This window comes from uncultured Halomonas sp., assembly GCF_947501415.1.
Lineage (GTDB): Bacteria > Pseudomonadota > Gammaproteobacteria > Pseudomonadales > Halomonadaceae > Halomonas.
On record NZ_CANMVL010000002.1, the window covers coordinates 115,343 to 173,013 of the forward strand.

50 protein-coding genes, 1 tRNA gene and 1 riboswitch (2 of these 52 running past the window's edge) are annotated in these 57,671 nt (G+C 61.9%); of the genes, 24 read left to right on the plus strand and 27 right to left on the minus strand.

Annotated features, from left to right (window positions below):
- The 7 genes from dsbD to purH all read left to right on the plus strand — a co-directional run.
- Positions 1-1,528, plus strand: the 3' portion of a protein-coding gene (dsbD, locus tag Q0894_RS01290; protein WP_299230805.1) for a protein-disulfide reductase DsbD. 338 nt of this gene lie to the left of the window's left edge; 1,528 of the gene's 1,866 nt are visible here — the last part of the coding sequence; its start codon lies beyond the left edge, outside the window; its stop codon occupies positions 1,526-1,528.
- Positions 1,529-1,767: 239 nt separating this feature from the next.
- Positions 1,768-2,235: an acetyl-CoA carboxylase biotin carboxyl carrier protein gene (gene accB / locus Q0894_RS01295; protein WP_299230807.1), complete on the plus strand. Its 468-nt coding sequence runs from the start codon at positions 1,768-1,770 to the stop codon at positions 2,233-2,235.
- 59 nt (positions 2,236-2,294) lie between these two features.
- Positions 2,295-3,638: an acetyl-CoA carboxylase biotin carboxylase subunit gene (gene accC, locus Q0894_RS01300; RefSeq protein ID WP_299230808.1), complete on the plus strand. Its 1,344-nt coding sequence runs from the start codon at positions 2,295-2,297 to the stop codon at positions 3,636-3,638.
- Positions 3,639-3,713: 75 nt separating this feature from the next.
- Complete coding sequence (gene prmA / locus Q0894_RS01305) at positions 3,714-4,628, plus strand: 50S ribosomal protein L11 methyltransferase (RefSeq protein WP_299230809.1); 915 nt, start codon at positions 3,714-3,716, stop codon at positions 4,626-4,628.
- 78 nt (positions 4,629-4,706) lie between these two features.
- On the plus strand, positions 4,707-5,768 hold the full coding sequence (dusB, locus tag Q0894_RS01310) for a tRNA dihydrouridine synthase DusB (RefSeq protein WP_299230811.1): 1,062 nt from the start codon (positions 4,707-4,709) through the stop codon (positions 5,766-5,768).
- A complete protein-coding gene (fis, locus tag Q0894_RS01315; RefSeq protein ID WP_299230812.1) occupies positions 5,765-6,085 on the plus strand; it encodes a DNA-binding transcriptional regulator Fis in 321 nt (106 codons plus the stop codon). The genes dusB and fis overlap by 4 nt, the downstream gene beginning before the upstream one ends.
- 94 nt (positions 6,086-6,179) lie before the next feature.
- Positions 6,180-7,760 carry a bifunctional phosphoribosylaminoimidazolecarboxamide formyltransferase/IMP cyclohydrolase gene (gene purH / locus Q0894_RS01320; RefSeq protein ID WP_299230813.1) on the plus strand — a complete coding sequence of 527 codons (1,581 nt, stop codon included), beginning with the start codon at positions 6,180-6,182 and terminating at the stop codon, positions 7,758-7,760.
- A gap of 129 nt (positions 7,761-7,889) precedes the next feature.
- Here the strand turns inward: purH and Q0894_RS01325 are convergent, their stop codons facing one another.
- The 3 genes from Q0894_RS01325 to folE form a co-directional block, all read right to left on the minus strand.
- Positions 7,890-9,347, minus strand: coding sequence for an NAD-dependent succinate-semialdehyde dehydrogenase (locus Q0894_RS01325; RefSeq protein ID WP_299230815.1), 1,458 nt, complete (start codon positions 9,345-9,347; stop codon positions 7,890-7,892).
- 288 nt (positions 9,348-9,635) lie between these two features.
- On the minus strand, positions 9,636-10,037 hold the full coding sequence (gene folX, locus Q0894_RS01330; RefSeq protein ID WP_132041493.1) for a dihydroneopterin triphosphate 2'-epimerase: 402 nt from the start codon (positions 10,035-10,037) through the stop codon (positions 9,636-9,638).
- Positions 10,038-10,097: 60 nt separating this feature from the next.
- Positions 10,098-10,655, minus strand: coding sequence for a GTP cyclohydrolase I FolE (gene folE, locus Q0894_RS01335; protein WP_299230817.1), 558 nt, complete (start codon positions 10,653-10,655; stop codon positions 10,098-10,100).
- Positions 10,656-10,927: 272 nt separating this feature from the next.
- Between folE and Q0894_RS01340 the strand changes: the two genes are divergently transcribed.
- Positions 10,928-11,476, plus strand: a complete 549-nt coding sequence (locus Q0894_RS01340) for a hypothetical protein (protein WP_299230818.1) — start codon at positions 10,928-10,930, stop codon at positions 11,474-11,476.
- Between the two features lie 94 nt (positions 11,477-11,570).
- Here Q0894_RS01340 and Q0894_RS01345 read toward each other — a convergent pair whose 3' ends face one another.
- The gene (locus tag Q0894_RS01345) at positions 11,571-12,557 is read right to left on the minus strand and encodes a serine/threonine protein kinase (protein WP_299230819.1); all 987 of its coding nucleotides are present in this window, start codon (positions 12,555-12,557) and stop codon (positions 11,571-11,573) included.
- A gap of 40 nt (positions 12,558-12,597) precedes the next feature.
- Positions 12,598-13,314, minus strand: a complete 717-nt coding sequence (locus Q0894_RS01350) for a ComF family protein (RefSeq protein ID WP_299230820.1) — start codon at positions 13,312-13,314, stop codon at positions 12,598-12,600.
- Positions 13,315-13,385: 71 nt separating this feature from the next.
- On the opposite strand from Q0894_RS01350, the gene bioB reads away from it, so the two are divergent.
- The 8 genes from bioB to Q0894_RS01390 all read left to right on the plus strand — a co-directional run bounded on the left by bioB (position 13,386) and on the right by Q0894_RS01390 (position 21,537).
- Positions 13,386-14,510: a biotin synthase BioB gene (bioB, locus tag Q0894_RS01355; protein WP_299230821.1), complete on the plus strand. Its 1,125-nt coding sequence runs from the start codon at positions 13,386-13,388 to the stop codon at positions 14,508-14,510.
- A complete protein-coding gene (gene bioF / locus Q0894_RS01360) occupies positions 14,507-15,682 on the plus strand; it encodes an 8-amino-7-oxononanoate synthase (RefSeq protein ID WP_299230822.1) in 1,176 nt (391 codons plus the stop codon). The genes bioB and bioF overlap by 4 nt, the downstream gene beginning before the upstream one ends.
- Positions 15,679-16,431 carry an alpha/beta fold hydrolase gene (locus tag Q0894_RS01365; RefSeq protein WP_299230823.1) on the plus strand — a complete coding sequence of 251 codons (753 nt, stop codon included), beginning with the start codon at positions 15,679-15,681 and terminating at the stop codon, positions 16,429-16,431. Before bioF ends, Q0894_RS01365 begins: the two co-directional genes overlap by 4 nt.
- 11 nt (positions 16,432-16,442) lie before the next feature.
- On the plus strand, positions 16,443-17,240 hold the full coding sequence (locus Q0894_RS01370; protein WP_299230824.1) for a malonyl-ACP O-methyltransferase: 798 nt from the start codon (positions 16,443-16,445) through the stop codon (positions 17,238-17,240).
- 1 nt (position 17,241) lies between these two features.
- On the plus strand, positions 17,242-17,943 hold the full coding sequence (bioD, locus tag Q0894_RS01375) for a dethiobiotin synthase (RefSeq protein WP_299230825.1): 702 nt from the start codon (positions 17,242-17,244) through the stop codon (positions 17,941-17,943).
- 43 nt (positions 17,944-17,986) lie between these two features.
- Positions 17,987-18,071 (plus strand) — tRNA-Leu (locus Q0894_RS01380).
- Between the two features lie 97 nt (positions 18,072-18,168).
- On the plus strand, positions 18,169-19,956 hold the full coding sequence (locus tag Q0894_RS01385) for a site-specific integrase (RefSeq protein WP_366130954.1): 1,788 nt from the start codon (positions 18,169-18,171) through the stop codon (positions 19,954-19,956).
- Between the two features lie 891 nt (positions 19,957-20,847).
- Positions 20,848-21,537, plus strand: a complete 690-nt coding sequence (locus Q0894_RS01390; RefSeq protein ID WP_299230827.1) for an NYN domain-containing protein — start codon at positions 20,848-20,850, stop codon at positions 21,535-21,537.
- 47 nt (positions 21,538-21,584) lie between these two features.
- Here the strand turns inward: Q0894_RS01390 and Q0894_RS01395 are convergent, their stop codons facing one another.
- Both Q0894_RS01395 and Q0894_RS01400 read right to left on the minus strand, forming a co-directional pair.
- Positions 21,585-21,986 carry a hypothetical protein gene (locus tag Q0894_RS01395; protein ID WP_299230828.1) on the minus strand — a complete coding sequence of 134 codons (402 nt, stop codon included), beginning with the start codon at positions 21,984-21,986 and terminating at the stop codon, positions 21,585-21,587.
- A gap of 2,522 nt (positions 21,987-24,508) precedes the next feature.
- On the minus strand, positions 24,509-25,111 hold the full coding sequence (locus Q0894_RS01400) for a recombinase family protein (protein ID WP_299230829.1): 603 nt from the start codon (positions 25,109-25,111) through the stop codon (positions 24,509-24,511).
- A gap of 495 nt (positions 25,112-25,606) precedes the next feature.
- Here Q0894_RS01400 and Q0894_RS01405 point away from each other — a divergent pair, with 495 nt between their 5' ends.
- The gene (locus Q0894_RS01405; protein ID WP_299230830.1) at positions 25,607-27,145 is read left to right on the plus strand and encodes a hypothetical protein; all 1,539 of its coding nucleotides are present in this window, start codon (positions 25,607-25,609) and stop codon (positions 27,143-27,145) included.
- A 45-nt stretch (positions 27,146-27,190) separates the two neighbouring features.
- On the opposite strand, the gene Q0894_RS01410 is transcribed toward Q0894_RS01405, so the two are convergent.
- Together Q0894_RS01410 and Q0894_RS01415 are read right to left on the minus strand one after the other, a co-directional pair.
- Positions 27,191-27,322 (minus strand): hypothetical protein, encoded by a 132-nt coding sequence (locus Q0894_RS01410; RefSeq protein WP_299230831.1) that lies wholly within the window; start codon positions 27,320-27,322, stop codon positions 27,191-27,193.
- A 471-nt stretch (positions 27,323-27,793) separates the two neighbouring features.
- A complete protein-coding gene (locus Q0894_RS01415) occupies positions 27,794-28,351 on the minus strand; it encodes a hypothetical protein (protein ID WP_299230832.1) in 558 nt (185 codons plus the stop codon).
- A 193-nt stretch (positions 28,352-28,544) separates the two neighbouring features.
- Between Q0894_RS01415 and Q0894_RS01420 the strand changes: the two genes are divergently transcribed.
- The 3 genes from Q0894_RS01420 to rmuC all read left to right on the plus strand — a co-directional run bounded on the left by Q0894_RS01420 (position 28,545) and on the right by rmuC (position 31,813).
- Entirely contained in the window at positions 28,545-28,673 is a 129-nt protein-coding gene (locus tag Q0894_RS01420) for a hypothetical protein (protein ID WP_299230833.1), read from the plus strand.
- A 238-nt stretch (positions 28,674-28,911) separates the two neighbouring features.
- Entirely contained in the window at positions 28,912-29,781 is an 870-nt protein-coding gene (locus Q0894_RS01425) for a hypothetical protein (protein ID WP_299230834.1), read from the plus strand.
- Between the two features lie 130 nt (positions 29,782-29,911).
- Positions 29,912-31,813, plus strand: coding sequence for a DNA recombination protein RmuC (rmuC, locus tag Q0894_RS01430; RefSeq protein WP_299230835.1), 1,902 nt, complete (start codon positions 29,912-29,914; stop codon positions 31,811-31,813).
- 70 nt (positions 31,814-31,883) lie between these two features.
- Here rmuC and Q0894_RS01435 read toward each other — a convergent pair whose 3' ends face one another.
- The 4 genes from Q0894_RS01435 to Q0894_RS01450 all read right to left on the minus strand — a co-directional run bounded on the left by Q0894_RS01435 (position 31,884) and on the right by Q0894_RS01450 (position 39,530).
- Positions 31,884-32,996 (minus strand): zincin-like metallopeptidase domain-containing protein, encoded by a 1,113-nt coding sequence (locus tag Q0894_RS01435; protein ID WP_299230836.1) that lies wholly within the window; start codon positions 32,994-32,996, stop codon positions 31,884-31,886.
- Between the two features lie 373 nt (positions 32,997-33,369).
- On the minus strand, positions 33,370-34,704 hold the full coding sequence (locus Q0894_RS01440; protein WP_299230837.1) for a GIY-YIG nuclease family protein: 1,335 nt from the start codon (positions 34,702-34,704) through the stop codon (positions 33,370-33,372).
- Positions 34,701-36,782 (minus strand): helicase-related protein, encoded by a 2,082-nt coding sequence (locus Q0894_RS01445; RefSeq protein ID WP_299230838.1) that lies wholly within the window; start codon positions 36,780-36,782, stop codon positions 34,701-34,703. The genes Q0894_RS01440 and Q0894_RS01445 overlap by 4 nt, the downstream gene beginning before the upstream one ends.
- A 3-nt stretch (positions 36,783-36,785) precedes the next feature.
- Positions 36,786-39,530 (minus strand): DNA methyltransferase, encoded by a 2,745-nt coding sequence (locus Q0894_RS01450; RefSeq protein ID WP_299230839.1) that lies wholly within the window; start codon positions 39,528-39,530, stop codon positions 36,786-36,788.
- Positions 39,531-40,025: 495 nt separating this feature from the next.
- Here Q0894_RS01450 and bioA point away from each other — a divergent pair, with 495 nt between their 5' ends.
- Together bioA and Q0894_RS01460 are read left to right on the plus strand one after the other, a co-directional pair.
- Complete coding sequence (gene bioA / locus Q0894_RS01455) at positions 40,026-41,306, plus strand: adenosylmethionine--8-amino-7-oxononanoate transaminase (RefSeq protein WP_299230840.1); 1,281 nt, start codon at positions 40,026-40,028, stop codon at positions 41,304-41,306.
- Between the two features lie 37 nt (positions 41,307-41,343).
- Entirely contained in the window at positions 41,344-42,330 is a 987-nt protein-coding gene (locus Q0894_RS01460) for a hypothetical protein (protein WP_299230841.1), read from the plus strand.
- Between the two features lie 29 nt (positions 42,331-42,359).
- Here Q0894_RS01460 and Q0894_RS01465 read toward each other — a convergent pair whose 3' ends face one another.
- From Q0894_RS01465 to cobT, 12 genes are all read right to left on the minus strand, one after another.
- The gene (locus Q0894_RS01465; RefSeq protein WP_299230842.1) at positions 42,360-43,142 is read right to left on the minus strand and encodes an ABC transporter ATP-binding protein; all 783 of its coding nucleotides are present in this window, start codon (positions 43,140-43,142) and stop codon (positions 42,360-42,362) included.
- Positions 43,142-44,110, minus strand: coding sequence for an iron ABC transporter permease (locus tag Q0894_RS01470; protein ID WP_299230844.1), 969 nt, complete (start codon positions 44,108-44,110; stop codon positions 43,142-43,144). The genes Q0894_RS01465 and Q0894_RS01470 overlap by 1 nt, the downstream gene beginning before the upstream one ends.
- The gene (locus Q0894_RS01475) at positions 44,107-44,985 is read right to left on the minus strand and encodes a cobalamin-binding protein (protein WP_299230846.1); all 879 of its coding nucleotides are present in this window, start codon (positions 44,983-44,985) and stop codon (positions 44,107-44,109) included. Before Q0894_RS01475 ends, Q0894_RS01470 begins: the two co-directional genes overlap by 4 nt.
- Before the next feature lie 41 nt (positions 44,986-45,026).
- Positions 45,027-46,874, minus strand: a complete 1,848-nt coding sequence (locus Q0894_RS01480) for a TonB-dependent receptor (protein WP_299230848.1) — start codon at positions 46,872-46,874, stop codon at positions 45,027-45,029.
- A gap of 133 nt (positions 46,875-47,007) precedes the next feature.
- Positions 47,008-47,239, minus strand: a riboswitch (cobalamin riboswitch).
- Positions 47,240-47,540: 301 nt separating this feature from the next.
- Positions 47,541-47,972: a bifunctional adenosylcobinamide kinase/adenosylcobinamide-phosphate guanylyltransferase gene (locus tag Q0894_RS01485; RefSeq protein WP_299230850.1), complete on the minus strand. Its 432-nt coding sequence runs from the start codon at positions 47,970-47,972 to the stop codon at positions 47,541-47,543.
- Positions 47,927-48,553: a histidine phosphatase family protein gene (locus Q0894_RS01490; RefSeq protein WP_299230851.1), complete on the minus strand. Its 627-nt coding sequence runs from the start codon at positions 48,551-48,553 to the stop codon at positions 47,927-47,929. Before Q0894_RS01490 ends, Q0894_RS01485 begins: the two co-directional genes overlap by 46 nt.
- A complete protein-coding gene (locus Q0894_RS01495) occupies positions 48,505-49,260 on the minus strand; it encodes an adenosylcobinamide-GDP ribazoletransferase (RefSeq protein WP_299230853.1) in 756 nt (251 codons plus the stop codon). The genes Q0894_RS01490 and Q0894_RS01495 overlap by 49 nt, the downstream gene beginning before the upstream one ends.
- Positions 49,257-49,829 carry a bifunctional adenosylcobinamide kinase/adenosylcobinamide-phosphate guanylyltransferase gene (locus Q0894_RS01500; protein ID WP_299230855.1) on the minus strand — a complete coding sequence of 191 codons (573 nt, stop codon included), beginning with the start codon at positions 49,827-49,829 and terminating at the stop codon, positions 49,257-49,259. The genes Q0894_RS01495 and Q0894_RS01500 overlap by 4 nt, the downstream gene beginning before the upstream one ends.
- Complete coding sequence (gene cobD, locus Q0894_RS01505; RefSeq protein WP_299230857.1) at positions 49,826-50,974, minus strand: threonine-phosphate decarboxylase CobD; 1,149 nt, start codon at positions 50,972-50,974, stop codon at positions 49,826-49,828. Before cobD ends, Q0894_RS01500 begins: the two co-directional genes overlap by 4 nt.
- Positions 50,971-51,948 (minus strand): adenosylcobinamide-phosphate synthase CbiB, encoded by a 978-nt coding sequence (cbiB, locus tag Q0894_RS01510; RefSeq protein WP_299230859.1) that lies wholly within the window; start codon positions 51,946-51,948, stop codon positions 50,971-50,973. Before cbiB ends, cobD begins: the two co-directional genes overlap by 4 nt.
- Positions 51,941-52,648, minus strand: a complete 708-nt coding sequence (locus tag Q0894_RS01515; protein WP_299230861.1) for an adenosylcobinamide amidohydrolase — start codon at positions 52,646-52,648, stop codon at positions 51,941-51,943. The genes cbiB and Q0894_RS01515 overlap by 8 nt, the downstream gene beginning before the upstream one ends.
- The gene (gene cobT, locus Q0894_RS01520; RefSeq protein ID WP_299230863.1) at positions 52,645-53,697 is read right to left on the minus strand and encodes a nicotinate-nucleotide--dimethylbenzimidazole phosphoribosyltransferase; all 1,053 of its coding nucleotides are present in this window, start codon (positions 53,695-53,697) and stop codon (positions 52,645-52,647) included. Before cobT ends, Q0894_RS01515 begins: the two co-directional genes overlap by 4 nt.
- A 280-nt stretch (positions 53,698-53,977) precedes the next feature.
- On the opposite strand from cobT, the gene Q0894_RS01525 reads away from it, so the two are divergent.
- The gene (locus Q0894_RS01525; RefSeq protein WP_299230865.1) at positions 53,978-55,624 is read left to right on the plus strand and encodes a hypothetical protein; all 1,647 of its coding nucleotides are present in this window, start codon (positions 53,978-53,980) and stop codon (positions 55,622-55,624) included.
- Positions 55,625-55,704: 80 nt separating this feature from the next.
- Here the strand turns inward: Q0894_RS01525 and Q0894_RS01530 are convergent, their stop codons facing one another.
- On the minus strand, positions 55,705-56,829 hold the full coding sequence (locus Q0894_RS01530) for an RNA-guided endonuclease TnpB family protein (protein WP_299230867.1): 1,125 nt from the start codon (positions 56,827-56,829) through the stop codon (positions 55,705-55,707).
- A gap of 236 nt (positions 56,830-57,065) precedes the next feature.
- Here Q0894_RS01530 and Q0894_RS01535 point away from each other — a divergent pair, with 236 nt between their 5' ends.
- On the plus strand, positions 57,066-57,542 hold the full coding sequence (locus tag Q0894_RS01535) for a nucleoside deaminase (RefSeq protein ID WP_299230868.1): 477 nt from the start codon (positions 57,066-57,068) through the stop codon (positions 57,540-57,542).
- A gap of 6 nt (positions 57,543-57,548) precedes the next feature.
- On the opposite strand, the gene Q0894_RS01540 is transcribed toward Q0894_RS01535, so the two are convergent.
- On the minus strand, positions 57,549-57,671 hold the 3' end of the coding sequence (locus Q0894_RS01540) for a glutathione S-transferase N-terminal domain-containing protein (RefSeq protein WP_299230870.1). 762 nt of this gene lie beyond the right edge of the window; only the last 123 of its 885 coding nucleotides appear in the window; its start codon lies off the right edge, out of view — the gene reads right to left on this strand; it ends in the stop codon at positions 57,549-57,551.

Sequence of the window (57,671 nt, forward strand, 5' to 3'; positions counted from 1 at the left end):
CAGCGGCGTGATCCCCGTCACGGTGACCTTTCAGGGCTGCGCCGATGCCGGCCTCTGCTACCCCCCGGAACATGTTGACCTGGACGCCGCCGAGCAGCAGGCACCCGCCGCCTTTGCCGGCTGGCAAGCATCGAATGCCGGCTCCGGCTCTGCCAAGGATGAAGGTGGCAACGCCTCCTCCACAGCACCCACCGCCCCCCAGAGCGAGGATGGCCGCTTTCAGGCCCTGATGGCCGAGGCCAGCCTGCCGCTGGCACTGGGACTATTCTTCCTCGCCGGCCTGGGGCTGACCTTCACGCCCTGCGTACTGCCCATGGTGCCGATCCTCTCCTCCATCATCGTCGGGCAGAACCCGAGTCGGCCGCGCGCGTTCGCCCTCTCGGCCAGCTATGTCGGGGGCATGGCACTCACCTACGCCCTGGTCGGGGTGCTGATGGGGCTGTTCGGAGCCGGGCTGAATCTCCAGGCGCAACTGCAATCCGCCCCGGTACTGATCACCTTTGCGGTACTCTTCACGATTTTCGCCCTGGCCATGTTCGGCGCCTTCGACCTGCGCCTCTCACCCCGGCTGGCCGGTCGCATCGACGCCTGTCAGGCCCGCGCCCAGCAGAGCGGCCCCGCCGGCCTGGCGCTGACCGGGGCGCTGTCGGTTCTCGTGGTATCCCCCTGTGTCACAGCTCCGCTGGCCGGCGCCCTGGTCTTCATCTCCACCACCGGTGATGCGTTGCTGGGCGGGGCCGCCCTGCTCGCCCTGGGGCTGGGCATGGGCGTTCCCCTGCTGCTGGTGGGCACCTTCGGCACCACCCTGCTGCCCCGTAGCGGTGCCTGGATGAACGGCGTCAAGATAGCCTTCGGCATCCTGCTGCTGGGGGTGGCGATCTGGCTGGTCGAACGCCTGCTGCCGGCCACGCTGGTGTTGCTGCTTTGGGCCGGCCTGGCCGTCGGCACCGCGGTGGCGCTTGGCGCCATGTCCACCAACCTTCCCCAGGGGTGGGCACGAGCACGCCAGGCCCTGGGGCTGTTGATGCTCGCCTGGGGGGTGGTGCTGGTTCTCGGTGCCGCCAGCGGCGCCAGCGACCCGCTGCGCCCCCTGGCGCCACTGACCGGCGGCGTGAACTCGTCGCCCGCTGCAGGCACCTCCGCGCCACAGGAAATCATCACGGTGGAGAGGCTCGATCAGCTACATCAGGCTCTCGCTTCGGTACCGGATGAGCAGGCCGCCTTCGTTCACTTCACTGCCGACTGGTGCATCTCCTGCAAGCAGCTCGAGCGCCGGGTCTACCCGGACCCACGGGTGGCAGAGCCGCTCTCGGAGTTCGCTCGCATCAATGTCGACGTCACCGACAGCGACGCCACCAGTCGCGAACTTCTGGAGCGTTTCGAGCTCTTCGGGCCTCCCAGCCTGCTATTCTTCCGTGCAGGCGAGGAGATCCGCGAGGCTCGCATCCTGGGCGCACCGAATGCCGGGGAGCTCACCAGCCACCTGAACAGTGTGCGTAACTGGCTCGACAGCGAAAGCGACGCCTGAACCGCTGTCTTGACCAGGGAAGCAGCGAGGAAAGGTGCCTTGAAACGCCCGTTCGAACAGCGTTTTCAACGGTACTGGACATCGCTCGGGTTTTTCGGCAAACTCCGCCGCTATCCTCTTTTCATGGTCCGTAGAGGCGGAAGAGTCGCCATCTTGCCGCGATCTAATGAAACTTGGCCCGGGTTGACAGCGCCGGGCCAACGGCCATTCACCGCACCCAACCGATCGGGACGAACGTCATGGATATCCGCAAGGTCAAGAAGCTGATCGAGCTGCTGGAAGAATCGAACATCAGCGAAATCGAGATCCAGGAGGGCGAGGAGTCGGTCCGTATCAGCCGTCATCCCAATGGTGTGAGCTGGCAGCCCAACATGCCTCAAGCCTATGCGCCTGCGGCACAGCCCGCTCCCGCCGCCGCACCGGCACCCGCCGAGAGTGCCGAGCCGGCTGCCGCCGAGGGCCCCAGCTTCCAGGGTCAGGCCATCAACTCGCCCATGGTGGGTACCTTCTACCGCTCACCGGCTCCAGGCGCCAAGGCTTTCGTCGAAGTCGGCTCCCAGGTCAAGAAGGGCGAAACGGTGTGTATCGTCGAGGCCATGAAGATGATGAACCAGATCGAGGCCGAGCGTGACGGCGTGGTCGAGGCCATCCTGGTCGAGGACGGCGAGCCGGTGGAGTATGACCAGCCTCTGGTCGTGATCGCCTGAGCCCCGCTCCCTCTCAAATAACCGATACTGGTCATTCACTCGATACTGGCGGACCCATCATGCTGGACAAGGTTCTTATTGCCAACCGCGGCGAGATCGCCCTGCGCATCCTGCGTGCCTGCAAGGAGCTGGGTATCAGAACGGTGGCGGTCCACTCCAAGGCCGACCGTGAGCTGATGCACGTGCGCCTGGCCGACGAGGTCGTGTGCATAGGGCCGGCCTCCTCGGCCCAGTCCTACCTCAACATTCCGGCACTGATCAGTGCCGCCGAGGTCACCGACAGCAGCGCCATCCACCCCGGCTACGGCTTTCTCGCCGAGAATGCCAACTTCGCCGAACAGGTGGAGCGCTCCGGCTTTACCTTCATCGGTCCCACGGCCGAGACCATCCGCCTGATGGGCGACAAGGTCAGCGCCATCGAGTCGATGAAGAAGGCTGGCGTCCCCACCGTGCCCGGCTCCGATGGCCCCCTGCCCGAGGATGACGATGGCCAGATTCTGGCCACCGCACGCCGCATCGGCTACCCGGTGATCATCAAGGCCGCTGCCGGCGGCGGTGGTCGCGGCATGCGTGTGGTACACACCGAGGCTCACCTGCTCTCGGCCGTCACCGTGACCCGCACCGAGGCCCACTCGGCCTTCGGTGACGGCACCGTCTACATGGAGAAGTTCCTCCAGAACCCGCGCCACGTGGAAGTGCAGGTGCTGGCCGACGGCCAGGGCAACGCCATCCACCTCTACGACCGCGACTGCTCACTACAGCGCCGTCATCAGAAGGTGATCGAGGAAGCGCCGGCCCCCATGCTCGACCCCACGGCCCGCGCGGAAGTGCTCGAGGCATGTCGCCAGGCGTGTATCACCATCGGCTATCGCGGCGCCGGCACCTTCGAGTTTCTCTACGAGGATGGCCAGTTCTTCTTCATCGAGATGAATACCCGCGTTCAGGTAGAGCATCCGATCACCGAGATGGTCACCGGCGTGGATATCATCAGGGAGCAGCTGCGCATCGCTTCCGGTCTGCCGCTCTCAATCCGCCAGGAGGATGTCACTCTCAACGGCCACGCCTTCGAGTGCCGCATCTGCGCCGAGGACCCGCGCACCTTCATCCCCTCCCCCGGCAAGGTGACCCTCTTTCACCCTCCGGGCGGTATCGGCGTGCGCATGGACTCTCATCTCTATACCGGCTACTCGGTGCCACCCCACTACGACTCCCTGATCGGCAAGCTGATCACCTGGGGCAGCGACCGTGAAACCGCACTGACTCGCATGCGGGTTGCCCTGGACGAGCTGCTGGTGGAAGGCATCAAGACCAACACCGATCTGCACAAGGATCTGGTGCGTGATGGCGACTTCCGAAAGGGCGGCGTCAATATCCACTATCTGGAGAAGAAGCTGGGCCTCTAACCTTCCCGGCTTCGGTATTCAGCGGGGCGGCCTCGGCCGCCCCGCTTGCGCTTCCCCCTGCTTATCGGAGATCCCATGCCCTGGCTGCAACTCAAGGCCCACGTCGCCCCGGAACAGGCCGAGACCCTCGAGGAGCTGCTGCTCGCCGAGGGTGCCACCGCCATTACCCTGCAGGACGCCCACGATGACCCCGTCTTCGAGCCCGAGCGAGGCAGCACCCCGCTGTGGCACGAGACGGTGCTTACCGGACTATACGACGACCTCGAGGGCGTCGACGCCATGCTTGAACGGGTCCAGCAGGCCTGGGCCGCCGAGCAGACCGAGGACCCCTGCCCGGAGATCTCCGTGGAGCTGCTCGCCGATCGCGACTGGGAGCGCGAGTGGATGGAGGACTTCGTGCCGCTGCAGATGGGTGAGCGGCTGTGGATCGTGCCCAGCTGGCACACGCCGCCCGAGCCCGGTGCGGTCAACCTGCATCTCGACCCGGGGCTCGCCTTCGGCACCGGCACGCACCCCACGACCGCCCTCTGCCTGGCGTGGCTTGATGCCCTCGCCATCTGCGAGACCCTGGAGGGTCAGACGGTGCTCGATATCGGTACCGGCTCAGGCATCCTGGCCATCGCCGCCCTCAAGCTAGGGGCCAGGCAGGCGGTCGCGACCGACATCGATCCCCAGGCGCTGACGGCGAGTCGCGACAACGCCGAACGTAACGGGGTGCAGGAGCAGGCCCTGCACCTCTGCTACCCCGAACAGCTCGACGACGCAGAGACATTCCCCGTGGTGGTGGCCAATATCCTCGCCGGACCACTGGTCGAGATGGCGCCGATGATTGCAGGGCATGTCGCACCCGGGGGTCGCCTGGCGCTCTCAGGCATCCTCGAGGGCCAGGCCGAACAGGTGCTGCAGGCCTATCACGAGCAGGGCCTGCGAATGGATGAACCGGTCACCCGCGAAGGGTGGGTTCGCCTGACCGGCCGCCGCCCGGCCTAGGCTCGCCTCACCACCACTTCACCCTGCCCGGCGGGGGGCGTATGATATGCCCCCCTCTAGCCTTCACTTCCCCGAGCCATGTTCGACGCCAGTCAGTCACAGCCCCGCATCGCCCACCATACGCTGCCGAATCGAACGATCCTGGCACCGATGGCCGGCGTCACCGACCGCCCGTTCCGGCAGCTGTGTCGGCAGCTGGGCGCCGGCATGGTGGTGGGCGAGATGGTCACCTCGGACCCCAGCCTGTGGCATACCCGCAAGTCACAGCTGCGCATGGACCATCGGGGCGAGCCGGGGCCGCGCAACGTGCAGATCGCCGGCGGCGATGCCGCCATGCTTGCCGAGGCCGCCCGCTTCAATGCCGACCAGGGTGCCGAGATCATCGATATCAACATGGGCTGCCCGGCCAAGAAGGTCTGCAACAAGGCCGCCGGTTCCGCCCTGCTTCGCGACGAGGCGTTGGTGGCCGAGATCCTGACGGCGGTGGTGGGGGCGGTGGATATCCCGGTCACGCTGAAGATCCGTACCGGCTGGTGTGCCGAGACCAACAACGGACTGCGGGTGGCACGCCTGGCCGAAGAGGCCGGCATCCAGGCATTGGCGGTACACGGTCGCCATCGCCAGCAGCGTTACTCCGGTTACGCCGAATACGACACCATCGCGGCCATCAAGGCGGCGGTGAAGATCCCGGTATTCGCCAATGGCGATATTGACTCCCCCGAGAAGGCCGCCGCTGTCCTCGACTATACTGGCGCTGACGCGGTTATGATCGGCCGGGGTGCCCAGGGCAACCCCTGGATCTTCCGCGAGATCGACCACTACCTGCGCCATGGGGTCTGCCTGCCCCCGCCCGGCGATGACGAACGCGCAAGCGTGCTGCGCCACCACCTGAATGCGCTGCATGACTTCTATGGCGACTTCATGGGGGTGCGCATCGCACGCAAGCACGTCGGCTGGTATCTGGCCGGCGATACCCGCCTCAACGAGGGACAGCGACGTGAACTGAAGGGACGCTTCAACCGTCTCGAAAGCCGTGCCGACCAGCATCGTTTTATCGACGACCTCTTTGGTCATGCCCCCTCGCCCGCCACTGCGCCGGACGAGCAGGGCGCGACCGCGAAAGGAATACGAGCCGCATGACCAGTCAAGCCCTTCCCTCCGACCCACAGTTTTCAACCGGTCACCCGTCGCAGGATGCCAGCACCGAGTTGTCCGCACCGGCAGGTGGCCAGCAGCCGCTGCGTGAAGCGGTTGAGCTCTCCATGCGCCGCTATTTCGCTCACCTGGATGGCGGCGAGGTTACCGGGCTCTATGCCATGGTGATGGCCGAGGTCGAGGCCCCGCTGCTCGCCTCGGTGCTTGAGCACACTCAGGGCAACCAGACCCGCGCCGCCGAGATGCTCGGCCTCAATCGCGGCACGCTGCGCAAGAAGCTCAAGCAATATGACCTGATATGACGCAGGGAGCCTCTGGCTCCCTGCGGTGCGTCTCACGACCCGCCCCCCCTTCGCATCCTCCACCCACCGCCCCAGACGTCAAGAGAGTGTCCCCATGGCCCAAGCCTCCTCCCTCCCGGTACGCCGTGCCCTGATCAGCGTTTCCGACAAGACCGGCATCGTCGACTTCGCTCGTGGACTCAGCGAGCACGGCGTCGAACTGCTCTCCACCGGTGGCACCTTCCGCCTGCTCCAGGAGAACGGTATCGCGGTCATCGAGGTGTCCGAACACACCGGCTTCCCCGAGATCATGGACGGTCGCGTCAAGACCCTGCATCCGAAGATCCACGGTGGCATCCTCGGCCGTCGTGGTCAGGACGATGCAGTGATGGCCGAGCATGACATCACGCCTATCGACATGGTGGTGGTCAATCTCTATCCCTTCGCCCAGACGGTGGCCAAGCCTGACTGCACCCTCACGGACGCCATCGAGAACATCGATATCGGCGGCCCCACCATGGTGCGTGCCTGCGCCAAGAACCACGCCCACACCAGCATCGTGGTCGATGCCGCCGACTATGCCCGGGTGCTGGGCGAGATCGCCTCCCAGGATGGCAAGGTATCGGAAGCGACCCGCTTCGACCTGGCCGTCAAGGCCTTCGAGCACACCGCGGGCTACGATGCCGCCATCGCCGACTATCTCGGCCAGCGAGTGCAGGGTGGCGAGGATGGCTTCCCGCGCACCTACAACCTGCAGTTCGAGAAGAAGCAGGCCATGCGCTACGGCGAGAACCCGCACCAGAAGGCGGCCTTCTATGTCGAGAGCGACGCCAGCGAGCCCAGCGTGGCCACCGCCGTACAGCTCAATGGCAAGGCGCTCTCGTTCAACAACGTCGCCGATACCGACGCCGCCTTCGAGTGCGTGAAGGCCTTCACCGATACCGCCTGCGTGATCGTAAAGCATGCCAACCCTTGCGGCGTGGCGGTTGGCGCCAGCGCCCTGGAAGCCTATGACAAGGCATTCGCCACCGACCCCACCAGCGCCTTCGGCGGCATCATCGCCTTCAACGTGCCACTGGACGCCGACACCGCGCGCGCCATCATCGACCGCCAGTTCGTCGAGGTGATCATCGCCCCGGGGGTCGACGACGAGGCCGCCAGCATCGTTGCCGAGAAGCAGAACGTACGTCTACTCGACGTAAGCGCCAGCTGGCCCGGCGAGCGCGGCCATGCCCACGACTTCAAGCGCGTCACGGGCGGCCTGCTGGTCCAGGACCGCGACCTCGGCATGGTCGGGCGCGACGAGCTCACCGTGGTCAGCGAGCGGGTGCCGACCGAGCAGGAACTGCGCGATCTGGCGTTCGCCTGGAAGGTGGCCAAGTACGTCAAGTCCAACGCCATCGTCTATGCCAAGGATGGCCAGACCATCGGCGTGGGAGCCGGCCAGATGAGCCGCGTCTACTCGGCCAGGATCGCCGGCATCAAGGCCGCCGACGAGGGCCTCTCGGTTCCCGGCTCGGTGATGGCCAGCGACGCCTTCTTCCCGTTCCGTGATGGCATCGATGCCGCCGCCGCCGCCGGCATCGCCGCGGTGATCCAGCCCGGCGGCTCCATGCGCGACCAGGAAGTGATCGACGCCGCCAACGAGGCCGGCATCGCCATGGTGTTTACCGGCATGCGCCACTTCAGGCACTAAGCGCCTGCGGCGGCTGTAAGCACAGCGTAAACAGCCGCCATAATCAGAAAACCCCGTCGGCCATGGCCGACGGGGTTTTCGCTTCTTACAGCTTAAGGCGCAAAGCTTACGGCTTCGGGCGAAGCCCGGTCAGCCGAGATCAATACAGAGGTACTTGGTCTCAAGGAACTCTTCCAGCCCCTGGTGGCCACCCTCGCGACCGAGTCCAGACTCCTTGACACCACCGAAGGGCGCGGCGGCGTTGGAAATCAGCCCGGTGTTGATCCCCACCATCCCGTACTCCAGGGCGTCGGCGACACGCCATACGCGACCCAGATCGCGGGAGTAGAAGTAGGCGGCGAGGCCATACTCGGTGTCATTGGCCATCTCCACGGCACTCTCTTCGTCATCGAAGGGGAACACCGCCGCCAGCGGGCCGAAGGTCTCTTCTCGAGCCACCTGCATCTGCTCGGTGGCGAAGCTGATCAGGGTCGGCGTGAAGAAGTTGCCTCCCAGCGGGTGCGGGTGGCCCCCCAGCAACAGCTCTGCCCCCTTGTCCACGGCGTCCTGGACGTGCTCGCTGACCTTGGCAACCGCCTTGTGGTCGATCAAGGGGCCGATATTGATATCGGGCTGGGTCCCATCGCCGACCTTGAGCTCGCTGTTCATGGCCACGGCAAGCTTTTCGCAGAAGGCATTGACCACGCTGGACTGTACCAAGAAGCGGTTGGTGCAGACGCAGGTCTGGCCGGCATTGCGGAACTTGGCCGCCATGGCGCCCTCTACCGCGGCGTCCAGGTCGGCATCCTCGAAGACGATGAAGGGCGCATTACCGCCCAGTTCGAGGGAGATCTTCTGGATATGCTGAGCGGCGTTGGCCATCAGGTCGCGCCCCACCTCGGTAGAGCCGGTGAAGGTGATCTTGCGCACCAGCGGCGACTCGGTCATGGCGGCGGCAATCTCGCTGGCACGGCCCGGCACCACGTTGAACACCCCGCGCGGGACACCGGCGCGCTCGGCCAGCAGGGCCAGAGCGGTGGCAGAGAACGGCGTCTGGCTGGCCGGCTTGCAGACGATGGTGCAGCCTGCGGCCAATGCCGCCCCGGCCTTGCGGGTAATCATGGCCGCCGGGAAGTTCCAGGGGGTGATGGCCCCCACCACTCCGACGGGCTGCTTGGTGACCACGATACGCTGGTTGCCCTTGGCTGGAGGGATGGTTTCGCCATAGACACGCCGGGCCTCCTCGGCGAACCAGCGCAGGAAGCTGGCCGCATAGGCGATCTCACCGGCGGCCTCCTTGAGCGGCTTGCCCTGCTCATGGGTCATGATCATTGCCAGGTCATTCTGATGCTCCAGCATCAGGTCATGCCACTTCATCAGGATATCGGCGCGCTCCAGGGCACTCAGCGCCCTCCAGGCCGGCAGCGCGGCATAAGCGGCATCAATGGCCCGCTCGGTCTCTGCACGCCCCAGGCGCGGCACATCGCCCACGGCCTCACCGGTGGCCGGGTTGATCACCTGAATCTGCTCACCGCTGTCGGCGGCCACCCAACTGCCATCGATATAGGCGAAGGGGCAGTAGAGTTGCGTTTCCTTGAGGGCTTCCATGACGTTCTCCTGCCGCATTGCGGCACTGGTCAGTTTGACCTCATGCTAAGCGCAAAGACCCCGACACTCCAAGTGACGGGGCCACCTTTTCAGGTAATCGTAGTTACCGTCAGACTGATAGTGAAAGGCGCCGGGGACAGGTCGGAGAGGGGGTCCGAGGACCAGGGATGGCCGAGGTAGCCTACAAGGAAGTACTCGTAGCGCCCCCTCGGAGGCCTGTCGCCGGAACAGCCTTGAGCGTTACTGCCATCTACGATAGCCCTGGCCACATCGATTCCCACGGCGAAATCAACGGGGCTTGCGACTCTCGGACAGGGTGATGGAAACCGAGTCGGCGAAGCGCAGGGCATGGGGCTTGTCGATCTCGACCTGGGCCGTCAACACCTGTTCGTGAGACATGATCAGGTCGAGCACCTCGCGGGTCATGCGCTCGAGCAGCAGGAAACGGTTCTCCTCGACATGGGCGATCACCTGCTTGGTGATGGTGCGGTAGTTCAGCGCCTGCTCGATATGATTGAACGCCACCGCCTTGTCGGCGCGATAGCGTATTACCGCGTTGATCACCACATCCTGGCGATTGGCAATCTCCTCCTCCTTGATGCCGATATGGGTGCGCAGGCGGAGGTTCTTGATGCGAATGGTCGCCAGACCATGGTCGAAGTGCTGGTCATCGATGGCGTGCAACGGCATGGCCGGCTCTCCTCAATAGTGCGCCAGGGAAATAGATGCGAGTCGTGGCCCCGAGACGAATCAACGCCCGTTGATCAGGGTCAGAAACTCCTGACGGGTCGCTGGATTCTCGCGGAAGCCACCGAGCATCACCGAAGAGGTCATGCTGGAGTTCTGCTTCTCGACGCCACGCATCATCATGCAGAGGTGACGGGCCTCGACCACCACCGCCACGCCACGAGCGCCGGTCACCTCCTGCACGGCCTCGGCGATCTGGCGGGTGAGGCTCTCCTGGATCTGCATGCGCCGAGCGAACATGTCGACGATACGCGCAAACTTGGAGAGGCCCAGCACCTTGCCATCGGGCAGGTAGGCGATATGGCACTTGCCGATAAAGGGCAGCAGGTGATGCTCGCACATGGAGTAGAGCTCGATGTCCTTGACCAATACCATCTCGTCGGTCTCCGACTCGAAGACGGCGCCATTGACGATCTCCTCCAGCGACTGAAGATAGCCGTGGTTGAGAAACTGCATGGCCTTGGCGGCCCGCTTTGGCGTATCACGCAGCCCTTCCCTTTCGGGGTCCTCGCCCAGTGCAAGGATAATCTGCCGATAGTGGTTGGCGAGCTCTTCTGTCATGGGGGGCTCCGTCAAGTCGTCGCTGGTTGCCGCGTTTCATATGCAATATATATACAGAATCTTTTAGATGTAAAAGATTCTATCATCCCGAGCCTATAGTCTATCAGCCCGCCCTCCCGGTTCGGCACTTCGCCGCCACTTTCTCGCTGTCCCTGCCCCCTGCTCGGCTCGCGACATGCTGCCGCACCCCGACAAGGTCAATGAGTCGATGCATCAGGCTGTGATAGTATGCAGGTTTTCATGCTGTGCAGACCTTTCCGCGAGAGCCCGACATGACCAAGACATCCCTGCTGCTGGGCCTGCTGCTGGCCCCCTCCCTGGCCTTCGCCGCCACCCTGGAACTGCCTGCCGATGCTCGCCTGGAAGTGCAGGTTGTCGAGTCATTGAGCCTCGACCCCGACACACCCCGCCATGACGACGTCCTGCTGCGGCCGGTGGCCAACGGCAGCGGGAGCCATCAGGTGCCCGATTACTGCGTGATGGTCGGCGACGCGCAGCTCGATGGTGAGCGCATCCGCATCACCACCTCCAGCGTCACCTGTATCGATACCGAAGGCAGTGACAGCCATATCTACAGCGGCGAGATCTCCGCGGCGGCCTACGGCAGCGACGGCAAGTTCGGCATTGACGCCTGTCAGGATGGCCGCTGCGAGCTCTCTCCGGAGCACGGCTTCGAACTCCAGCTGGCCAGCGACCTGGCCATCGAGGAGCAGGAGAACCCCTCCGAGCAGATCAATATCGAACGGCGTCAGGCCGAAGGTAACGGTGTCGCCAACCCAATCCCCGCCGATCAACCCGATCCCGACGACTCGCAACCCTGATCTGCACTTCTTTTTGCAAGGGCCTGGTTTTGCAAGGGCCTGGTTTTGAAAGGGCCTGGCCTTGTCGTCCTGCGACAGGACCAGGCCCTTGGCCTTATGCCAGCCAGCGCGGCGCGCTATCCAGCGCCAGGCGCTGCTGCTCCAGCGTTCTGATATGCGACTCCCAGTAGCCATTATCGGCCACCCAGGGGAAGGCGGTCGGAAAGGCCGGATCCTCCCAGCGTGATACCAGCCAGGCACTGTAGCGCAGCAGCCGCAGGGTCCGTAACGGCTCGCTCAGGGCCAGTTCACGGCGGTCGAACTCACGCTGCTGCTCATAGCCTTCGATCACTTCCGAGAGCTGCATATGCCGCTCTTCGGGCGACTGTGCGGTGATCAGCATCCACAGGTCCTGCACTGCCGGGGCCATCAGGCAGTCGTCGAAGTCCACCAGCGCGAAGTGGTCGTCGCGGCCCAGAATATTCCCGATGTGGCAGTCACCATGGACCCGTATCTGCCGCTCCGGGCTCCAGCGATACTCCACCAGCGCCTCGTGCAGTGCCGACGTGACCCGCTCGTAGGCCTGACGCTGTCGTTGGTTCAGCCAGGGGCCGGCGAGCACCCGCTCGCGGGCATCGATCACCATCGCGTCCAGATCCAACACACCTCGCTGCTTGAAGGGGGCACGCTCCCCCACCGAATGCACGCTGCCGATCAGCTCGCCCAGGGCAAACAGATGGTCGGGATTCTCCAGCTCCGGGGCCTGGCCGGGGAGCTGTGGAAAGAGCGCAAAGCGAAACCCTTCGGCATACAGCAGGCTGCGCCCATCCTCATCACGCCACGGTGCGGCCACCGCCACGCCTGCTGACGCGAGTTCGGCGAGGAAGTCGTGCTCTTCCTGAATGCACGCGTCGCTCCAGCGCTCTGGTCGATAGAACTTCGCCACCCAGCGACGACGCTCGTCATCATGAACCAAGTAGACTCGGTTCTCGTAGCTGTTCAGCGCAAAGGGCTCACCGGGCAGCCAGAACCCCAGCGACTCGATGGCCGCCACGACCCGAGCCGGCGACAGCGTGGAGAAGGGGTGATGATCGGCGTCCATGGTCCATCCTCCAGAAAACTCCTACTCTACCAGGCCTGACTCATGTTTCCCCCAGCGGCGTGCGGGCTATCGCCCAGGCCTCGACCTCTTCGGCCCCGGCGGCCAGGCAGGCCAGGGCCAGCGCCTCCAGGGTCGCCCCGGTGGTCATGACATCGTCGAGCAGCACCACTCGAGATGGCAGGGGCCCCTCCACGCGAAATCCGCGCCGCAGGTTGGTCCGGCGCTGTTGGCGATCGAGCCCACGCTGACTGGGCGTATCTCGCAGACGAGTGCCATGACGCAACGGCACCCTCAGTCGCAAGGCCAGACGCTTCGCCAGCCACTCTGCCTGATCGAAACCTCGGCCACGGGCACGGCTGGCATGCAGTGGCACCGGTACCAGTACCTGGGGCCAGGCCCGCGCCTCCTCGGTGAGCGACGCCTCCAGCAACGCCAGCAGCACCATCCCGGCCCTCGGCGAGGCCCGAAACTTGAAGCGCCGTACCAGCCAGGCTACCTCCTCGCTATAGCGCAGTGGTACCCGAGCACGCACGAAGGCAGGAGCGCGTCGCAGGCAAGTACCACAACGGCGCGCCTGGCAGGCCCCGGGCTGTGGCTCGGCGCAGACAGGACAGGCGGGCAGATTCCAGGGCAGTGTCTCGAAGCAGTCGCGACACCAGGGCTGAGCATCGAGAGCCGGTGCTAGGCAGAAGGCACAGCGGCCCGGCAGGGCTCGACGCAGGGCGCTGTCAACCAATGATTTTGCGCGGGTTGACATCTCGAGCCCGGCCCGTAAGCTGTTCGTCAACTTTTCTATACGAACCAAGTTGACCAAAGGCGACTCCCCCCATGTCTCAAGCGTCGCAAGCCTGTACAGCCGATTCCCAGACCCTAGCCGCACCGACCGAGATACGCCACGACTGGCGTCTCGATGAGATCGAGGCCCTGTTCGCACTGCCCTTCAATGACCTGCTCTATCGTGCCCAGCAGGTACATCGCGCCCACTTCGACCCCAACGCCGTTCAGGTCTCCACCCTGCTTTCGATCAAGACCGGCGCCTGCCCCGAGGACTGCAAATACTGTCCTCAGTCCGGCCATTACAACACCGGACTTGGCAAGGAGAAGCTGTTGGAGATCGAGAGGGTCGTGGAGGAGGCCCAGGCGGCAAAGGCCGCCGGGGCCAGCCGCTTCTGCATGGGAGCGGCCTGGAAGAGCCCCCGCGAGAAGGATCTCGAGGTGGTGCTGGAGATGGTCCGCCGGGTCAAGGCGCTGGGGCTCGAGACCTGCATGACCCTGGGAATGATCGATGGCGACCAGGCCGCGCGGCTCGCCCGGGCAGGGCTCGACTACTACAACCATAACCTCGATACCTCTCCCGACTACTACGGGGAGATCATCACCACGCGAACCTACGCCGATCGTCTGGATACGCTCGCTCAGGTCCGTGAGGCAGGCATGAAGGTCTGCTCTGGGGGGATTCTGGGCATGGGTGAGGCTCCCCGCGACCGAGCCGCCCTGCTCCAGCAGCTGGTACGCCTTGAGCCGCATCCGGAGTCGGTGCCAATCAACATGTTGATCAAGGTCCCCGGCACCCCTCTGGAAGATGTCGAGGATCTCGACCCCATCGAGTTCATTCGTGCCATCGCCGTGGCGCGCATCCTGATGCCGCAAAGCCATGTGCGCCTCTCCGCGGGACGCGAGCAGATGGATGACTCGACCCAGGCCCTGGCCTTCCTGGCCGGCGCCAACTCCATCTTCTATGGTGATCGGCTGTTGACTACCGCCAATCCTCAGGCGGAGCGCGACAGGGCCCTGTTCTCCCGGCTCGGCCTGCACCCGGAGCGCAGGGAAACCTGTGCCGACGACGACTGGATTCAGGCAAGCGTGGAGGCCGACCTTGTCCAGCAGTCGGCACACCGGGCCGCCGCTCGGGTCGGCGAGCTGGCCTACGATGCGACAAGCGTTGAGCCATGACCCAGCACGACTGGACAAGCCGCCTTTCCGAACGCGCCCGCGCGTGCCGCGCTAGCGGTCTGTGGCGACACCGCACGACACGTCGGCCGACGAGTCGGCTGCGTGACTTTGCCGGCAATGACTACCTGGGCCTCTCTCGGGACCCGCGCCTGGCCGAGGCCATGGCCGAGGGAGCACGTCATTACGGAGGCGGGGCCCGAGCCTCGCACATGGTCAACGGCCACCTGGCGGTTCACGAGACCCTGGAGTGTCGTCTCGCCGAGCTCACCGGTCGGCCCCGGGCGCTGCTCTTCTCCACCGGCTACATGGCCAACCTGGGTGTGCTCCAGTCGCTCTGTGACCCGCATACCCGGGTCTTTCAGGACCGCCTCAACCACGCCTCACTGCTGGATGGCGCCAGGCTGGCCGGGGCCTGTTCGCGTCGTTTCCACCATGCCGACCTCTCCGACCTCGAGCGACTACTGGCGCGCAGCCAGGCCGACCACCCCAGGCTGGTGGTGAGCGACGGTGTCTTCAGCATGGATGGCGACATTGCCGATATTCCCGGCCTGGCGGCCACCGCTCGTCGCCACGCTGCCTGGCTGATGATCGACGATGCCCACGGCATGGGCGTGCTGGGCGAGCGAGGCGACGGCTGCGTGGGCCGCAACTACGGCGTCGATGAGGTAGCCGTGCTGGTCGGCACCTTGGGCAAGGGGCTTGGCACCGCCGGGGCCTTCGTCGCGGGGAGCGAGGCTCTGATCGAGCACCTGACCCAGTTCGCGCGCCCCTACATCTACACAACGGCTCAACCACCCGGGGTGGCGGCCGCCACCCTGGCAGCCCTGGATATCCTTGCTGAAGAGCCGGAACGGCACGCGCGTCTGCATGCCCTGATTGCCCGCTTCCGCGCGGCAGCAAGCGAGCTCGGGCTACCGCTGATGGCCAGCGCCACACCGATTCAGCCAATCGTGCTCGGCGACAACACAACGACCATGGCCTGGGCCACACGGCTCGCCGAACGTGGCATCAATGTCGGCGCCATTCGCGAGCCTACCGTGCCACGCGGGAAGGCTCGGTTGCGTATTACCCTCTCCGCCGACCACACCGACGATGATATAGACGCCCTGATCGATGCCCTTGCCGAATGCCAGAAGAGGAGTGTCATGGCCAATGGGGAACCCCTGTCATGACCCGCCTGGTGTTACTTTCCGGCTGGGGTATCGATGCGCGAGTCTGGCAGCCCCTGGCAAACCTGTGGCCTGCCGGGATCACCATCGAGACGCCAGACTGGCCGGGCTACGGGGCCCAGCCGGCCCTTGAGCATCCTGCAGACCTGGAGGCCCTTGCCGGGACGTTTATCGACGACCTCCCCCGAGACGCCGTCTGGGTTGGCTGGTCCCTGGGGGGGCTGCTGGCAACCACCCTGCTCGGCCTTGCGTCGACTGCGCTTCCCCCGCCCCGGGGGCTGATCCAGATCGGCATGGGCCCACGCTTTTGCCACCCAGAGGGGGTGACACAGCAGGAGCTTGGCCGCTTCCGCCGTGCCTTCACTCGAGACCCGAACGCGACCCTGGCACATTTTCGACGCTGGATGCTGCGCGGGGAGGCGTCTCCCCGGGACGCTTACCGACACCTTCTCGACCTGCTCGGGGAGGGCCCTCCCCCCGATTTGGCTACCCTTGCCGCCGGGCTGCAATGGCTTGCCGAGCTCGACAACAGTCGCCCCCTGGCCGAGCCACCCTGCCCGATGCGCCTCCTGTCTGGAACCGACGACCCACTGCTGCCCGCGACACGACGGCAAGATGCCGATCGCACCATCGACGGGGCCGGCCACTGCCCCATGCTGTCACGTCCAAACACCCTGGTGACGACTCTGATTGAACTCTCCCGGGAGTGCCTTGGGAGTAGGAGCGCGGCCAATCTCGAGGTGCTGCCATGAATTCACCAGCCATGAATTCACCAGACTTGACTCCCACGGTGGCATCCGGCGGCTGGCAACAGCGGGTATCCCATGCCTTTTCACGCGCCGCCGATGATTACGAGCGTCTGGCGGCGGCACAGCAGGACATGGGCGAAACCCTCTGGGCCAGGCTACCCCGGGGAGCAATGCATATCCTCGATCTCGGGTGCGGCCCGGGTAGCTGGAGCCAGCGACTGGCCGATGATTATGCACCCGACGCCCGCGTCATCGGCCTCGATATCGCCCCGGGAATGCTGGAAGTCGCCCAACGAGAGCGAGGCGACAAGGTGCACTGGGTCTGCGGTGATGCCGGCGCACTACCACTGCCCGATGCCAGCCTGGAGCTGGTGTTCTCCAACCTGGCCGTTCAATGGTGCCCCGACCTCGACGCCGTGATGGTCGAGCTGCATCGCACGCTGCGCCCCGGCGGTCGCGCCCTGATCAACACCCTCGGCCCCGAGACCCTGAGCGAAGTGGGCTACGCCTGGAAGCGGCCCGGTCGTCACGCCGCCCTGCTCGACTTTCGCAGCCCCGAACACTATCGCAAGGCCGCCTGCCTGGCGGGTTTTCGTCGCGTCGCGGTCAAGGTAAGTCGGCCAAGATTCCATTATCCCGACATGACCGCGGTAATGGCCTCCATCAAGGGCATCGGTGCCCAGGCCTCACGCCCCAGGGGCCATCTGACCCGGGCCGACCTTGTTCGCGCCTCACAACGGTTCGAAGCCCTGCGTGAACCCGAGGGGCTGCCCGTCACCTATCACCTACTGACGCTGGAGCTCGAACGCTAATATGGCCGCCTACCTTGTCACCGGCACGGATACCGACGCCGGCAAGACCCTGGTCACGTCTGGCTTGCTGGCCCTGGCACGCCGCAAGGGACTAACGACCCTGGGCCTCAAGCCCGTAGCCTCAGGCAGTGAGCCCACCGATGCGGGCCTGCGCAATACCGACGCCCTGGCATTACAGGCCTGCAGCCACCCCGCGGTGTCCTATGCCACGGTCAATCCCCACGCCTTTTCGCCGGCGATAGCGCCTCACCTCGCCGCTCGAGATGCGGGTGTCACGCTCACGCTCGACGCCTTGAGCGAGAGCATGCGCGAAAGGCTGGGCCTGGGTCGGGACCTCACCCTGCTGGAGGGCGCCGGTGGCTGGCGGGTGCCGCTGAATGCCCGGGAGGACCTCTCCGGCCTGGCAACGCAGCTGGCGCTACCGGTGATTCTGGTGGTTGGCCTCCGGCTCGGCTGCATCAGTCACGCACGATTGACGGCCGAGGCAATACGCGCCGACGGTCTGCGGCTGGCCGGCTGGGCCGGCAGCCTCGTCGATCCCGCATTCGGCAACGACGAAGGTCTTTATCGCGACAACCTGGCAACGCTGGCGAGAACGCTGGACGCCCGCTGCCTGGGTGTCGTTCCGCACCTGCCGGCCTGCGACCCGCCTGCACTGGCCGTGGCGGCTGCCGACCACCTGGAGTTGCCCGATGATCATTGACTTGTCCGTGTGCGTCCGTAAAATACCACGCCAGCCTATCCGTGCGGATGTGGTGGAATTGGTAGACACGCCAGATTTAGGTTCTGGTGCCTCAGGGCGTGGGAGTTCAAGTCTCCCCATCCGCACCAGTCTCAACCCGAGACTGCATGAATCCTAACCCCTTGAGTCAGAAAGGCTTACTGCTGTGGAAGGTGTCACACTTCGGTGCGACATTTGGAGTCTCCCATGGCCTACGGCAGCTACCTGACTCGGAGCCGACACCGGACGACCTTCTACGCCCGGATCGTGATCCCTCTCGACCTACGACACAGACTCGGGGGAAAGCGTGAGGTAAGGCAAAGTCTCGGAACCGCCTGCAAGGCCACAGCCAAGCGCCGTGCAATGAAGACCTGGCTGACCTTCCAGGATTTCTTCGATGCCTTGAGGAACGATCAGTCAGTGGACGAGCTCAAGACCGATCAGGGCGCGCTGGCCGCCCTTAATGCGCTCATACGACGCGCAAACGACCAGAACCATACCGCACCAGCACTCCGCCACACAGCGCCCTCAGAGCGCCCCACAGTCGCAAAGCCGGCTTCATGGCTCGCTCAGCCGTCGCGCGATCCCATCGACATGGCGGAAGAGGGGCTTGTCTTCCACTACATGAAGAGCGTCTACCGCGGTCAGGAGTTCGAATCCGACTCCGGGTGCCCTGAAACCGACCGGGCCGCAGTCAGAGACTTCATGGACGACATCGATCGCCGGTTTGGTCCTCCCGTCACAGAACGCGCAAAGCCGGTGGTAGAGCCCTCCGGCTCAACCACTCCGTCTCGCAAGACGTTTGCCGAGGTTGCTGACGACTACCTAGAGCAATATCGCCGCGATCGGGAATACGACGGAAGGCTAAGTGAAAGCACTCTCGACAAGGAGTCTCGGGACGCCGCTTTCTGGAAGTTCTACTTCGAAGGTCGGGATATCCACGACATCGGCATCCCTGAGTGCCGGGAAGCCGAGCAGCACTGCCGCAACTACCCGAAGAACGTCGATGCCAAGGTCGCTGCCACGATGTGCCGAACAACGCACGGTCGACCAACGACAGGCGTCCAGGCGACCAAGACGCGTCTCCTTGCCCTCAAGAAGGTCCTGGCACATGCGGTCAAATACGGTTGGATCACTTCGAATCCCGCTGACGTCATCGACACCAAGCAACGCCGAGGCGGCAGCGACATCGACAAGGTGCCATTCAGCACCGAGGAGTTACAACGCATATTCCCCGGTGCAAGCTATGGTGAGGGCTTTTTCCCCAAGGCCAACGCCAGAGAGCCCCTCTACGATGCGGCGAAGTTCTGGACACCCTTGATCGCCCTGCTGACGGGCGCACGGCTTGGCGAGATCATTCAGATGGAGCTGGGCGACATCAAGAACGAGGACGGGATCTGGTTCTTCGACATCACCACCGATACCTCCAGTGACGGCAGTGGCAAGAAGCTGAAGACGAAGAGCTCCAGGCGCCGCGTCCCCATCCACTCTATGCTGACCACCATCGGCCTGTTGGGCTACGTCGACGAGCGGAGAAAGCACCCAGCAGCCCCAATCGGGCTCTTCGACCAGTATTGCCGAGGCGCACAGCCCAAGGGCAAGAAGATCACCGAATGGTTCAAGGGTGGGCCGAATGGGGTAGACCGCAATGGCAAGCCACGCTTCAGATATGGCTACCTTGACCGTCGTGGCATCGCCTGTCGACCTGACCAACGGGGTGATCGCACGAGCATCTCGTTCCACTCGTTTCGGCATACCTTTGCCGATGTGGCACGACGCGGGAAGCTACCGGACGGCGAGACCATCCGGGACGACGACATCAGCTGGATTCTGGGTCACGCAAACGGGCCGATGACCTCTCGTTATGGCCGAGGACAGCATCTGGCGTTTCTACGCGACATCGTAGAGGCGGTGACCTACCCCGAGGTAGACCTCGGCTCTATCAGTTGGGAGTCATTCAAGAACAAGTGGGGAATCAAAGCGTGTAGCAAGTGAGAGCCACTCGCTACTCTGGGACAAGCTGATTAAACACTCAGCCGCCCACATGCACACCCAAACTGAGCCCTATACCACAACATATCGTATTTCAAGGGTGACGAACTCTATTTATCAGTTACGATTGGCATTGTAGGTTGCACCTACACAGCGAGGGCCCGGCAGATCAAGAGTGACCCGCAGAGCCCTTCAGTGTCCAACAGCAGCAGCATGCTGATTGGGAGGAGGTATCCCGAACCATGGTCGATGCGGCGTTGCCGCGCCATTGATGCACCTACCCGCTGGTTCAGATTGGCTATCTACCTACGGGGGTAACTGTAGTGCCGAAGGTCGAAACTGTAAACAGTCTCTCGGGGGCGATAGATGGTCTCCGAAGCTGCCTGAGCAGGATCGCCTGGCGCTCCCTCGCCTCCCACTGCATGTGCACTGCAACTCTAGTCGGAGGTGCTGATGCACACGACAAAGTCAGAGCTCATCGAGCTCGAGCGCCGTAAGGCAAGCGAGGCAGGCCGCGTTCTGCGTGAGTGGCAAGAAAAAATTCCGCACCTGCAACGGCAGGCGGACCTAGAAGAGGCAGGGCAGTCAGACCTGGACCTGGGAGAAGACCCCGGATAGCTCCGGACTGACTCACTCAGCTGAGTCACCGAGATCGCCATTCCCGACAGCACTATCCTCTCGGGAGGTTGCTCGCCAATCGGGTTTCGGCCCAGCTGGCGAGCTCTAACCTGCAACGATCAGAGCCGCCGAACGCCTAGGGCGCGGCTCAGGCGATCTTGACACTCACCACCCCCGATCCTATGATTCGGGCATCCACGCCCCTGGCAGTAAGCCATCCCTCCCATCCCGGGATGTGCCGAGCCCTGGGGCGTTTTCGTTTCTGGAGAACGGAACGTGCCAACAGCGATACTCGTAGACGGCGCCTACTTCATCAAGCGCTTCCGCAGGATAGAGCCCGAGAACGCCTACGATGCGAAGCGGGCGGCTGATTGTCTGCACCGCTGGGCTGTCAGTCACCTGCATGACGGCAATGGCGGCAAGGGCAAGCAACCTCGCCGAGACCTCTATCGCATCTTCTTCTACGACTGCCCTCCTCTGACCAAGAAGATGCACAACCCGATTACCAAGATGGCGATCGATTTCTCGAAGACGAATGAAGCAATCTTCCGCTCAGAACTGCACGCCGAACTCCTCGGCAAGCGGAAGCTCGCGGTGCGACTTGGTCACCTATCAGACGATGCCCAATGGACCATCAAGCCACAGGTCATCCGAGAGCTTCTGAAGGGGAAAATCAAGTTTGATGACATCGGCGAGAACGATGTTCAAATCGACATACGGCAGAAAGGTGTTGATATGAGAATCGGTGTCGACGTCACCTCCCTAACCCTGAAGAAACAGGTCGACCAGATCGTGCTGATCGCTGGTGACGCCGACTTTGTCCCCGCAGCCAAGATCGCACGCAGAGAAGGAATCGATTTCGTGCTAGACCCGATGTGGCAAACAATCCCATCGGGATTACATGAGCACATCGATGGCCTACAATCGAGATGCCCCAAGCCCAAGAAGCTCGCCGTGAAAAACTAACCAGAATGCCGGCCGAAGCCTCTCAAAGACTTCGGCCAGGCTTTACATCATGACCTGTCTTGAGCCGTCCCTTTGGCTAATTTGACAACCTCCAACATCCCCCGCTTCACAGGCTCCGAAAGCTCGGGATCTTCCCCATGAGTAGCTTGTCGCCAGCGTTCAAGAAGCTGTAGCTCATTCTTCGTCACCAGCGGCCCGACGATTGACTCAATCGCGGTCAGCTTCCCGGGCGAATACTCGCTCATCGCCACGCGGAGTAACCACACTGGGTCAAGCTGAAGTGCATTGGCGATAAGACCGATCTTCTCCAGTGGGAATTTCGTTCTACCCTTTCGCATCATCGCGATAACATTGAAATTTTCATACCCACAGGCTAATGCCAGCTTCGCATTTGAAACACCGAGCTCGCTCTGACGGCTTATGATGATTTCAGCTACACGACTTACCATGTGACACTCCATTCAGATCATGTGGAGCTCACATCGTCCATCACAACTCAGTGGCAGAACACTCAAAAAAAGTCACATTTTCGCTAATATAAGGACCCAAATGACCAACAAAAAAAGGCCAAGAGCTTCAGCAGACCGGCATTTACATACAAACACGTATGTTTTTTTAGAGATTCGCAACATCAACGGATCGTCACAGTATAAGAGCTCTTAAAACGCTCCAGAATCGCTCCTGAGACGATTCAAGCACGATCTATATGCAGACTATATTCTGCTGAATAAAATCGCGCAGAGAGCATTGCTGAGCGATATAGAGACACTCTCTCAGGGCATCAGGTCAAACCGAGACACGTTGTAAGCAAATCCGGAAAGACGGTCTCTTCCCAACCAGGCTGTCAGGCACTAATACTCCCAGACCTGAATCAGGCTCACTCCGGAACAGCTGGCAAACCGGCTACCAGATACAGTGCATATCGTATCTGGCAGCATACATCAGCCTCAGATCCGACATACCTAGCAGCTTCCTTGGAAACGAGCAAATTGACACGTGGCTCAGCGAGCTGAGACCTGCTACATCCAGCACGCTTGTTTGGCGAGACCTTGGTATACCTCTCAGAGGGCACCAGCGGCTCCCAGGAAGCCAGACGGATGTTAGACGCCATGGTGGAATCACCTAACGTCTATGCCGCTCAGGCGACGATTTTGGGGGTCCTTAACCGTAAGCGCACCAGCGCAGACGAAGTCGTGGGTGAGGGCTGCACGCCAGAAAAAGCAATTATTCCCCAGCTCGCAGAGCTGATGACCATGAGGTCAAATAGACAGCGTAGTCATGCCGAGGGTGGAGCGTAGAGGATAACTGCCACAGGTCGGAATGCCGCCAATGCCAACGCCGCCGCCAACCTGGCAAACCTTGGATATCAAAATTCGGGAAAGGCTCTGCCTGCATGCCGAGCCCATGAGCCGCGGCTGTTACCGTATATCGCTACAGGCACAATCGGGAAAGGCTCGACCTACATAGCGCTGCCGAGAGCCGAGGGCATATTGACCAGGAAGTTGGGGGTGCGCCCCAGAGGTAGTGATCGTAGGCCCGTTTCCTTGGCCACCGATGCTATGCTCCGGGCGCCCGCTATTCAGAAGTGAGATGGCTGTGGTTCACGAGTGTCAGCCTCGATACTACGCTCGCCACCTCGAATGCAAGTATAAGAACAGTAGCACTGCTCTGCCAGCCCCCAGGAGGCTGACAGAACAATGCAGGGCCGTCCTTGGCCCAATGGTATGACGCGTTACGAGACAAAGAGTCGCGATTTACTGGCGTCAGTCAAAATATAGACCACAACTGCTAGATCCGTATCAGTGAGAGCCCTGACTCGCTGTAGGACATGACCGACCGTTACGCTTGGCGAGAACCTACAGTGTTCCCCAGCTTCATACCACTACCACTCCATTAGCTATTGTCAATCCAAAGACAACATGACAAAATCACAGTGTGGAGATGTAGAGTTCCTCACGGACAGGTCGGTGACCCGTATGGCTGGGTCTGTGAGAGTAGAGGGTGCTGAACCGAAACCGTCGAACTCCAAGCGCACAGACTGCAATACCACGCTCAACGTAGCACTAGAGCGCAAAAAGCTCGTCGACGACTGGAGTAGGTTCCTCACCCGCGGGTGAAAGTGAGAGCGACATAGCCCGGCATTCCCGAGGAGTGCTCGTGATGGCAACATCCGAGTCGTCAGACGGGAGTCGCAACGATGTGGGGGGAGCCTGAAGCACTTAACCCCATAGCGTGTTTCTGACGCAGTGCGGCATGGTTATCCTGAAACCTCGGTCAAACCATAATTCCGGGGGGGCGTGAGCAGCCTGACCATGTCAACCTTTCATCCGAGGTGTGATCGGATGAGCCTTCTCCAGTGGCTGAGGACCAGAAAGACCCTGGAGTTACCGTGAAATCGTGATGCAGAGTCTCCGGGGTCTGATTACGACAGAGAACCACACCTCATCCGAGGACTTGTTCGGTAACTTCACTCTTTCAGCTCGAGGGGGTTTTAAGGTGGCAAACCTCTTATGCACAACCGCTCACCGAGCGGTTTGCATAAGGGGGAGCTTTGCCTTAAAGAAATCCTCCAAAGGAAAAACCAAAAAAAACATAATATTAGAAAAGAATAATGAGAAAATAGAGAAGTTGGACTTCTACTCCAACCTCGGCTTTTTCTGTGCATCAGTGATAGACCTCGGGTTCACAGCCTACCTCCCAGCACCTCGGAATTCCCCTGCATCAGCTGCCCCCTGACTTCAGAGACTTCACGCAGAAGCCGCAGGATTGCGCTCTATGACGCTTTTCGCCCACCGCATACCTGCCCCTAGTGGATGCTCTAAAATGCCTCTGAATGCGCACGGAGAGCGTTTTTGACGCTGAAGTTCAGCACGAGCAGCAAAGCCCTAGAAAACATCGCTTTCGCCCTGGGCAGTGCCGCCTATTCGCGTCACGTTCCTGCTAGTTACCTTATACAGGCGACTGATGACAATCAGCTGGCCCGGCGCAGTCCCTCATCAAGCCAGCCCTCCTCTCGTGCTCGACGCCAAGCCCGCTTGACCGACGGCGTGGAGATGCCGAAGTGCTGTGCGGTGCGAGTGATCGTTTCGTTGTTCTCAAAGCGCCAGAGCGCAACAGCACGGTCATCGATTGTTTTCGCTCGCCCTAGCCGACGCCCCTCTGCCCTCGCTTTCATAATGCCGGCCATCTGACGGGCCTTGATGTTGCTGCGCTCAAGCTCACCGATCGCGGCAAGCATCGTCAGCATCGCCTTGCCGATCGGCGTGCCCAGCTCGAAGCCTTCCCTTATAGATACGATCGCGACACCTTCGACACGCAGCCTCTCGACCGTCTCCAGCACGTCAACAGTATCCCTACCGAGACGATCAATCGCATAGACAATCAACGTATCCCCTTCACGGATGTAGCTCAGGAGCTGACTGAAGCCATCTCGGCGCTTTGCCTTTGTTGCTCCCGATACCGCGTCGTCGCTAAACCAGCGATCAACCTTATACCTGGACTCGATTTGATGCCGCTGCGCCGAAGTCGTCTGATCGTCGGTGCTCACGCGCAAGTAACCAATGAAAGCTCCCATCGCACTACCCCCAATCCTTATATGGCACTTTACCTCGGATCATATTATTATCGATGGATCAGTTTACACCATGCGCTAATGACCCAGAAAACCGGAAAATATCCGGCATGGATCGCAGCGTAAACCTTTCGATCCACAGCGGACAAGGTGGCGTAACAAGTTACAACCAATCACCCATAGTAACGCGTTACGCTCAGCAGCTGTTCTGATAAAGAGAAAAAAGCCGCCCTCTAGAGAAGAGCGCGGCACCTGTGACACAAGTGAAATTATAGCATGACTGAAACATCACTCACGCCTTCCACACATGCAGTTTATGCACCCCTGGAGAGCAAAAAAAAGCAGCCAAAAAATCGCACAAACGCAGAGCGCGTGCGGATTTGGGACCTGTCGAACGCTATCGGCCAGCAGCTTAGTCCAGTATCACTCCCTATAGAGTCTATGTATCTAAGAGACTGGGACCTGAAGCCTCTGCGTGTGGACTTCGACGGATACAGCATGTCGCTGGACCTCCGCTTCTACTACAAGACGCTGTTCAACCTAGTAGAGAGCACAGCTGGTTGGAAGCTGGCGTTCATCACTGTCAACTTCTCAGATGAGGTAACGAACAGGATAGCGTGTGCGGCGGCGCGTGCGGCGGCGACCTATTACGCAGACCTGATCAACAAGCGCCTTCGTAAGCGTGGCGTCGACGCTCAGTGGTTCTGCGTTCTGGAAGATCATGAAGGTAACCTCCACTCCCACTGTCTTGTCGCATACCACGAGGATGACGAGTCAGCGATCAGGGATTGCTTCAAGCAAGACAAGGCTCCGACTGCCTCTGGATACCGAGTGCAGTTCAGCTACAAGCAGCGGATCAGAACCTGGACGAAACCATCAATCAAGCGACAGGTCTTCACCAACGCTGACGGTCTCAGAAAATTCCGCCTCGCCCCTATCGACATTGGCATTGCTGACTACATGTCAAAGACACTCGACAAGCCAAGCAGATACATGGACCCCGGAAGGGGACGCATCTACGCCAGTCGGGGAATCCGAGGACAAGCCAAGAAGCTCTACACAGCGGCCAGGACCAGGCAGCAGCGCTTGAGGTCCAACAAGGTTGACCTGTCCCAACTCACACTCCACCAGTCCATGACCTACCTCTACCGTGGTTGGATACCGGCGAAGATAGATCCTGAAGACGACCTTCGCTATGAGTTGCAGGCCTCGGAGATCGACGACCTGATGGCTTGGGGGGACTTCCGAAATAGTTCGCCTGCTTATGATTGGCAATACGAAGAAGGTGATGCTGATCTCAACGACTATCTCGCAGCTCAGCGTGATCTGGCTGCTGACCCCTCGGAACGTGACTACGAGCGTGCTGTCCTTGCCGCAGAAGCTGCTTGGGACAAGGAGCTCAAGTCAGCTGAGCCCAGCGAGTATGAATACGACCAGAACGTCTCTGAGAGCATTCTCCAGGCGCGACAGCAGTGGGAGGCACAGCAGCTCTCGGAAGCTGACTACGATCGGCTCATGCTGGAAGTCGATGCGCTACATGGCCTGTATCCGCGCCACAGCCCCCTGCCTGACGATTTCGACGTAGACATGCCGGATGATGAGGCTGTGACATTTATCCGCCAGGAAGGCCTGTCAGAGCTCTGTGAGCTGATTTCAGAACACGCTGGTGAGCTCATGACCACCCCCATTGTTCCAATTTGGAACGATATAGCCTGGCAACCGTGCGCTGCTGACATGACCTCGGCGCTGACGGTAGCCGAGTCTGCTCAGCAACCAGAAAGCATCGGTGTCGCGGCCACCAGCAAAGAGGAACTGACAGCTTCCCCCACCCTCTCGTCCAGCTCGCTCCAGAACGCTCGGAAACGCCCCTGTGAGCGTCGTGGACGTCGAGGAATAGCACGACACTACTCGAACGTCAGAACGCCCCTGGGGCGCTCTCCGACGAGATATAGCGCACGACAAGTGCGACAGAGCGAGCTGACGCATCAGATCAACTTCAGTCCACCACTACTACTACTGATGCCATTGCCCGCTTGAGGCGAGTCTGGGAATGAGTGGCTTCAAGGCGACGGGATGAACGAGCTAGTTGTTGCGGCCGCAGGAGCCATCTCGGTGCTTGCGGCGTCGCGTCACCCAGATGGCTGCGATCAGCGTGCCGACCGCGAAGACGATCATCGGTGAGGCGATCAGCAGCATTTCCAAGGGGTCTCTCATAGCGCCCCCTCCTTAGACCTCAGTAGCATGCAGCCAACAGGCTTTAATAACCTTTAGAAATAAACAAGGCGATTTATGGAACACACGTATCGCCCGGAGTGTTGCACTACTTACGGCGATGAACAACGTCATGAGTCTTATGCCGACGCGTTACCCATATACCACCGGCAAGCGTCAGCAACGCCATGAAGAAGACCGGCGATCCCAACAGCAGGAACTCCATGATGTCACTCATCACCGCCCCTATCGATGACCTGACTTACCGTAGTATAGGTCCGGTCTTGCCATCACGTTGCCTTTTACCTCTCAAGCCACCTCTCATAACGCCCGGAGACGCCCTTCTGAGCGACGTAGGCGCTGAGGGATAGCGGGGCATTATACGGGCCCTATAACGCCTCTAAGGCGCATCCTAGCGCGATGCAGAGCAAGTCCCGCTCAGGCTGCCGTGAGCGGGAAGCGCTTATGCGACATTCATACCTCATATAGCCCCGGAGTGCTGTAAATAATATGCTGTATCAGCCGATCCAAGCCCGTGTTCTGAACACCCACGAAGATTCGCTTGGCATGCCCGAAAGATAAGGCGGTGCGGAACTCTTGCACGAGGTAGAATGGAAGATACACATTCACAAAAGCGCCACCCTCTGGCTCAATATCGAAATATCCGATTGAGCGGGGAGAATCAAGCTCTGGCACCCACTCGGCACCCCGCTCTATGTAGTTCGGTTTACCATTTTCGCCCCTGCGCTGCACATCAGAGACCCGCAACCTTGACCATTCGTCATCAACACCTACGCTGTGAAAATAAACTCCACACTCCATATCACTTTGCTGAAACGGAAAAACAATCTTCGCCGCGATATTGAGCTGCATGTGACTTGAGTAGAGCGGCTGATCAAGGAAGCTCCCCAAGTCTGAAGGACCTGCTGTCGCTATGATCCCTGTCGACATCCGGACATCGTATGTGCCGACTTCCAACTCATATTCCTCAAAACCCACCTCGGTTTCGCTTTCAATACGTCTACCCGTCATTCTAGCCTCCCGCATACTTTACTAATGCACAGTGTAATCGATGAGAATGCGGCGAAAGGAAAAAATTAGTGCTCCGATGCGGATCAAATTTCTTGGTTACACGCAAGACCCGAAGACAGCAGTCTCAAAGTGGCTTCGGCGCTGAGCGGGTGCAATACTGATACTAAGAGCGGATCACCTGGAGGGCGAAACGATGTGGTTTCTCGAGTTCTGTGCCAGCATCGACAAGTTCATCGGCCTGCTGGGCCGGATCGCCTTCATGCTCTTCACGCTCTCGCCGATCATCCTGTTCGTCTGGATACTCTGGTTGCTAGCGTTCTGAGCAAGTTTTCATGCTTTACCACTGAGACGCCTTCTCAATGGCCTCTGCAAGCTTTCGTAAAAAGATACGCATAGCAAGGACAGTGCAACCACGAAGCAGGGCGCCCCTAGACTTTGGCCTACCACTCACCGGCTAGGTTGAGTTAAGCAAAACGTGTAAGGTTCTCAAGGAGGCGCCAAACAAAGTCATCGTTAAAATATCGCTGATGAGCAGCGAACAAGACGCATAGGGAGGAGGCATGGGAGTCAAACTCAGGAAAACAGTAGCCGGCATGTGCATACTCGCATCCGTGATAATGCTAGACGGCGCTGTCCTCACTTCGGAGGACACCCTCGGCCTTAACATTCAAACAAAGTATGTTGCTCATGCTTTCGATGAGGCACGTTTCCAAGCCGAGCTGACTAGGATTCTCCAGAGCGATGAGATGGTCACGACCGCCCTTCGTAACTTTGACTTACCTCCTTCCCACTATGACGTCTACCACGACCACATGACGAAGCTCTGGGGCAATGATGCTGTCGTCGGCACCTTCATGGAGGAGATGATCGCTATCCTCCCTGCCTTAAATCTGGAGAACTCGGCCCAGGCTCGTGAGTTCGGCATGAACTATTCGGCGGCATGGTTTCAAGAGATGGCCATGAAGGGCTTGATGCGCCTAAACAGCAACAAGATACGCACTCACCTCAAGGTTGCCCAGGGCCTGTTCGAGAACAGCCCGCCGGAGCTTTGCCGTGCTGCCGTGTTCGACGAGCTGACCGCCCCTCAGTCAATTCGCCTGGAGGTCGGCTATCTAGTAACTCGCCCACCCTCTGAAGTTCGTAGCTATCTCGGAACACTGCGTGAGGCACTGCTCGCCGAGATCAATGACTACCCCACAGTGAAGACGGTCGGGCCGTCCCAACGGCAAATCCTCGATCAGGTGTTCGGTCAGCGATTGGCTGATGCCTTGGATGCTCACCCGAATGGCGATGAACTCTGGGTTGGGCTGGATGACCTCAATGCCGTGTCAGACCAGGCTTTGTGCGACCTGACAGCCATCACGATGCAGATCGCGGCTGATGAGCCGGGTGAAGTCGGCGACTGGATGGTGCGATACATGCTCCAATAACCTTAGCTCTAGATGCTTAGCCAGCCGGGGCAGTAGGTAACCAACACAACCAAGCACCAGGCTGGAAGTGAAATTAGCTCAAGTGGCGTGCTTGTAAAGAAAAATTATTCATCAAAGGAAGGGAGTCCTGATGTCAAATCCTGAAATTATCACAATTGCAGTAGGCGCAGTGGCATTTCTTGTGGGGGTTCTGTTTACCTACGCTGTTCAGCAGAGCCGTATCTCGCAAGTCCGGCGAGAGCAAGAGGCCCATCGCTCTGACCTGCATGAAAGAGAGCTGGAAGCGCAAGAAGCAAAGCAGGCGATGGAAGCCGTCCAGCAAAGTCTGTCTGAAGAACGTCAGCGCTCTCAAGGCTTAGCGGCATCGCTAGAGGAAGAAAAAGCTTTAAATCAGTCACTTCGACTCCAAGAAGCCACCAATACAGAGGCGCTCTCTGGGGCCAAACGTGAGCTTGAGACACAGCAAACGTCTGCCCGTCAGCAACAGGCAAGCATGCAGTCCCAGCTCGACGACGTGCGCGACGCCATGAAACAGGAGCAGTCGGCAAAGGAAGCGCTGGGAGAGGAGGTGAGCCGCCTGAAAGCCACGCTGAGCGACCGCGAGTCCAGACTCGAATCACGCGCGAAGACGCTTCAAGACACCCAGGAACGGCTTGAAGCCGCCGAGACCGAACTTCGTCAGTATCAGCAGAATGCCCAGCAGCGGATCGACGACGCACAAAAAGTCCTCGCTCAGACACGCGAAGCGCTCGGCAGCGCTCAATCTGACCTGAAGAGCACGACAGCCAACTTACAGGAAGCCAAAAACCAACGGGATGAAGCACAGAAGCACCTGCACGAAGTTCAGGAGGCTCATCATGCGCTGAAAAAGGCCCACGGTGAGCTCATGACCCGCACCGAGGAGAAAGAGGCCCAGTTCGCCCGCCAGCTCCAGTGGATGGAGGAAAGCAAGCAGCAGCTCAAGGTGGAATTTGAGAACCTCGCCAACGAGCTTTTGGACCAAAAAGGCAAGGCTTTCTCATCGCTCTCAGAGCGCAATCTCCAAGAGCTTCTTAAGCCTTTTCAAAGTGAAATCAAGGGCTTTCGTGAGAAGGTCGAGACCCTGCACACGCAAGAGACAGAACAACGTGCAAGCCTACGCACCGAACTGAAGCATCTCCAGCAGCTCAATCGCGATATCACCGACCAGGCAGCCCAGCTCACGGAGGCGCTCAAGGGCCAGAAGAAGGTCCAGGGCAACTGGGGCGAACTGATGCTTGAGAACGTGCTGGACAGCGCCGGCCTGCGACCTGGCGAGGACTATCAACGTGAGAGGAGCTTTGACACTGAAGATGGTAAGCGTCGCCCGGATGCGGTGATCTATCTTCCGCAGGGTAGGCATATGGTCATCGACGCAAAGACATCGCTTGTCGCCTACATGGACTTTGTCAACGCCGAAGACGACCTGTCCCGCCAGCAGGCCCTGGCCAACCACGCACGAGCAGTGAGCTCTCGGATCGAAGAACTGGCGGACAAGCACTACTATGATTTGCCTGGTCTCAATTCACCCGAGGTCGTTGTCATGTTTATCCCGATGGAGTCCGCCTACATCGAGGCTCTGCGGCACGACTCGACCCTCTACCAGCGTGCTATCGAACGCAATGTGCTGGTGGCCACGCCCACTACCCTGCTCACGAGCTTGAACATCGTGAGCCAACTCTGGCGTTTTGAGAACCAGAGCCGCCACAGCGCTGAACTCGCTCGAAAGGCAGAGCGCTTTTACAACAAGCTGGCGACTTTCCTCGAGAGCATGCAGGACGTAGGCAAAAAACTTGATGGTGCGCGCACTAGCTATGACAAAGCGCTTGGGCAGTTGGTCAACGGAAAGGGCAACTTGATCAAACAGGCTACCGAATTCCAGGAGCTTGGTGTTGCGGTCAAGAAGGAGCTGCCCGCTGAGATCGTTGAACGTGCCAAGCTAGAGGTAGGCACAGCTTCAGCAGAGACTGGTCGTCTACCACAACTGGATACCGAAGTTCAAGAAAGCCAGTAATATCTTCTCCCTGATAAAGGGCAGGCAAAGCAGATGGGAAACCAGTTATATACGGGCTTGAGAAGCGTGCTCACATAGCTGAATTTTCCCATCTGATTTCGACTTGGTTGAGAACGCCGCATTGATCACAGGCGGCTTGGTCCTCGTATCGCGTCAGCGTCACGGCGAAAATATGGCCGCACCTCCCGCACCTGATGCCAGCGTTGCCGAGACGGACGAAACCGATGCCGGATGGCGCCCACGCCACCAAGATGCCCTCACAGACATCGCTTCTCGTATCCTCTACTGCGTTATCAACTTCATCAGCCGTGGACAGGTAGTCCAGCAGCCCTGCCCGCCGACACAGCCAGTCTGACGCGTCCTGGGCAAGCCGCATGGCCTTGTAGAAATACGAGAAGTCGCTAGAAAGGACTCGCAGCCAGCTCTGCAAGTAAGCCGCATGCTGTTGGCGCGGGGCCGGCAGTTGATTGAGACGTGTCGTCAGGATGGCGGCGCCAAGCTCTGCCACCAGCTCCTCAAAGGCGTATGAGTCGCCTGTGTCATCGAACTCTCGTTTCCGGTTGCAGCGAGCCGGTTGCCATGTCCAATGGATGAGTTCGTGCAACAGAGTTGCGTAGAAGTTCTCGTTGGCCGTCGAATCAGCGGTGGACTTGAACGATACCCGAGGTGGCATCGTGATGGTATCCGGGCCATACGAGTAAAATGCCCTGTCTCCGCCGAACCTGATGACGGCTCCGGATGATGCCACAATCTTTTCAGCCTCAGCGTTGGGCTGAGCGAACGCGCCCCCCTGGGCAAAGAGGTCGGGGTGCTCATGGTCGACGCCGTTGACCTCCTCATAGTTGAACACGTGATAGGTCTTGAAGCCCTGAGCGTTCTCGCTCTCGCCACCGAATACATCGGCCTGCCGGTGCATTCGCGGCCGGATCAGCCTCACGCCTTTGGCGCCACGCCGGACACGCCCACCCGCCAGGTTCCACTGACGAAGCGTCGCCCATTCACTGGACCGATAACCTCGGCGCATGCCCTCAGCCCAAAGCACAACCGCGTTCTGACCGCGAAACTTCTTGCCGGTCACGCCATTGAAGGGTTCAGGCAGCCCCTTGTGCCAAGGCATTTCCCAGCGACCAGCACCTTGTTTGATCTGCTGAATCAGGTGCTCGGCAATGTCAGCGTGAAGCACTGCACACTCCGTTTACTGGCGTATTCACGAGGCAGCTTATTGCTATTAACACGTTACCAACCACGTTATACCAGCATCCAGAAGACTCCAATTTATTATTCGAATATCATCTTCTACCTAGCCCTGGGCTACCACCTCTAACAATCCTCACCCCCCTATTGGCCAGACCAGATTTCACATTACCTTTGGCAACCTTCAACTTTCTCTCGACCTCATAAATCTTAATCATCGTATTATTTCTCGACACTTCACTTTTACAACTTGACAACTTCTTCTTAAGCACACTCAACTGGGATAGCAACCGCTCCACATCCGACATCCCTTTTTTACCTCGTCTATTTATAGACATTACGCTTACCTCATTGAATTTAGACTATTGCTTTTCGGCAAGTCGCCCCGTTGTATTATCTATCCGATACTGTGCAATCGTCCCATCCACGATCCGTCGAACGACCTCCCTAGCCGTATCCAGCTCCACGTCGAACCACTCACGCGGTCGATAGGTGCCTCCATCGCGGCTGTGCAGCAACACGTTGACGCGCTGGTGATGCAGCATGGCGTGGACCAGACGCTCGAAGCGGCGCGGGTCGAGGTTGTAGCACTCGAAAGTCGTCACGATTTGCACAGGTGCTTCCAGATAAGTCTGCTGACGTTCAGCTCCGGCGATACGCTGCTCCACCTCCTTCTCGGTGTAGCCAATCTTGTAGAGGTTACGGATGCCTCGAAGCGCCGGGTCCTGGCTCAGGGAGCGCAGGATGTAGATCAGGCCGGTGCGCTTGTCGTGGTGGGTGATGCCCTGCATGGCATCGAAGGTGCTGTCACGACGAAGGATGCGGCGGCCAAGCTCATCCTTGTAGAGGGCTCTAGCCAGAGAACGCAGCAGCAGATTGGACTCTGTGCCGTTGTCGAACACCACCCGCAGACGAGGGTTGTAACGCCCCTGCTCGCCCTCGTCGTCTCCTACCTCATCCACCAGGCATGTCATTCCGTAGACGATGAAGGCATCGCCCTTGTCGATCTGAGACTCTTTCTCGAAGGGGACGGCTTCAGCATCACCCTTTCGCAGCTCGTCCCTAAGCTCATCAAACAGGCTCTCGAAGCGATAGAAGTCATCACAGGGTGTGCGCTGGGCAATATCATCTGGCATGTCCCGGCTGGTGGTCTCGGGCACATGGGTCAGGTCGAAGATTGACTCGACGCTCTCATCGCCGCCGCTCAGCAAGCCAAAAGGGTCGCTTGCCCAGATGTCGTCTAACGAGGTGACGCTATCGGGGGAGAGAGCCGTCTTCTCGGGTGAAGGCGAGGTGGGCTCGGGTCCAGGGCTACTACCCTCCTCTCCAGCTCTCACGGTCGTTACAAGCTGCTCATCACGCGCATCATTACCCACTTCAGAATCGCCCGAAGAGCCCCCCAGGAGGCCGAGCGTATCCCAGTCAGCCAATCCCTCAACCTTAGCGGGATCGCTTCTCAGAGCGGCTAACTGGACGGCTAGCGTGGCTTCAGTAAGGTCACTGGCGTCTACTTGCGGTTCGCGACCCTGCTCATTCACAAAAGCCTCGATGCCCTGGAGGGTCGCCACCAATCGCTGATCGGCACTCGGCGCCGATGACCTGGGCGGGGCCACCTTCAGGAGACCCAGCTCGTCGGGCTCGGCGAAGATGTCATCCAGCGTGCGGCGCTTGGGCGGTTCTCGACGAGTGCGGATCATGCCGACGCCCCCCTCATCCGCTCACGTTTCTTCTTCTGGATATAGGCCAGCGCCTCGGCGTAGCGCACCTCCATGTGGTCATCACTATGAACCGATGGTGCGCGTCCATGCTTCTCGGCAAACTCCTGAATCTTCGGCCACAGCACCACCGCCTCTTCCTCGGTCATCTGGGTGCGGTTGCCGACCACGGTGTCCTGGATGGTCTTGAGCACAGGCGCCGTCAGCGCCTTGGAAAGGATCTCGTAGGCGCCCTGGAAGGGGTTGATCTGGTTGATCAGGTCGATGTTGAGGTGCTCGATGTTGACGAACTTCTCGCCGATCTTGAGGAACTGTCGATTGCCCTTGGGCTCACCATCATTGCCGTCATCGCCGAGATCGCGGCCATCAGGTGCAGCACCTGGATCGACCGGCACGCCGTTCTCATCAGTGCCGTAGACCTGGTTGGGCTCATGGATCACGGCACCCTCAGGCAGGTCTTCCTCGTTGAACAGGCCGCCCGTGGAGCGCGCACCCATGGTGGTCAACACCGTCTCCCGCAGCACCTCGCGCTCGTTCTCGTCGAGGTCGGGGTGCAGCCGCTCGATGACCTTGGGCAGCTCTACCTCGTTGATGACCTCGGGCTCAGTGGTATCCGTCACCGCCGCAGAGGCTACCTCGGGCTTCTGGAGCAGCGCGGCGATGATGTCCTCCTGCCCACCGGACTCCAGGATGCCCATCACTTTGTCGGAGACCGGCGCTTGGATATCTTCGATGATCACGGTGCCCGGTTCGGCCTTCTCGCCTTCACGCATACGGGAGCGCGGCTTGAACGACACGCTGGGGGCCAACACCTGCTCCATCAGCAGCGAGACAGTTATGGCCTTGAGCAGATTGTTGACGCTCACCTTCACATCATCGTCGTCGGCATCGGGCTGGGCGATCAGGTTGGTGAACTGTGCGTGGGTCTTGCCTTCGCTATCACGAGTCGCACGCCCAATGATCTGGACGATCTCGGTCATCGAGTTGCGGTAGCCGATGGTCAGCACATGCTCACAGAAGGGCCAGTCGAAGCCCTCCTTGGCCATGCCCAGGGCGATGATGATGTCGACGTCTTCGGGCTTGGTGACGTTGCGCAGGTATTCCTGCACGTCGCGACGAATAGGCGTATCAGTGACGAGATCGGCGACCTTCAGCAGCTTACCGCTGGGGTGACGCACGGTGACGATACCCGTTCGGCTATCCTGCACCTCCACATCGCCCAGGGCGTCGAGCAAATGGTCGACCTCGCCGTATTTGTCCTTGGTGCTCTCACCGCTGTTCACGTTGGGAATGTGAACGATGGTCTTCTTGCTGGCGTCCAGAACCTCACGGATCGCGTCGATATAGCGCCCTTGATAGAAGTGATACCCGATCCCCAAGGACTTCAGATAACGGTATCCGTTGAGCTGCTCGTAGTAGGTGTAGGTCACCTTGTCGAAGCGGGCTTCATCGTCAGGCAGGAGGATCGGAGCGGCATCGCCACGGAAATAGCTGCCGGTCATGGCGACGATATGCGCATTAGAGCCCCGCATCAGATCGTCGATCAGTCCGCCGAGTCTATTGCTTTCATCGACCGACACATGGTGGAACTCGTCGATAGCCACCAAGCAGTCATCGAAGTCCGACGACTTCAGCTTGGCAAAGGCGTAGCGCAGGGTAGCGTGGGTGCAAACCAGGGTGCGGTCGTTGGGGTCGGCCAGGAAGCGAATGAAAGCATCCACCTTGCCACTGTCATTGCCTGCTCGACACAAGTCATTGCGGTCATCAACATGCCAGTCCCAGTCGAAGCCGTGCGACGTGAGATCGGTGTCCTTGAACGACGCCCCGATAGACATCTCAGGCACCGCCACGATGGCCTTGCGAAGCCCCAGGCGGTTGAGCTTGTGGAGGGCCAGGAACATCAGCGCCCGCGACTTGCCGGATGCCGGAGGCGCCTTGAGCAGCAGATACTGGCTGTCGCGCTTCTCGTAGGCTCGCGCCTGCATCTCGCGCATCCCCAGCGCGTTGCTGGTGGCGCTCTTACCCGTGCGCTCGTATTCGACCTTGATCAGTTCCGCCATGCCTTAGCCCTCCGTGGTGGTGGCTTTGCGGGGTTTCTTGTTTCCTCCAACCTTGGCCGCCTTCTCGGCCTCGATCAACTCCTCGTAGCGGGCCAGCAGATACTCCTGACGCTCGGCGGTATCGCGGAACGGACGGTCGCGGTAGAGCCTCTCCACGGCCCGATCCAGCGCCTGATGGGCCTCCAGCAGGTTCTCGGGCATCTTGTCAGGGTCGTAGAGCTGCGCCATGGTCTTGTCGGGATGTGCGGCACGGGCAAGGATCACTGAACGGCCCAGCTGCTCGATCTCCTGACGCTGTCGCTCGGAGGCATCGGGCCAGGGGAAAGTATTGTAGACAAGTCTTGCTGAGTATCTGTAATCACTCTTCAGCTTGCTGCCAACAAGGCGCATCCAGTCCATGTGAAGCTCGGTCGACAAAACCCCAAACTCATACAAGGTGCCGCCCGGGACAATATTAACAAGATTACTTGCAATTACGCTATTATCAAAAAAACCATTGGGCACATACTTTCTTCTAGAGCTAGTCGTATAGGGGACCAAAATATATCCACCCTCCTCAGGATGAGATATAAACCAGAACAAATGCGGCGTAGAAGCTGACTTCCTAGCCCCCTCTCCCTTACTATTAAGCCGCATATCCCTTACTGCTTCAACTCTGGACCTGATATCAGGAATCTCACTCACTTCCTCGACATCATGACCTCTCAACCAAAGGCACCACCGCTCTCTACCTTTCAGATATTCCTCCGACCCAACAAACTGCAATATATACTTCTCTACCCGGGGGTCTCTTTTAATTAAAACTTCTTTCTCATCAGTGGTGAGTATCAGATTCCCGCCGTCTGTGGGCTTGTTCCCTGAAAGCATAGGGGGACAGTTTCTCACCAACGGGAAAGACCTTCCAGAAACTACTGTATCGTCGCCCTCCAACAAATATGGAGATATATTGCCAACATTTAATACTCTCCACTCCTCTCCCACTTTCTTATATATTTTTCTTTTCCCATACATTTTAGTCAACGACACAATTGAAACATGGACAGCAGCGTTGCTACTGGCGTTATTCTTCCAGGGAAAAGATTGATAGGCGAAATTTATTTTTACACCAAGTGCGAGGACACTTGGCCACAGCATAGCAACCTGCTCACCTTGAAAAACCGAGTTTGTTGCAACAAAAGAAACCTCAGCCCCTGATGAAACATAACCCGCCCCCTTCCAAATAAAGCAGGCTACGTAATCCAGCCTCCGATAAGACTTAAATGATGAGAAAACATAGTCCATATCTGAATTTTGATCTTCAGATCGATAATTGGAACCTCGAAACGGAGGATTCCCACAAACATAAACCTCATCATCTTCATTTATAGGGCATAGTCGCGTCCAATCGATGCGGAGCCCATTACCCAACACTAGGTTACCCGAATCCTTAAGTGGTAACAGTGGTTCTGAATGCCCAAACTCAGAAGAAAACAACACATTCATCTGGTGCTCAGCCAGCCACAACGAGAGCTGCGCCACCTCATGCGCAAAGTCGTCGATCTCGATGCCGTAGAACTGACTGAGCCGAATCCCACTCATGAACATCTCTTGCTGGCCGGAGACCTCCTGTAGCGCCCGGAACACTGCCATCTCCAGGCGGCGCAACTCCTTGTAGGAGATGATCAGGAAGTTACCTGACCCCATCGCAGGATCGAATACGCGAATCCGCGTCAGGCGCTCCAGCAGCGCTTCCAGCTTCTTCCGACTCCCCTTCGACTTATGCAGCTCGGCATAGAGCTTGTCGAGGAACAGCGGGCGGATCACCTTCATGATGTTCGGCACAGAGGTATAGTGCTGTCCCAGGGCGTCACGGCTCTCCTCGTCCACGACCGCCTGGAACATCGAGCCGAAGATGTCGGGGTTCACCGCTTCCCAGGCGAGCTGACCGCACTCGATCATCATCCGCCGGCCCTTGCCACGAATATCGGGCACAGGAAGGGTGTCCCGAAACAGGCCACCGTTGACGTAGGGGAACTGAGCAACGTGGGTAGGCAAATCAGCCGGTCGCTCATCCTCGGGCTGATTCATCACGCGGAATAGCTGGGCCAGCAGATCAGGCAGCCCCTCCCCGTTCTCACCGCTGGCCTCGGTGATGACCTTAGTGAAGGCGTTCTTCGGGAAGATCCCGGTATCCTCGGCGAAGTAGCAGAACAGCAGACGGGTCAGGAAGACGTTGAGCGCGTGCAGCTGCTCCGGCGTGCTGAACTCGTTGACCTCCTTCAGACGATCGAACAGCCGCCCCATCTTGGCCGCCGCCTTGAGGTCAGCAGACGCCTCCTCGAAGTGCTTAGTGCGCTCCAGACCCGCCATCGGGGCAAAGAAGAGGTATTGGGTGGCCAGCTCGCCGAAGCCGACCTCCAGACGCTCATCGGTCTTGGTGTCCAGCGCCGTCAGCTCGCGAAAGTCCGTCACCACCAGGAAGCGGCACTTGTGCCGGGCAGGCTCATCCTCGTCGGCCAGCACCTGCAACGCCTCGTGGATGCTTTCGCCCTGGCGCACCGGCATGAAGTAGAGCCAGTTCTTGAGCGCAACGTGGCCCTCCTCCTTGCGGCTAGCTACGTTGCGCTGTCCACCGTTGCGGACCTGGGTGATGGTGGCCTTGGGGAAGCCATAGGCGTCGAGGAAGGCGTAGATGAACTCACCGCTGTCGGCATCAGGCCGGGTGGCAGCGGTGAGAATTTCCATACAGTAGGTCTGATCGAATGCCATGAGGTGCGTGCTCCCTGCGTGCTGGCTCCGTTGGAGCTCTACAAATCGTTATCCTGTGAGCCTACTCAGCAGACTAACGAAAGTCACTCATGCAGGGGGTGTAGTCAGCAGCAGGAAGTCGCTACGCGAACGCCGCCAGTCTTTTGGCAAGGCCGTTCACTGTAAACCAGAGGTGAATCGAAAAGATTACAGCTTGCCGATGCGGTGAACCGCCGCTAAGATGAGGCTCACCAACCCACTCACTGTTGGGTGTCACACTTCCCACACACGGGGTTAGTGAACACTAACCCTCAAGCTACTGATTAAAGAGGTTTTCATGGTGCCGGTTGGCGTAGTGAGTTCAAGTCTCCCCATCCGCACCATCTTCTCCCCCAGTAGTCCCCCAAGCATCCAACGCCAACACCCCCGTCATCTCCAACGAGATGTACGGAGTTTCCGCGTGTCTGTCGTTCCTCTTCACAACGTTCCCGACCATAACGGCCCTGGATCCTGCTGATGTCTAGCTCACTCGACTCACCCCCCGTCTGGCACCCCTATGCCCATCTCAAGACCCAGCAACCGGCACCCAAGGTAGTCGGCGGCGAAGGCCCGAGCTTCCGGCTGGAGAGCGGCGAGACCCTGCTCGACGCCACCTGCTCCTGGTGGTGCATGATTCATGGCTATCGCCACCCGCGACTGGTCAAGGCCATCCAGCAGCAGGCCGATACGCTCTGTCATGTGATGCTCGGAGGCCTGACCCACGATCCCGCCGACCGCCTGGCACGCGAGCTGGTACGCATCACCCCCAGGGGGCTCAACCATGTGTTCTTCTCCGACAGTGGCTCGGTAGGCATGGAGGTGGCCATGAAGATGGCCATTCAGTTCCATCAGCTGCGCGGCAGGAGCGGTAAACACCGAATGCTCTCACTGATGAAGGCCTACCACGGCGACACCGCAGGCTGCATGGCGGTGTGCGATCCCGAAGAGGGCATGCACTCCCTTTTCGCCGGCTACCTACCCCGCCACCACTTCGCCCCGGCACCAGAGGCCCCCTTCGATGCCGACCCCGAAGCGGTAGCGGCGGACCTGGCCGCCCTGCGCAACGTACTGGAACATCATCACCAGGAGATCGCCGCCCTCCTGGTTGAACCACTGCTGCAGGCCGCTGGCGGGCTGAACATGACCTCGCCGCATTACCTTCGTGGGGCTCGAGAGTTATGCGACGAGTTCGACGTGCTGCTGATATTCGATGAAGTGGCCACGGGCTTCGGTCGCACCGGCCGAATGTTCGCCGCCGACCACGCCGACGTCACCCCGGACATGATGGTGCTATCAAAGGGACTCACGGGAGGCTATCTGGGCCATGCGGCGACACTGGCCACCACCCGAGTGCATGACACCTTCGTGGGCGACTCGCCCGAACACGCCTTCATGCATGGCCCCACCTTCATGGGCAACCCGCTGGCCTGCGCGGTCGCGCTGGAAAGCCTGGCAGTATTCGAAGAGGAGGATTATATGGGGCGTATCGCTCTCCTCAGCGATGTGCTGCGCCAGGAACTGCTCGAGGACATGCGCCTGACCGAACACCCAGCGGTAGCGGATGTACGCGTACTCGGCGCCACCGCGGTGATTGAGACTCACGACGCAGCCGCCCTGGACGGCGTAGCGGACTGGGCGCGTGAACAGGGCATCTGGCTGCGCCCCATCGGCCGCTGGCTCTACACCATGCCCGCCTATGTCACTTCGGAGGCACAAATCCGACAGATTACCGAAGTCATGAAGGGCTGGTTCAGATAGACTCTGCGTACGACGGAACCGACGCGAGATCAACAAGATGAAGAAGGCGCTGATCGCTCTGACCGCCAGTCTCAGCCTGGCCGCCCATGCCGCTGCCCCGATGTCCGATGATGACAGCGACCTCCCGGAATGGGCCGAGAAACGTATCGGCCCCTTCCATGCCACCATGACCGACTGGGTCGACGGCACATCGCGCAGCATCGATGGGTTCTTCGGTACCACCGATGCCCTGACGGTGGACTCCGACTCCTACCTGCGCATCAGCCAGGAAAACGCCTGGAAGGAGGGCGAGGCGTTCGACCATGACCTGAGCGCCCGCTTTCGCCTCGATCTGCCCACCACCGAGGAGCGCCTGCGCCTGATCATCGAGAGCGAGCCGGATGAAACGCGCGGCACTCTCGGCGAACAGGAGTCTGCACTGACCGATAACCAGGCCAACAGCATCGAGGATGTGCTGGTGGGACTACGCCACCTGGGGAAGGGAGACAGGACCCGGGAGTGGGATACCGAGCTCGGCGCCGGGATCAAGGTTCGCCTGCCTCTCGACCCCTATGCCCGCATCACCACCCAGCGGCTCTGGACCCTAAATGACGGACCCTGGAAGCTGCATAGCGATAACCGTTTCTCCTGGTTCAACAAGGACGGCTACTCGGCGCGCACCCGCTGGGATCTCGGCCGTCCGATAGATGAGAAGCGCCATCTGCGCTTCATCAGTAACGCCCAGTGGCGCGAAGAGGTCGACACCCTGGAGTTCAGTCAGGCCGCCGAGCTGAACCAGCGCATCAATAGTCGCAGCGTACTGCGCTACTCCGCCGTGGTGCTGGGCGAAAGCCTCTCCCATACCACCATCGAGGACAGCTATCTGCAGCTGCGCTTTCGTCGCGATATCCACAAGGGCTTCACCTTCCTGGACATCGCGCCCTCCCTGCACTTCCCCCGCGACGTGGACTACGAGCACCGCTGGGCACTCACCCTGCGCCTGGAGATGTACTTCCGCCGCTTTATCGACAGAGTCACACTGTAACAAGATACCTCGGCGCCAACGCCAACGAATCAGCGCGCCGGCACGAAGACAGGGGCTCCATCGATCTCCGCACTCGCCAGCCGCTGACCGTACAGGCGCTCCAGCGCCTCGGGAACCAGCATCTCCTGCGCCGGGCCCCAGCACGCTCGTCCATCCGGGTAGAGCAGCAACAGATGGTCGCACCAGCGTGCGGCCAGGTTGAGATCATGCAGGCACATCATCACCGCACGCCCTTCACCGGCCAGCTCGTTAAGCAGGGCCATTACCGCCGTCTGATGATGCAGGTCGAGATGATTGGTGGGCTCATCGGCGAGCCAGATCGCCGGTGCCTGGGTCAATACCGTGGCGATGGCCAGTCGCTGACGCTCGCCCCCCGAAAGGGTGCTCACCAGGCGCTCGCCCAGATGGGCCACATCGAGTCGTTCGAGCGCCGCCTCGGCCAGGCGGAGATCCTCGCCATCCTCCATCTGCCAGGGCGAAAGCCAGGGATGGCGGCCGATCAGCGCCGTTTCGAGCACCGTGGAGGGAAAGCCGTCGTGGCGCTCCTGAAACACCAGCCCCAGCCGCCTGGCCACCTCACGACGACGCAGCGAGGCAAGCGGCGCCTCTCCCAGAAGCACCTCACCGGCGCGAGGCGGGCGCAGCCCCGCCAGGGTATGCAGCAAAGTGGTCTTGCCGGCACCATTGGGCCCCAGCACGCCCCAGACCTGCCCCGGCTCGACCCGGAGGTCAAGAGCCTCACCGTCGGTGCGCCCTGGCACATCGATCACCAGATGGCGGGCCACCAGCGGCGGTGTCACTGGATCAACCATCAGGAGCCTCGATAGAGCAGGTAGAGGAAGGTGGGAACGCCGAGCAGCGCGGTGATCACCCCCACCGGCAGCTGCTCCGGCGCAATCACGGTGCGGGCAAGGGTATCGGCGACCAGCAACAGGGTGCCCCCGGCCAGCGCACAGGCGGGCAGGATCAGGCGCTGATCATTACCCAGCGCCAGACGCAGCATATGCGGCACGACCAGACCCACGAAGCCGATGCTGCCGGCACCGGTCACCGCCGCCGCCGTCAACAGGCTTGCCGTCAGAAAGAGCCCCCACTCAAGGCGTCGCACCGCCACCCCCAGGGCGGCGGCCTGCAAGGGGCCCCGCGCCAAGACATTAAGGTGGCGCCCCAGGGGCACCACCAGCAGGCAAGCGCCCAGCAGCAGCGTCAACAGCGGCCAGGGTGAGCCGGCATGAGCGAGATCACCCATTAGCCAGTAGAGCATCCCGGGCAGGCGTTCGACGGGGCTGACCGAGAGCATCAGTGTGATCACCGCCCCCCAACCGGCCGCCACCACCACGCCGGTCAGCAGTAACCTTGAAGGTGTCCAGCCGCCACGACCATGGGCCAGGCCGAACACCAGCAGAGTCGAGATCAGGGCCCCCACGAAGGCGGAGCCCGAGATCAACAGTCCTCCCACGCCCACCAGCATGGCCATCAGCGCCCCCACCGCGGCTCCTCCGGAGAGCCCCAGCACATAAGGATCGGCGAGAGGGTTGCGTAGCAGCACCTGCATCAGCGCCCCGGCCACGGCGAGCAGCCCGCCCACCGCAAAGGCGGCAAGCGAGCGAGGCAGGCGCAACTCGAGGATCAAGGTGCGCGCGAGCCCTTCGCCACGCCCGCTCAGGGCCGCCAGAACGTCGCCAGGCGGTAGCGTTACGCTACCCAGCGCCACGGAAAGCACCAGTGCCGCCAGTGCGGCGAGAGTCAGCAATGCCAGGGGGCGAAGCAGCGCGATCACTTCTCCCCCTCTCGCCGTGCCCGAGCCCGATCTAACTGATCACAGACCATGCTGGCGCCTTCCAGGAGACGGGGCGTCGGGCGCTGGATCAGCGAGGGCGGTACGAAGAAGAGATTGTCCTGGGCAACCGCCGTCAGTGATGGATAGCCTCGCCAATGTGCCAGCCAGTCTCGGTTATCCTCCCCCCTGCCACCGGCGAGGATCACCTCGGGGTTCGCCGCCAGTAGCGCCTCCTCATCGAGACGAGGTGCCAGGCGCTCGAGGTCGCCGAAGACATTGATACCACCACACAGCCGCAGCACCTGACCGATCCAGTGCCTGTTGTTGATGGTCATCAGCGGCTGGTCCCACACCTGATAAAAGACCGAGACCGGCTTGGCCTGGGCATACCGCTCGGCCAGCGAAGCCATCTCCCGGCGGAAACGCTCGGCCTCTGCCTCGCCCGCCTCCTGGATATCGGCGAAGCGGGCCAACTGCTCGATCGTGGCACTTATTTCGTCGAAGTTGCGTGGCTCGATATAGAACACCGCCATGCCCAACGCCTCCAGGCGCTCGAGCTGTTCGGCGGGATTGCCGGTGACCCAGCCAATCACCAGGTCCGGGGTGAGCGCCAGCAGGCGCTCCAGATCGAGGCGGCCATGACTGCCGACTCGAGGAATCTTGAGGGCCTCGGGCGGATAGTCGCTGTACTCGACCGCCGCAACCACCCGCTCACCCGCGCCGGCGGCGAAGGCGAGCTCGGTGGCACCCGGTGACAGCGCGGCGATGCGCGAGGCGGGCCGCTCCAGGCACACCTCGCGATCCAGGGCATCGACCGCGCATATGTCGGCCCGGGCCTGGGCCGCCGCCAGGGGCAGCAGCGCAAGGCCGGCCAACACAAGACCGGCCAACAATAGCCGAGAAAGCCGTCTCGTGATCACGGCCCGAAGTGCACGCTCAGGAAGGCCGCACGGCCGGCGTTGATATAGTTAAACGGTATACTCTCCCAAGTGACCGGATCAAAATCTGCTCCTTGAGCAGTAACGACCTCCTTATCCAGAGCGTTTTCGAGGGTCAGGCGTGCCGACCACATCGGTGCAAACTCCCAGCCGGCACGCAGATTGACGATACCGTAGCCAGGCAGACGAGCATCGTTGCCGGCGTCGTTATAACGGTGATTTTGTGCAATCCAGGAGCCGCCCAGTGACCAATCGCCCAGCTCGCGATCGACGTCGAAACGCAGGCTCTGGGTAGCCCGCCGCGGCAACCGGTCGCCGCTATCACGATCTTCGGGATCGGTATAGGTGAGTGCCGCCTGCAGGATCCAGTTACCCATTTCCGTACCAGCCGCAAGCTCCGCGCCACGAATCCGAGCCTTGTCGACATTGAACGGCCGGTAATTGACATCCAACGCAATCAGCTCATCGACGTTAGTCTGATAGGCGGCGAGATCCCAGAACCAGGCGTCATATTGCCCACGAAATCCGAGCTCAATAGTCTCGGAAGTCTCAGCTTCCAGATTCGGATTACTCGAGCTGGCAGGAGGGTAATAGAGATCGTTGAAGGTGGGGGCACGAAAGGCGGTGCCATAACTGGCACGCAGCGTATGCTGATCATCGAGAGCATAACCCAGCGCCAGACTGCCAGTCACCTCATCGCCGTAGGCCTCGTTATCATCATGACGCAAGCTGGCTTGAACGGCCAGAGGCGAAAAATCCATAAGACCCTGGGCAAAGACAGCCTTGTTATCACGGCTATCGACCAGATAGTCAGTGGTACCCGACACCTTGTCTTCACTATACTCAGCGCCGAGAATCAATTGGTGTGATGACAAATTTAGACTGTTTTCCCAGCGCGCCGTCTGCGTTCGTGTATTGATGATAGATGGGTAGTCAGTATTGAAGGTATCGAGCTCATCACGCGATTCGCTCAACGTCAGTCGACTTTCCCATTGCTCGGTGACTGGCAGCTCGCCATAGAGTCCAGTGACCTGTTGAACATAGTCGCTCTCGCCACCATCAAACTCGGTATTGCCTCGGGCCCGCAGTGTCAGGATGCCTACCTCGGCACCATTCTCATAGGTGTGAGAGAGCCGCACCAGGCCACTGGTATTGTCATAACCCTTGTCATCACCATCGCGGCGCACCGGGGCTCCCTCGGTATCGAAACGGCTGGCACCAAAGTAATAACGAGTACCGCCATCGGCGCCGGAGAGGCTGGCACTGTAACGCTGGGTATCGAAGGAGCCGCCGCCGAAGGAGATGCGCGGTGTCACCTCGCCCTCTTCACCCTCGGGCGTAAACAGCTGAATCACCCCACCCATGGCATCGGCGCCATACAGACTGCCGCGGGGACCGCGCACGATCTCGGCACGCTCGAACATGCGCGGATCAAGAAATTCCCAGGCCGGTGCCCCGGTTGTCGCCGAACGCAGGCGAATACCGTCGATCATCAGCAGGCTTTGGTTGCTGGAGGTGCCGCGAATGGAGACGCTGCTACCCTTGCCGAAGCTGCCATAGGAACTAACATCCACCCCCGGCTGGCCGCGGAAGAGATCGGTCAAGCTGGTGGGGTCCTGTCGGCGTAAGGTGGCCTCATCCAGCAGCGTCACCGAGGCGAGGCTCTCGTCGGCGGTGCGCGGCGCCAGAGCTGCTGTAACCACCATGGGGTTGAGCACCAGAGTCTCGCCGGTATCGGCGTTCTGGGTGTCTACGGCCTGCACGGCCAAGGGGAGTGCGGCCAGTGCGAAGGTCGCCAGGCCACGGGTTGCGTGTGTCGTGTTCATCTCTATCCCTTGCTCACCGTACTCACCCGCACGGTGTCATACTGCTTTTTTAGGGCCGGTGCAGAGGGACGGAAGGAAGGGAGACGGCGTGGATGCGTGCGGTCGAGGCCCTGCCTGTTGACCACCCTCCGCGGTCCGGCATGCGCTCTCGGGCCGGTCTCCGGGCTGACGAGCGAGGGGCTGGCGTGATGCCAACGACCCTGCAGAACCGCCGCCTTCCCATGCCGATGGGCACAGTGGCATACCCTTGAAGGTAGTGGCGGTTCTTGACTCGATCACCGTTGCGGGGGCAGCGTCGGAATGGACCGACTTCCCGTTTACCTGGCGGCATTCACTCCGCCAGCACCTGAGAGTGCGCGTAAGCTACCAATCCCCATCAGAAGCGTCAACGCGGGGGCGGCGCCTTGGAGGATAATCGCAGTTACCACCAGACTGATAGTGAAAGGCGCCGGGGACAGGCCGGAGAGGGGGTCCGAGGACCAGGGGTGAGGAGCACTGCTCCGAACGGGCTGGCCATGGATGGCCAGCACCGGACCTGCAAGCGAAGCGGGACGCGAGAGCGCCGCAGGGCCGAGGTAGCCTACAAGGAAGTACTCGTAGCGCCCCCTCGGAGGCCTGTCGCCGGAACAGCCTTGAACGTTACCGCCATCGGCGACGCCTTGGTCGCTACTCTCCGCTGTCCAGTCGCCTGGCCAGGCCATGTCGCACATACCACACCGCCGAGCAGCGTGACGCGACCTCCTGGACCAACCAGCCGTTGAGATCCCGCAGCCGGCGAGCTTCGGGCGCCATGGGCACGATGCCGCGCCCCATCTCATCAAGAATCAGTACAACCTCCAGCCCCCGGGTTTCCAGCGCCACCAGTGCCTCCAGCATGGCACGCCAGCCTTGCCGTACACCGTCGTCGCCATCTTCGGCCAGGGCGGTAGTGAGCCAGCCGGCCCAGCCGGTGACCACCAGAACAGACCCTGGTGAGAGATCGTAGGGCCTGGCACCTACGGTCTGCCCCAGCGCCAGCCGCTCCCAGTGCGCCGCCGGAAAGCGCTTGCTGACTAGTTCGCGTCGCCCTGAACAGGCACCGCCGATGAAGCACTGCATCGCCAGCCTCCCTCATGATGGATAAACGTGAAGTGACGCCCCTGGGCCTGGCCCACCACGCCCTCCCAGAAGTCGACGGCCTCCAGACGACGGCGCAGCTCGCGAATCACGCCGCCGTGGCTGACCGCCAACACGCGCTGTCGATCACCCGCCTGTGCAAGTACACCCTCTAGCCAGGCAGAGAGCCTGCTCCAGAGTGCATCGGACGACTCACCGCCGGGCGGTGCCTGCATGCCCGCACTATCGATCCATGCCCGATAGTGCGGATCGTCCTTGAGCTCGTCCCAGGTACAACCCTCATAGTCGCCGAAATCGAGTTCGCGCAGGCGCGGGTCGAACAGCGCCGAGGCGTCGCGGCCCGGCTGAACATGGGCCAGCGTCTGTCGGCAGCGGGCCAAGTCACTGGAGTGGATGGCATCGAACTCGGTGTCCGCCAGATGTTCACGCAATCGCTCCATGTCAGGCACGGCATCGGGCAGCAGAAGCGGGATGTCGCGCTGCCCCTGGTAGCGTCGTTCAAGATTCCAGCGCGTCACGCCATGCCGAACCACCACCAGCTCCAGGCGACGAGCAGCAGCCATAGTTCTCCTCCCTCGATGGCGGCACCAACGATATCGCCGTTGATGCCGGAAAAGGCCCTGACCATGAACAGGCCATAGAGGCATAGAAAGACCAGCAGAGCACCCAGCAGCCAGACCCCACCGGGCACGAAGCCGAAGATGCTCAGCAACGGCAGCAGCGATAGCGCCAGGTCGCGATGCCTCAGGTGTTGCCGCCAGGTCCAGGCCAACCCTTCGCGCCGTGCCAGGGGCGCCAGGCGCAACAGCACCAGGGCGCCGAAGCGGGCCAGGGCCGGCAGTGCCACCCATAGCCAGGGGCTGACCCCGGCGTCGAGCAGCGCCCACAGCAGTACTCCCTTCCAGGCCAGCAGGAAGACGAGGGCGAGAATGGCGAAGCTGCCCACCTGGCTATCCTTCATGATCGCCCAGCGCCGCTCCAGGGACGCATTGCTGCCCAGTGCATCGGCCAGATCCATTACGCCATCGAGATGTAGCCCCCCGCTGAGCGCCACCCACAGGCTAAGCAGGGTCAGCGTCAGCAGCGGGGTGGGAAGTCCCACCCCGAGAGCGGCCACCACCGCCAGGGCCGCGCCGATCAGCAGGCCCACCAGGGGATAGCAGCGCAACGCCCAGCGACAGGTGCCGGCATGCCACGGGCAGGCAACAGGCATAGGAATTCGAGTCAGAAACTGCAGGGCCAGCACCAGCCCATGGAGGGCCTCCTTCATCGTCTCGTCTCCGCGCTGCATTCCCCGTCAGCCTGGCCGTCGATGGCTTTCCACTCGAGTGCCATGCCGGCCACCACCTCGATCACCCGGTCGGCCTCTCGCGCCAGCCGGCGATGCAGTCGCTGGAGAAAGGCCAGGTAGCGCCAGGTCTCGGCATCGGCTGGTGGCAGATCCTCGTTGAGGTCGTTGGAGACCACCACCAGGGCGATATCGCGCGTGCGGGCCATCTGGATCACCCGGGCCAGCATCGCCTCACCATCGGCCTCCTGGCCGCCACTGGCATAGAGCCACTGGCTGGCCCAGAGGGTCAGGCAATCCAGCAGCACGCTATCTCCCTCGGCCACCTCGGCAAGGGCCGTGTCCAGCGCCAGGGGCGTCTCAAGGGTGCGCCAACCGGTGCCGCGCTCGTGACGATGGCGCGCAATTCGCGCGGCCATCTCGGCGTCCGTGGCCTGGGCCGTGGCGAGATAGACGAGCTCGCCACGGCGGGATTGATGCAAGGCGCCGGCCAGCGCCTCGGCATGACGACTCTTGCCGGAGCGCGCCCCACCACCGACGAAGGCGATCATGACCCGCCCTCCTCGGCTTCCCGCAACACCTCGGCCAGGGCCGCCAGCAGGCGCGCATTGGTCGTGGCATCGCCCAGGGCCAGACGCAACCAGCCGCCGTCGAGGCCCGGGAAGGACTCGGTATGACGCACCAGCACACCGCGGCGCAGCAGCGCCGGCAACAGTTGGCGCGTCGCCTCGCGCCCCCTGGGGTGACGCATCAGGAAGAAGTTGGCCCTACTGGGGATCACCTCCAGGCCCAGGGCACCGAGCCCCACCTGCAACCGCGGCCGCTCGGTGGCGAGCCAGGCTTCGGTGCAATTGGCGAAGTCGCGGTCGGCGAGCAGCGGCGCCACCAGTGCCGCCGCCAGGCCATTGACGCTCCAGGCGGGCTGACAGCCGGCGGCATGGCGCACCGTCTCGCGGTCGGCCAGCAGATAGCCCAGGCGCAACCCCGGCAGGGTAAAGTGCTTGGTCAACGAGCGCAGCAGGATCAGGTGCTCGAAGCGGGTCAGCAGTGGCGTCAACGCCTCCCCCCCCGTCGGCCTTCCCGTCTCGTTGCCCACGAAATCGATAAAGGCCTCGTCCACCACCACGCGACAGCCGCGCTCCGCGGTGAGTTCGAGTAGCCGCTCCACCGAGGCTTTCGTCGCCAGGGTGCCGGTGGGGTTGTTGGGCCGGCACAGGAAGAGTAGCCGCGCCTCGCCCAGGGCGGCGACCACCGCCTCCGGGTCGAGGCGAAAGTCCGGCGGCTCGAGAGTCAGGCGAGTGGCTGGCAGGCCATGGGCCGCGCAGGCTCGTGCATACTCGGCGAAGGTGGGCTCGACGATGGCTACGGGAGCGGCAGGGAACTCCCGGGCATGGAGGGCAACGGCCAGAAAGATCGCCTCGGCGCCACCGTTGGTCAGCAGTATCTGCTCGGATGTCACCCCTTCTCGAGCGGCGATCGACTCACGCGCCTCGCGATAGTCGGGATCGGGATAGCGGGCCAGTGCCTCGCCCTCCCCCTGCAGACGAGCCGACACCCAGTTGGGGAGCCAGGTCGGCGGCCCCAGGGGATTGAGATTGGCGCTGGCATCCAGCACCGGCGTGTCGTCGGCCAGCCCGAAGCGAGCCAGCAAGGGCGCCGCTTGACCGCCGTGGAGCGGCCACTCCTTCGAACTCATGTCAGCACCTCCTTCAACAGAGTGACCAGGGCCAGCAACGCCAGAAAGACGACCCAACCGCCATGCATCAAGCGAACCGCTGCCGGGATATGCCGGGCACCGAGGGCCTCATGGGGGGAGCCGAGCCGAACCCGCGCTGAGAGTTCGCCGAGGTAGTGGTTGTTACCGCCGAGCTGCACGCCCAGCAGATGGGCCACCATGGCCTCGGGCCAGCCGCTGTTGGGGCTAAGGTGGCGCGGCGCTTCCCGGCGGGTGGCGGCCAGCGCTCCCCGGGTCCGCCGCCCATCGCTCAGTCGCGCGCCGAGCCATAGCGTCAGGGCGGTCAGACGTGCCGGCAGCCAGTTGGCCAGATCGTCGAGCCTGGCCGAGGCCCAGCCAAAGTCGAGATAGCGTGCGCTGCGATGGCCCACCATGGAGTCGAGGGTGTTGATCGCCTTGTAGGCCAGCGCCAGAGGCGCACCGCCCAGCAGGGCAAAGAACAGCGGGGAAGTAATGCCATCCACGCTGTTTTCGGCCACGGTTTCCACCGTGCCACGGGCGATGTCGGCCTCATCCAGTTCGGCGGTATCGCGCCCGACGATCATGGAGAGTGCCCGACGAGCGCCGGGCAGATCGCCACCCGTCAGGGGCGCCGCGACGGCGAGGGCGGCGTCGCGCAGGCCCTTGATCGCCAGACAGCTGGCCAGCAGCCACCCCTCGGCGAGCCAGCCCAGCCAGGGGTGAACACGTGCCAGTAGCGTGATGGCCGACCAGGCCAGTCCCCCGCTGCCCAGTACCACCAGCGCCGTCATCAAGGCCCCCTTGCACCGACGACTCACCCGGCTGCCATGGTTCCAGCCGCCTTCCAGGCGAGCGATCACCCTGCCCATGCCCACCACCGGATGCGGCAGGCGACGCGGATCGCCGATCAGCAGGTCGACGCCCACGGCGGCCAGCACCAGGCCGAGCAGTGCAAGCGATAGCGGCTCAGCCATGGAACACCGCCCGTTCCTTGGCACCACGCCGCCACTCCCGGGGGGCGAGTAGCGACTCTCGGGTGGCCCGATATATCGCCTGGCCCAGCTCGCGCCCCAGACGCGTACCGGACCCGGCGTAGGGAGACACCGCGCCCTGCTGGGTCGCGGCGATCGCCAGGCAGTCGGTGGAGGTACCACTTGCCGGCGTGCCGCTGTGGGGATCGAGCACCTCCAGCGATTGAAGGGCACGTACCTTGGCTTCGCTGGCAGACAGGCAGGCGTTGACCATGGCGCTGTCGCTGAGGCACCCATCGATAAGCACCAGGGTGTTGATGGTACCCACCGGTCGAGGGTCGCCGGCCAGGGGGGCGGTGATATCCACGGCATTGCCTGCCCCTGCGGTCACCGCCACCAGTACTCCCTCGCCTTCGACCAGCGTCAGATGTTCGAGTCGCACCGCGGTCATCATGGCCAGGCTCCTCTCCAGCGGGATACCGCGCGCCGTGAGCCACCTCGCCAGGTCCCCGGTCGGTTCGTGGCCAGCGTAGTCCTTGTCTACATGAAAGTTGCAGAAATGGTGGCGCCAGCCGAAGCCACCACCCACCAGGGCGCTGCTCAGCGTCCAGAGTGGCTGAGGGCTGGCAAGGTGCACGCACTCCTCATCGACGGCCAGGGTCAGCCCTGGCCCAAAGCCGAGCTGGATAGTCTCCGACATCATGACCCAGCGCCGATACCGGCATCGTCGAAGGTGGCCATCTCCGACAGCAAGCGACACGCCGAGTCCAGCAGCGGAAAGGCCAGGGCGGCGCCGGTGCCTTCGCCGAGGCGCAGCCCGAAGTCGAGTAGCGGCCGGGCATCGAGGGCCTTCAGCGCCAGTTCGTGCCCCGGCTCCTGGGAGCGGTGACCGAAGATCAGATACTCTCGCAAGCCGGGGCACAGCCGACGCCCCACCAGCGCCGCCACGGTGGCGATAAAGCCATCCACCAGCAGCGGCAGGCGCTGTTCGGCGCCGCCCAGAAAGGCCCCGGCCATGGCGGCAATCTCCAGCCCCCCCACCGCGGCCAGAGCCCCCAGCGGGTCGTTGCGATCCGGCCGACGTGCCGCCAGGGCGCGCTCGATCACCGACCGCTTATGGGCCACACCGCTGGCATCGAGACCGGTACCGTTTCCGACCAGCCCGGCCACAGGACCGCCGGTCAGCACGGCCAACAAGGCACTACTCGCCGTGGTATTGGCGATGCCCATCTCGCCGATGATCAGGCAGCGACTGCCGGCCGAGGCGGCACGCTTGGCGGCGCGCGCCCCTGCCGCCATGGCCTGCAGGGCCTCGTCCCGTGTCATGGCGTCGTTTTCCAGCATGTTGGCGGTGCCGAGACGGACCTTCTCGTTCACCAGGCGCGGATGACGGGCCGCGCCATCGGGCAAGGGAGTGGCCACCCCCACATCGATGACCTCAAGGTGCGCCGCGTGCTGTCGGGCGAAAACATTGATGGCGGCCCCACCGGCGGTGAAGTTGGCCACCATCTGTACGGTCACTTCCTGGGGAAAGGCCGACACCCCCTCGGCGGCCACCCCGTGGTCGGCGGCAAACACCAGCATGGCGGGGGGCGCAACCTGGGGGAGTGACTCCCCCTGGATGGCCGCCAACTCCACGGCCAGACGCTCCAGGCGCCCCAGGCTACCCGGGGGCTTGGTCAATTGGTCGAGGCGTCGCACGGCACGCTCCGCGGCGATGCTGTCGAGCGGGGGAAGACGGTCGGGGATCATGGTGAGCGAGCCACTCCTGGCAGAAGCATCCGGTCTGGGCCGGCCATCTTAGCAGAACGCCTGTGGCGGGCGGTGGCTGCATGCCGTCCCGGACCGACACCGGAAGTGAAGGAGTCAGGCTCACCACGGCAGACAGTTTCCCCGACCCGTCAGTGATCCCCCCAGCCGGTGGCGGCGACGTGACGGCCTTGCGCTCACTATATTGAAGGAGCGGACCTTTCGCTCTTGACCTGCCGTGGGCAGGCGACCGAGGCGAGCCGACCGGGTCCCGGGGGAGGCGATGATGACAAGCCCCTACTGGCTGCTTCCTGGCCTTATGCTGCTCTCCTTCCAGTGGCTCCTGATCGATGTCCTGTACTTCCATGCCGCCCTCGCCTGTGTGCCACTGGCAGCCTTCGCCGGCGACCGCCATGGCTGGCGGGGAGTCGGCATGGTAGTGGTCGGTGGATCGCTGCTTCCCTTCGGACTCTATCTACCGGTTGGCGGCTTTCCCGCCGAGCCTGGCCTCTATCTGGTCGCCATCGCGCTTGCCGCCATGCTGGCGTCCGGATGGAGGGTGCCGGACCTCGCCGATCGCTTCCGGCCGGGCTTCGGCTTCCTTGCCGCGCTTCTCCTGCTTCCGCTGCATCTGGTCGTGGCCAGGGAGGGGCTCGACAATGGCGTCGATATCGGTGTCTCGATCCGTCTACTGCCAGCGCTGTTCTTCCTGCTGTTTCTGCTCGGCAGTGCCCGGGCCCCGACACTGCCGGTGCTGGGCCCTCTGGCCTTGGCCACCGCCGCGGGGCTCGCCCTGGCCCTGCTCGATGGGACGCTGCTGGAGCTACCCAGGCGGATTGGCTACCGGCTCGACACCCCCGCCGACTTCCTGACCGGGGCGGCCTGCTTTCTGGCCGGGCGATACCAACGCGAGCTCCATGAGGCGCAGGGGCCCATCACGCCGCTGCCGGCCAGGCCACTTGGGACTTGTGCGCTGCTGCTGATGCTATGGGGCGGGTATCCGGCCTGGCATTTTCTCGTTATACAGGCGGGAGAGCATGGCGACCTGCTCCGACAGCTCGCTCCCGTGGGCAGCAGACTCGCTCTCCCGCTGGCGGCCCTGCTGGCCGGCTGGTGCCATCGGCGACGCGGGGTCGCCGGCGTGATATGCATGGCCGCCATCGTGGAGACTAGCGGAGTCCTCCTGGCCTGGAGCAGTGCCAACCTGGGCGCCCCGGTGGTGGCCTTCGCCTTCGGTGCGCTGGGCAGCGGCCTGCGCGATCGTCGGGAAGGCACCCACACCCCCTGGCACCCTGTGCGCTGGGTCAGACTGGCCCTGGTCAGCACGGTGAGTCTGACGCTGATCCTCGGGCTCGAGCCCGGAGAGGCGCGAGACCTGCTGCTCCTGGCCCTGAGCGTCGCGGCGATCTTCGCGCTGCCGATCGTCCTGCGAACCCTGCTGCGTCGGGCCGGCCTGTGGCTCAGCGATGCCGCCCGGCAGGGCTGGCTGGCCACCATGGAGCTCACCCTGCTGCTGCTGGGGCTGCTCTCCCATCTGCAGGAGGCGCTGGGAGTCGTGGTCGGTATCGTCACGGTGGTGCGCTCGGCATTACCGGGGTTTCAGATATCACCGGGATGGGAAGCGGAGGTGGCTCCGCTGCTGGGCATCGGCGCACTCCTTTATGTCGCCCTGCTGCTGACGGCGCTCTCCGCGGCGCTGGACAGGCTGCTGGCGGTCACCGCCAGCGCCCGGACGCTGATCGACTGGCTGAGGGGGCGGCTGTCGCCCGGCTCCATAATGGCGAGGCAGGAAAGGGAGGAGACGGTCGAGAACGCCGATGCTTACGGATGGTTGCACTCCCTGACCCGTGGCATTCGCTGGGTCCGCAACGCCCTGTTACTCGCCGCCGTGGGAGCCACCCTGCTGCTGATGCTGGACGAGTTCTGCTGACACTCCCCGCCCTGTCGGGCGAGGGTTCTTGGGTCACCCCGAGAACCTTCCTGCTTCGACACGCCGTCACTAGGCAGCGGCTAAGCCGCTGCCCCCGCTCCGGTCGCTCCACAGGCTAACCCCGCCAGCCCGGCGGTTCGGATATTCCTGGCCGCGTTGATGTCGCGGTCGATGGCGCGGCCACAGCCGTCACAGTGCCAATGGCGCCGCGACAGCGGCAGCTTTTCAACCTTGTGCCCGCAGCCGTGGCACATCTTGCTGCTGGGCAGCCACTGGCTCACTTTCACCACTTGCCGTCCCGCCCATTCGGCCTTGTACTCAAGCTGGCCCACGAACTCGCCCCAGCCGGCATCGCTGATGGCCTTGGCCAGGGAGTGGTTCTTGAGCATTCCGGTGATGTTTAGCGACTCGACACACAGCACTTGGTTTTCGTTGACGAGCGTGCGGGTCGCCTTGTGAATGGCGTCGCGGCGACAATCCGCGATTTTGGCATGCAGCCGCGCCACCTTCTGGCGCAGCTTGTTCCGGTTGCGCGAGCCTTTCTGCTTTTTCGCCAACCGGCGTTGCAGGTACGCCAGCTTCGCTTCGTGGCGCTTCAGATGGCGCGGATTGCCTGACTTCATCCCCTCGCTGGTGATGAAAAGGTCGGTCAGCCCCAGGTCGATCCCCGTCATCTTCGGCGTCACCGGCAGCACGTCCGGCGTGAACTCGCACAGGCAACTGATGAAGTAGCGGCCTGCCCGGTCGCGTGAAATCGTCACGCTGGACGGGGCGCTGGGCAGAGGCCGGCTCCAGCGGATCGGCAACGGCGTCGTCGTCTTGGCGATGGTGATCTCGCCATCCCGATAGCGAAACGCCGCTTTGGTCAGCCGAATGGATTGGCGGCCATCCTTGCGTTTGAAGCGTGGATAGCGTGCCTTGAGCTTAGGGTTGAAGAAGTTATCGAAGGCGGCTTTTTGATCGCGGAGGGCTTGTTGCAGGATGACGCTAGACACGTCCTTGAGCCACGGATATTCCGCCTTGAGGGCCACCAGTCGCTTTTCCGCTGTGGAATGTGATATCGACTCGCCGCGCTGCTGATACGCCTCGGAGCGGTAGGCCAGTGTATTATTCCAGACAAAACGCACGCAACCAAACGAGTGCGTCAGCAACACCGCTTGCTCGGGCGTGGGATACAACCGTTCTTTGTAGGCGCGCTTAGTCATTCTGTATAAATATCAGGCAACGTTCAGGATTTCAACCGAGCACCGCGTGGCGGTGCGCGCTTATATCACCGCCCGGTTGGGCGATGCTTTACGCGCTGTTTGGTAACAGGACTGGCTACCTTACCGCAGCGCTCCGGCCGGCCCAGACCTGGCTCTGCCCGGCGATGGACTCGGAGGATGCAAACCGCGGCGAGGCTTCCTATGCTGGAGGCCCTTTCACCACTGGAGACCCAACGATGATCGATGCCACCGATATGATTCATCTGGAGCGCTGCGTGGCGCTGGCGGAGAAGGGACTGGAAGCGGGCGATGAGCCATTCGGCTCGGTGCTGGTGAGTGCAGAGGGCGAGGTGCTGGCCGAGGACCACAACCATGTGGCCGGCGGCGACGCCACCCAGCACCCCGAATTCTTTCTGGCCCGCTGGGCGGCGGAGCACCTCACACCCGAGCAGCGCGCCGGGGCGACCGTCTATACCTCCGGCGAGCACTGTCCCATGTGCGCGGCGGCCCATGGCTGGGTGGGGCTGGGGCGCATCGTCTACGCCAGCTCTTCCGAGCAGCTGATCGGCTGGCTCGAGGAGATGGGCGTTGCGCCGGCGCCGGTGGCGCCACTGCCCATCGAGCAGGTGGTGCCGGACGCCGTGGTCGAGGGGCCAGTACCGGCCTTCGCCGAGCGGATCCGCTCCCTGCACCGCCGCCTGCATGGCGCCTGAGGGAAGTCAGGTACCTCCAGCCATTACCCGCTCGATAAAGGCCTCGCAGCGCCGTTGGGCCGGCCGCTCGCGCAGGCCATCCCAATAGATCTCGAACTCGGGGCGGCGAGGGAGTGTACCGAAGTGCAT

Coding starts and splice junctions, on each gene's coding strand:
- accB (WP_299230807.1), top strand. CDS start 1,768: ATGGATATCCGCAAGGTCAAGAAGCTGATCGAGCTGCTGGAAGAATCG.
- accC (WP_299230808.1), top strand. CDS start 2,295: ATGCTGGACAAGGTTCTTATTGCCAACCGCGGCGAGATCGCCCTGCGC.
- prmA (WP_299230809.1), top strand. CDS start 3,714: ATGCCCTGGCTGCAACTCAAGGCCCACGTCGCCCCGGAACAGGCCGAG.
- dusB (WP_299230811.1), top strand. CDS start 4,707: ATGTTCGACGCCAGTCAGTCACAGCCCCGCATCGCCCACCATACGCTG.
- fis (WP_299230812.1), top strand. CDS start 5,765: ATGACCAGTCAAGCCCTTCCCTCCGACCCACAGTTTTCAACCGGTCAC.
- purH (WP_299230813.1), top strand. CDS start 6,180: ATGGCCCAAGCCTCCTCCCTCCCGGTACGCCGTGCCCTGATCAGCGTT.
- Q0894_RS01325 (WP_299230815.1), bottom strand. CDS start 9,347: ATGGAAGCCCTCAAGGAAACGCAACTCTACTGCCCCTTCGCCTATATC.
- folX (WP_132041493.1), bottom strand. CDS start 10,037: ATGCCGTTGCACGCCATCGATGACCAGCACTTCGACCATGGTCTGGCG.
- folE (WP_299230817.1), bottom strand. CDS start 10,655: ATGACAGAAGAGCTCGCCAACCACTATCGGCAGATTATCCTTGCACTG.
- Q0894_RS01340 (WP_299230818.1), top strand. CDS start 10,928: ATGACCAAGACATCCCTGCTGCTGGGCCTGCTGCTGGCCCCCTCCCTG.
- Q0894_RS01345 (WP_299230819.1), bottom strand. CDS start 12,557: ATGGACGCCGATCATCACCCCTTCTCCACGCTGTCGCCGGCTCGGGTC.
- Q0894_RS01350 (WP_299230820.1), bottom strand. CDS start 13,314: ATGTCAACCCGCGCAAAATCATTGGTTGACAGCGCCCTGCGTCGAGCC.
- bioB (WP_299230821.1), top strand. CDS start 13,386: ATGTCTCAAGCGTCGCAAGCCTGTACAGCCGATTCCCAGACCCTAGCC.
- bioF (WP_299230822.1), top strand. CDS start 14,507: ATGACCCAGCACGACTGGACAAGCCGCCTTTCCGAACGCGCCCGCGCG.
- Q0894_RS01365 (WP_299230823.1), top strand. CDS start 15,679: ATGACCCGCCTGGTGTTACTTTCCGGCTGGGGTATCGATGCGCGAGTC.
- Q0894_RS01370 (WP_299230824.1), top strand. CDS start 16,443: ATGAATTCACCAGACTTGACTCCCACGGTGGCATCCGGCGGCTGGCAA.
- bioD (WP_299230825.1), top strand. CDS start 17,242: ATGGCCGCCTACCTTGTCACCGGCACGGATACCGACGCCGGCAAGACC.
- Q0894_RS01385 (WP_366130954.1), top strand. CDS start 18,169: ATGGCCTACGGCAGCTACCTGACTCGGAGCCGACACCGGACGACCTTC.
- Q0894_RS01395 (WP_299230828.1), bottom strand. CDS start 21,986: ATGGTAAGTCGTGTAGCTGAAATCATCATAAGCCGTCAGAGCGAGCTC.
- Q0894_RS01400 (WP_299230829.1), bottom strand. CDS start 25,111: ATGGGAGCTTTCATTGGTTACTTGCGCGTGAGCACCGACGATCAGACG.
- Q0894_RS01405 (WP_299230830.1), top strand. CDS start 25,607: ATGTCGCTGGACCTCCGCTTCTACTACAAGACGCTGTTCAACCTAGTA.
- Q0894_RS01410 (WP_299230831.1), bottom strand. CDS start 27,322: ATGAGAGACCCCTTGGAAATGCTGCTGATCGCCTCACCGATGATCGTC.
- Q0894_RS01415 (WP_299230832.1), bottom strand. CDS start 28,351: ATGACGGGTAGACGTATTGAAAGCGAAACCGAGGTGGGTTTTGAGGAA.
- Q0894_RS01420 (WP_299230833.1), top strand. CDS start 28,545: ATGTGGTTTCTCGAGTTCTGTGCCAGCATCGACAAGTTCATCGGCCTG.
- Q0894_RS01425 (WP_299230834.1), top strand. CDS start 28,912: ATGGGAGTCAAACTCAGGAAAACAGTAGCCGGCATGTGCATACTCGCA.
- rmuC (WP_299230835.1), top strand. CDS start 29,912: ATGTCAAATCCTGAAATTATCACAATTGCAGTAGGCGCAGTGGCATTT.
- Q0894_RS01440 (WP_299230837.1), bottom strand. CDS start 34,704: ATGATCCGCACTCGTCGAGAACCGCCCAAGCGCCGCACGCTGGATGAC.
- Q0894_RS01445 (WP_299230838.1), bottom strand. CDS start 36,782: ATGGCGGAACTGATCAAGGTCGAATACGAGCGCACGGGTAAGAGCGCC.
- Q0894_RS01450 (WP_299230839.1), bottom strand. CDS start 39,530: ATGGCATTCGATCAGACCTACTGTATGGAAATTCTCACCGCTGCCACC.
- bioA (WP_299230840.1), top strand. CDS start 40,026: ATGTCTAGCTCACTCGACTCACCCCCCGTCTGGCACCCCTATGCCCAT.
- Q0894_RS01460 (WP_299230841.1), top strand. CDS start 41,344: ATGAAGAAGGCGCTGATCGCTCTGACCGCCAGTCTCAGCCTGGCCGCC.
- Q0894_RS01465 (WP_299230842.1), bottom strand. CDS start 43,142: ATGGTTGATCCAGTGACACCGCCGCTGGTGGCCCGCCATCTGGTGATC.
- Q0894_RS01480 (WP_299230848.1), bottom strand. CDS start 46,874: ATGAACACGACACACGCAACCCGTGGCCTGGCGACCTTCGCACTGGCC.
- Q0894_RS01485 (WP_299230850.1), bottom strand. CDS start 47,972: ATGCAGTGCTTCATCGGCGGTGCCTGTTCAGGGCGACGCGAACTAGTC.
- Q0894_RS01490 (WP_299230851.1), bottom strand. CDS start 48,553: ATGGCTGCTGCTCGTCGCCTGGAGCTGGTGGTGGTTCGGCATGGCGTG.
- Q0894_RS01495 (WP_299230853.1), bottom strand. CDS start 49,260: ATGAAGGAGGCCCTCCATGGGCTGGTGCTGGCCCTGCAGTTTCTGACT.
- Q0894_RS01500 (WP_299230855.1), bottom strand. CDS start 49,829: ATGATCGCCTTCGTCGGTGGTGGGGCGCGCTCCGGCAAGAGTCGTCAT.
- cobD (WP_299230857.1), bottom strand. CDS start 50,974: ATGAGTTCGAAGGAGTGGCCGCTCCACGGCGGTCAAGCGGCGCCCTTG.
- cbiB (WP_299230859.1), bottom strand. CDS start 51,948: ATGGCTGAGCCGCTATCGCTTGCACTGCTCGGCCTGGTGCTGGCCGCC.
- Q0894_RS01515 (WP_299230861.1), bottom strand. CDS start 52,648: ATGATGTCGGAGACTATCCAGCTCGGCTTTGGGCCAGGGCTGACCCTG.
- cobT (WP_299230863.1), bottom strand. CDS start 53,697: ATGATCCCCGACCGTCTTCCCCCGCTCGACAGCATCGCCGCGGAGCGT.
- Q0894_RS01525 (WP_299230865.1), top strand. CDS start 53,978: ATGATGACAAGCCCCTACTGGCTGCTTCCTGGCCTTATGCTGCTCTCC.
- Q0894_RS01530 (WP_299230867.1), bottom strand. CDS start 56,829: ATGACTAAGCGCGCCTACAAAGAACGGTTGTATCCCACGCCCGAGCAA.
- Q0894_RS01535 (WP_299230868.1), top strand. CDS start 57,066: ATGATCGATGCCACCGATATGATTCATCTGGAGCGCTGCGTGGCGCTG.